A 57,671-nucleotide genomic window follows, 5' to 3' on the forward strand; every position below is an offset into this window, starting at 1 on the left:
CTGCCGCGCCGATGTTACTGGTACGCCTAGGCGTACGGGAGAGTAGAGCCTGTCCCGAGTATCGGGATCGCCGCCACTTTATAAGAACCCTAAGGAGAACTCTAGGGGGTTTTGTGTTTTTAGGGGGTATCGGGGGATGGACAGATATATGCCTCCGACGATATATTTTAGACCTGTTAATGGAAATTCAGTCCCTCCTCTTCCCATCCCGATCCGCATGGGCGGATAGGTTCAGCCATATTATTACAGGCCCCTAGGAGCAATCCATGGGTTTTTCGTTAGATGGAAATATGAGATTTTTAGATTGGAGATGTTTGATATGGCAAACTTGCGATTCTTTATCCTTACCAATACCAAGAACCCATAACGACCTTAACGCTTTAAATGTAACCCAATATTTCACCGAAGGCGTGTATCTATGAATATCGCGAAGCATATATCCTTTCAAAATCCCCATTTCCTTTTTCCTAGTAAAAACCGTCCAAGTTGGCTATCTTTCGTAGGTATATCATCCGTATAAGAGGCCAGACAATGGGAAAATCAGACAAATCATTCGAAGAAATAGAGAAAATTCTGCAAGATGTAGGAAAGAAGATCGAACACCTTATTGAAAAGGGAGCGGAAGCCTCAGCTGAGTTGCGGGACGAGATAGAGGAGAGGATTGAGGAGTTGAAGGGAAAGCGGGATACCTTGGAGAAGGAATTTGAGGAACGCAAAGCTTACTACAAAGAAAAATACCAAGATACGCGCGAAGAGATGGAGCCTAGGGTAAGTGAATCACTGAAATACCTTAAGGAAGCCTTTCAAGCCTTGGGCAATGCGATCAATGCATTGATGAAATAAGCTGAAAAGGTCATTTGCTGGCAAACTTTTGGTATTTTTGCCGCATGAATTACCTATCAGTAGAGGGACTGACGAAGTCCTACGGGGAGCGGGTGCTCTTCCAACAAATTTCTTTTGGAATAGATCAGGGGCAGAAAGTGGCTCTTGTGGGAATAAATGGCGCGGGTAAATCTACGCTCATGAAAATCATCATGGGGGTTGAGGTTCCAGATGCTGGTACCGTGGCTGTTAAGCAAGGTGTGAAAGTATCCTATGTCAACCAAAACCCCGTGTTTGGGGAAGGGCTGACAATATTGCAGGCGCTTTTTGAAGATACCACCAACGAAACCTTGCAGGTCATCAAGGCCTATCAGCAGGAAATGTTGGCATCTCAGCGCGGTGAAGATAATCAGGATAAACTTCAGTCGATTTTTGAAAGAATGGACGCTCTCCAAGCTTGGGACTATGAATTTCAAGTGAATGAAGTATTGGGTAAACTTGGGCTACATGATACCGGTATTTCAGTACAGGAGTTAAGTGGTGGGCAGCGAAAAAGGGTGGCCCTGGCCAAAGCGATCCTGGAACGGCCTGATCTGATGTTGCTAGATGAACCAACAAACCACTTGGATTTAGAAACGATCGAATGGCTGGAAGAATACCTCTCCAAAGCCAATCTTTCCCTCTTAATGGTAACTCACGACCGGTATTTTCTGGAGAAAGTCACCAATCAGATTTTGGAGCTCGACGACAGCCGTATTTTTCGGTATGCGGGCAGCTACAGCTATTTTTTGGAAAAGAAGGAGGAACGAAAGCAGGTAGCACTTTCAGAGCAGGAGAAAGCAAAGAGTCTATACAAAAAGGAACTGGATTGGATACGCAGACAACCCAAGGCCCGGGGCACGAAAGCCAAATACCGGGTGGATGCCTTCGAAGCTACCAAAGAGAAGGCCCTCCGCAAAAAGGACGAACGGGAAGTTACCTTAGAGGTAAAAACCAGCCGTCTCGGTAAGAAGATCATCGAAATCGAGGACCTGTCCAAGTCGTACGAAGACAAGCAGATACTGGATAAGTTTAGTTACACCTTCAAGCGAGGGGACCGTATCGGCATTGTGGGTCCAAACGGTGCCGGCAAAACGACGTTTTTGAAGCTCCTGACCGGAGAGGCAGCACCTGACAGCGGAAGTATCAGCATCGGTGAGACGACTGCATTTGGCTACTATCGACAGGAGGAAACTGCTTTTGATGACACCAAAAAGCTGATCGATATCGTGAAGGATGTCGCGGAAGTAGTGACCCTGGCGGGTGGAAGTACAATCACTGTTAGCCAGTTTTTGACCCAATTTGGGTTTCCGCCAAAACAACAGCATACGCCCGTGGGCAAACTAAGTGGCGGGGAAAAGCGGCGGCTTCAGTTGTTGATGGTACTGATCAAGAGTCCGAATTTCCTTATTTTGGATGAGCCCACCAACGATTTGGATATTGTTACGCTGAATACTTTGGAGGATTTTTTGGATCAATTTCCCGGTTGTTTGCTCATTGTGTCCCATGACCGATATTTCATGGACCGCTTGGTAGAGCACATCTTTGTGTTTGAGGGAGAGGGGGCTGTCAGCGACTTCCCCGGAAACTATACGGATCTCCGAGAGTACCAAAAGGAACAGCGTACCGAAGCCAAGGAAATGAAGCGTTCTCCAGAAACTGAAAAAGTCGTAGAGACCGTATCTGCCCCAGCTGGTACGACCCGAAAAGCTACCTACAAAGAGGTAAAGGAATTTGAAGGAATCACCCAGGCGCTGGAAGATCTGGCGGGTAAAAAAGAGGCATTGGTAGCAGCACTCAATTCACCGGGCGAAAACCATGAGCGTCTTATGGAGCTTTCTAAAGGGATTCAGGAAATCGAAGACGAAATTGGTGCATTGGAACTACGATGGCTGGAACTCAGCGAACTGGAAGGGATTGGGTGATAATCCCTTCCAGTTCGCAGACTTGTATGCCAAGACCTGCTAAAAATCCCCGTCGTCAAAGTCGTCATCTCTATCGCGACGTCCGTTGCTTTTTTCTTTAAATCCTCCAAACCGGTACGTAAAAGCGATAGTCCCTATGCGGGTTTCCCGGTTGAACACCCGCTCCTGTACGAACCGGTTGTCTTCGTTGGTGATTCGGAAAATTCGTGTGTTGAAAATATCACTTACATTTAGACTGATCGTGCCTTTGTCATTCATAACGTTTTTCCGGATACCGGCATTCAATCCCCAAAAAGGCTCAATTTGCCCCTGTGGCAGCACGATTGGACCCCGGTAGTTTCCTTGTACCTGAAAGGTGAAAAGATTGGGGATGGCCATATTTGAAAGCAAGCTAACCGTCCAACTGTAGTTGCTGTTGTTGAAGCCCTGCTCGATATTGTCGCCAATGATTTCTGAATAGAAGAAATTTCCCGATACGGTGGCATCCCACCAGTTCGCCAATTGCATTTGGTTGATGACCTCCAGGCCGGTTGCATTTCTACGCAGGGCATTTTCCCGGGTTTGGATAGCTACATTGTTGTCGGTAAGGCGTATGACCCGGGTATGTACATTGGTAGAAGCCCGGTGGTATACTGTTGCATTAAAAAGGAATTTCTCAAAACCCTTCATATAGCCAAACTCATAGCTGTCGGTAAATTCAGGCTGAAGAAATGGGTTGCCCACGCTCAGGTTCAACAGGTCACGCACTCGATACAGAGGTGATAGCGACCACATGTTGGGTCTGCTGATCCTTCGGCTGTAGTTGGCTGTGAATTCATGCTCTTGGCCCAATTCATAGGACAGGTAAAGGCTCGGAAACAGGTTGAAGTAGTTATTGACGAAAGGTTCGAGTCTACTTGCTTGCGTACCGGTTGTCTCGGTGTATTCCCCCCGAAGTCCCCCTTGGAAGCCTACTTTGCCGACTCGGTTGCGGTAGCTCATGTAGGCGGCGTATACATCCTCGTTAAAGACAAAGCCGTCGCTGATGGAATCAATCGGTGTGGGGATGAACGCGTTGTTTTGATCGCCTTGCATGAATTCCTGACTTCGATCCCAAAGGGAAAATGTACCTTTCAGGCCTGTTTCCAAGCTGCCCCCATCACGAAATGGCTTGATGTAATCCAACTGAAACACATACAAGTCACTGGTCTGAGGGACGGTGTTAATTTGCTGTAGGTTGTTGGCAGGTACTGCTTCGTTTGATTCGTTGAAAAAAAACTGCTCGTAATTCTCTACTTGGGTACGTTCGTCTCGAGAATATGACAGCGAAGTGAATAGACGTTGGCCCAGCGTATCGATCTCCCAGTTGTAATTCACGCCAGTTTCCGCATTGAAGCTTTCCCGGGTATCGTTTTGATTTCTCACAAAGAGGCTGTCCTGTCGGTTTAAGCTGTTGAGGCTGCGCTGATTGAGGTTGTTGAAACCAGTTCGGTCCCGAAAGTTACCTTGGGCATAAAAACCCAGGGTTTGGTTTTCATTGATGTTGTAGTCTATGCCCCCCCGCAGCAGGTGGTTGATGTCCACACTTTCGCCGTAGGAGTCCTGATCTAGGAATGGAGAAACGCCATTTATCCGGTTTTCGCGAAATGCGTCTGACTCTCTAAACATCCTTCTGTTTTGGTAATTGTAAGAGGCATAATAGTTGACTTTACCGGCACCGTAATTGAGGTTGACCCCAGCATTGTATTTATCTCTCGTACCCGCAGACACATTTACTTGACCATTGAGCCCCGTTTTTTCGTTTTTCTTCAGGATGATGTTGATGATTCCCCCCACACCGGCCGCATCGTAGCGAGAGGAAGGGTTGGTGATCAATTCCACGCTTTTGATACTGTTTGCCGGGAATTGGGCCAAGATAGATTCCGCATCGTCTCCAGATAGATTGGACGGTCGACCATTGATATAGATTAATATGTCTCCACTTCCTCGCATGCTAATACCTCCCTCGTCATCTACCTGTATGGAAGGGAGCGTTTCCAAAAGTTCAGAGGCGGTAGCACCTTCGGCTACTACGCTATTTTCTACGTCGTATCTTCGCTTGTCAATGTCAGATTCAAAAATGGAATTGACTCCTTCCACCACGACCTCCTGTAGATTTGCGGCATCGGATCTGAGCGAGATATTGCCCAAATTCACCGTTCTGCGCTCTCCCAGTGTGAGGTTTTGATAGTGACTGTCGTAGCCGATGAAGCCTATTCGAAGGATATATTGACCGGGTTTTGATACAAAATCAAAACTCCCATCCAAATCGGTCATTCCGCCAGCTACAACCGAGGAATCGGATTGCGATAGCAGGGCAACATTGGCAAATTCCAGCCCCTTTCCACTACTTTCTTCAAACACCTTTCCACGAAGGGAGATGTCCTGAGCTTGGGTTTGAAATAGAATAAAAAAAAGGGCGAAAATACACGTAATTTTAGTCATGGCATTAAAATTTCGGCTAAACAGGAGGCTCACCAACCAATCGGCTGGCTTCTAAAGAATGTTCATTTGGAGGGTCTATTGCGAATTTCCATCCGCAAAAGTTGCTAGACTAACCTCGCTATAAAATTAGAACACCTTATAAATCAAATTGTTCGATATATATATGTATATACAATTAATATGCCGCGTGGCCCCAGTTTATGGGCTTTTATGTGAAGAAAAAATGCAAGGGGATGAGCGGTGAATAATAAAAGGGAAAGGTAATATGTATTGTCAAAACAACGCTTAAAAATTCTCCAAGGTGTGTAATATTAGCCTGTCCACTACCTCATCCGCACGTTGGGAAAAAGTTTTCTCAACCCGGTTGGCTACAATGGCGTTTAGGCTGAGGACTTCGTGACCGAGTATGCGCCCCATGGCGTAATAGCCGGCTGTTTCCATTTCAAAGTTTGTTAATCGACTGTCTTTGAATGATAGTTTTGACAAGGTACTCATCATGTCTGGAAGGGCGGGTTTGATACGGACCTCCCGTCCCTGTGGTGCAAAAAAGCCGGGGCAGGTTACCGTCATGCCCCGGGGAAGGTCTTTGGCAAGGCGAGAGAGTAAGTATTCGGATCCTTTGACGCAATAGGGGAGGAAAGGTAATTGGAGACAGGCTTGTACCTGGGACGCAATGGATGATTCGAAAGAATCATATTGGATAGGATAGAAGGCCATAAGCGAATCCAACCCCACTCCAAAGGTGGACGCTAAGAGACTGTCAACGGGGGTGTCCGCTTGCAGACTTCCAGATGTTCCTACCCGCACAATTTTCAGTGTAGTATGTTGTTGCTTGGGAATGCGGGTTTCCAGGTCCACATTGACAAGGGCATCGAGTTCGGTCATGAGAATTTCAATGTTGTCGGTTCCCATGCCGGTGCTGATGACGGAAAATAGTTTTCCCTTGTAATAACCGGTATGGGTCACGAACTCACGCTTCCTGCCCGAGTAAATGATTTCGTCAAAATACTGCGACACCATAGGTACACGATCGGGATCGCCCACCGTGATGATCCGGTCGGAGAGGTGTTCCGGCTTTAGGTGCAGGTGGTAGATGCTGCCATCTCGATTTATGATCAGCTCGGATTCAGGAATTGGCATCGGACTGACAGGGAGTGGCTTGTTTATCAGACTTCCGGTAAAACCCTTTGTACGGATTGTAGCCCACCGTATTTTTTTGGTAATAGCCGGTGCCATCGTAGGGCCGCTTTTCCGGATGTTCGATGCATTCTGAAGAGCAGGCACCCTGGTACTCCCAACCACAGGACTCACAAATCGGCACGTGGATGTTACAAACCGGGTTGGCACAGTTTACCATGCGGTCCGATTTGGTGCCACAAATATAGCAGGTAGAGACCACCGTGGGATTCACCTGATTGACGTCCACCGCCACCCGATTATCAAAGACATAACACTTTCCTTCAAAGTCCTCGCCTCCGGCTTCCATGCCGTACTTTATGATACCTCCATGTAGTTGGTATACATCCTCGAAGCCTTGATCCAGTAGAAAGGCAGAGGCTTTCTCACACTTGATACCTCCTGTGCAATAGGTGAGGATTTTCTTGTCTTTGAGGTGGGCCAATTCTTTTACCTTTTCAGGGAAATCTCTGAAATTCTCTATATCGAGTCGCAGTGCATTCTTAAAATGTCCCAGCTTGTGTTCGTAGTCGGAACGGACATCCAGAATCACCACATCTTCCCGGTCTTTCATCGCCTTGAACTCCAAGGGTTTTAGGTGTTTGCCTGTTTTTTCCCTTGGATTGAGGTGTTTTAGGCCGGAATGTACGATTTCATCTTTGGCCCGTACGTGGATTTTAGCGAATGCATGCTGGTCATGCGTGTCGATTTTAAACTCTGTATCCGCAAAGCGAGGGTCGGACCTGACGTAGTCCATGTAACGTTGGCAATCTGCCTCCAGGCCCGATACGGTACCGTTTAGGCCTTCTGAGGATACGATGATCCTGCCGCGTATATTGTTTTCAATACAAAATAAATGATGCTCTTCCCGGTAAGCTTCGGGGTCTTCTATTTGCGCGTAGCAATAGTAAAGCAGAATGAGGTATTTCTCGTTTTCCATGACGTAAGCCCTGTTTCAAGCAGGGTGTTTAGGTGAATCGATTTGTATAAATTTAGTATACTTTATTCCAGTTTTTTAGCGGGATTTCCGAATACGGTAGCCTCGTCTTCCACGTCCGCAATGACCAAGGAACCTGCCCCAACCCGGGCATTTTTACCAATAGTGACGCCCGATACAATGATGGCACCAGAGCCAATAAATGCACCTTCTCCGATCTTCGCACCGGAATTGATGATGCTTCCAGCTCCCACTTGCACATAGTCACCTACCTCCACCAAGTGTTCTAGTAGGGCGCCTGAGTGGAAAATGCAGTGGTTACCAATCGAGGATCCAGCTCCCAAGGATACCTTGGCGTTGATAAAGTTGCCATGACCTATGGCAGCGTCCGTAGAAATATAGGCCGTCTTGTGTACGGCATTGATGGGCTGTATTTTTCGCCGTTCATTGAGCAACTTGACCAAATACTTACGGTAGCTAGGGTCATCAACGGCTACAAATGCTTCGCATTTTTTTCCAATAAGCTTCAGAAAGCCATCATCCTCTGTACTACCGAGTACAGCCACGTGATTGATTTCTTTTTGATGCATGGATTCATCTTCGTCTAAGAAGCCGTACACGATCACACTGTGGCTATTGAAGATCTCTAATGCGGGATGTGCGATACCTTTCGCTCCTAAGATGATGACAGGTTTTTCCATGCGTTTCTTTTAAGGTCGCAAAATTACGGCAAAAAGAGCTCGGAAGCAATATTCATTTCCCCGATGGACGGAGCAGGGCTTGGCCTATCTTGCAATCCAAGCACTTTTTTCCCTTGCAGTAGTGGTTATATAAACCGATCATCCCCTGCGAGTCAAACGCCTGCACGGGTTCCCAGCCTACTTTTTCGAATTTATCGATCACCGAGTTGGATTCGGCGGGAATTTCCTGCAACATGCCAAAGCATTTTTCCTGCCAGTCCAGATTATCCATGAATTTTCCATAGGCATACCATAGAGGGATCATGAAATTCATTCCTAACAGCGAAAGAGTTCCGGGACTAATCGTTCGTTTGGATTGTTTTTCCGAAAACTTCCCAAAATGATAGTGATTGTGCCAATAAGGAGAAACTGCTAGCTGGAATATTGCCGAAAAATCGTCCATTCCGCTCGTTTCGTGAATCACCTTAGAAAATATATGGGGGCTATTGGACAGTAGTGCGGCCAATTGAGCCAAGCGGATCGTTGGATAGTTGGCGGGTCGAACGCCCATGAACTTCCATTCGGAGGGATATAGCTGCGGGCTTAGTCCGTATTTCTGTCGGTAAAACTGGTATTCCCTTACCAAACTATCCACATACCCGTCGGCAGTTCCCGGAGGAAAAAGCCCTTCGCTATAGGCACTCAATAGGCCTGCCTGCCCAAACAGCAGCGCTTCCTGGGTCAACCGGTGGTTGCTATGTCGTTTGATCAGCTTGTAGGGGAGGCTTTTGGCCAGTTTGAGCATGGTTTGTTGGTTGGTTTTGAAACCAAAAGTCCAAAAAAGCCATTGGTAGGTGGTCTCTTCCCAATCTTGGGTATTTTCCGCGAGCAGTTCCAAGACTTTTGAGCTTTTCTCTTCCATGCGTTCGATCAAAGATTTTTCCAGCATGGAAAATTTCAGTATGTCGGGAACATTTTTCAATTGTCCGCTGCATAGGATGTGGCTGGATGAAGATAGGAGGCGCTCGTAATTACGGACCACGTCCAAATAGACCTTTCCGCTGAGGGCTAATGTGGGAATGGTGGTACCGTCATTCCGTTGGATTTCCATGTCGTGCTCCCATACCACATGAAGTATCACGCTATTATAGGCAGGGTCATGTTGGTGATCGTGTGCTTTCCAATCGGAAGACTTGAGATGGATCTCTACATGGCCAAAATAGTCCACGTTGCCGATCCGGATGTGTGCTTCTTTGAAATCAGGTCCCTCGTGATGGTTTTGGTATCCAATCTTGAGTATCTGAAGTTCTGCATGGTCTTCGGACAAACACTGCCTTTTGTCAAAGTACTGGTATTTCCAGACCAGATGGAGAAAGTCTTCCTGAAAATTTGCCATAAAAAATCGGTTAAAAGCGAACCTTTAAGTTATGAAAAAATCTTTTTATGCAAAAACAGCGCCGCGCAAAAAATATAGTGCGATCTTTTCCTTCGTCCTTGATGTAAAGGCTGTTACTTGAGTTTCTGCAAGGTCTCGGACATTTCATCCCGAAGCTTGATGGCTTCTTTTTTAGCCACCTGGGCAAAATCCCTATCCGATGAGGCGTAAATGATTCCCCTTGAGGAGTTGACCAAAATGCCCACGTCAGGGTTCATCCCGTGCAGTGCTACGTCTTGTAAGGATCCGCCCTGGGCACCTACTCCCGGAACCAATAGAAAATGTTCTGGGATAATTCTCCGTACTTCGGCAATCTTTTCCCCCCGGGTAGCCCCGACCACATACATCATATTCTCCGGCGTACCCCAATCTTTGCTTTTGAGTAAAACTTCTTCAAACAACTGTCTGCCGGTGCTGTCCTGGAAAAGCTGAAAATCCGCACTACCAATATTGGAGGTAAGTGCGAGCAAAATGACCCATTTATCTTCAAAACCCAAAAAAGGTGTAACGCTGTCTTTTCCCATGTAGGGAGCGACGGTGACGGCATCGGCATGCAGCGTGTCAAAAAAGGCCTTGGCATACAGGTTAGACGTATTGCCTATGTCTCCGCGTTTTGCATCCGCAATTTTCAAAACGGAAGAGGGTAGGTAGTCCAACGTTCTTTCCAGACTCTCCCAGCCCTTAGTGCCCAGAGCCTCGTAAAAAGCCGTGTTGGGCTTGTAAGCAACTGCGTAATCGATCGTTTCGTCGATGATAGCTTTGTTAAACGCAAAGAAGGGGTCTTTTTCCTTGTGTAAGTGGGCTGGGATTTTGTCCATACTCGGATCCAGTCCTACGCATAAATAGGACTGTTTTTCCCGAATCTGGGTCACTAATTGATGTTTGTTCATAGATTGAAAAGTTCGGAAGAATGGAATATGCAGATTTAGCGCAGGTCGATCACTTCGACTTTGCTGTTGGCTTTGAAATCGAATACAAAGTACTCATTAGGAAGGGGCTCATTTTTACGCACCTCTTTGAATTTGTACAGGAATATCCCGCCCACATCATCTTTAATCTCCCAGGCTAGGAGGTCTTTTTGGTTTTTCTCGATATACAGTTTTACTTCCTTAAATTGAGAGCCTTTTTTATCTGTAGTGAGTAGGATTTCGTACACGGGCTTCCGGTCCATCGTCTTTTCACCCAGCAACTTGGAGTTATAGCCTCGCTGGTAAATGGTGTATATATTGGAGGGAGTGAGTTCGTCGCTGTCTTTGTCCACGCTGTTGATGGTCACTTCTTCATACTTGCTGGATTTTATGTAGGTCCAAACAGTATTCCCGTCGTTGTAAATCTCCTGATCGTCCAACACCAAACGGTACTTATCTCCCTTAACGGAAACTTCTCCAGTATTGGTTTGGATCACGCCATCTGTATCTGTGGAGTAGGTGTATTCGAAGGTGGCCTTAAATCCGTTTAGCTCCTGATACCTCTCGCTAACTTCGGTTAAAATGGTCTGCGCGCGTTGGTCCGTTTGCCCCAGTGTGTCTAGAGATACCGCGGCAATCAGGAAGCTGACTAAAATGGCTGATTTCAACATGTGTATAGGTTACTTAATTGTTATAGGCTGTTCAATAATTGTTCCAAACTATTTTCGTCCTGAATGAGCACTTCTCGGGCCTTGCTACCTTCAAAGGGTCCAACAATTCCGGCGGCTTCCAGTTGATCCACAATCCTACCTGCGCGATTGTAGCCGAGTTTTAACTTGCGCTGTATCAGCGATGTACTGCCCTGCTGATGCCTGACGATCAGGCGCGCGGCATCGTCAAACAACGGATCCCGGTCGTCCAGATCGATATCACCGATGCCGCCGTCACCATCTTCTCCGACAAATTCCGGCAAGAGGTACGCATCGCTGTATCCCCGTTGCTCGCCAATCCAATCGCAAACACGATCCACCTCAGGGGTGTCCAAAAATGCGCATTGTAGGCGGATCACGTCCGAACCCATGGATAGCAACATGTCTCCCATGCCGATCAACTGCTCTGCGCCACCTGCGTCCAGAATGGTGCGGCTATCGATTTTCGAGGTTACCCGAAAAGAAAGCCTGGCCGGGAAATTTGCTTTGATAATACCGGTGATCACATTTACCGAGGGGCGCTGTGTAGCGACCACCAAATGGATGCCAATGGCTCGGGCTAGCTGGGCCAAGCGCGCTATTGGGCCTTCAATTTCCTTGCCCGCAGTCATCATCAGGTCAGCCAACTCATCTATTACCAAGACAATATAAGGCATAAACTGATGTCCCTTCTCAGGGTTTAGCTTTCGGGCAACAAACTTTTCGTTGTATTCTTTTAAATTTCTACAGCCGGCGTCTTTGAGTAGGTCGTACCGGTTATCCATCTCAATACACAGAGAATTGAGCGTGTAAATAACTTTCTTAGTGTCAGTGATTATGGCTTCCTCGGCATTGGGAAGTTTGGCCAAAAAGTGCCGTTCAATCTTGTTGAACAGTGTGAGCTCTACCTTTTTGGGGTCTACTAAAACCAGTTTGAGCTGAGAAGGGTGTTTCTTATAAATCAACGAAGCCAGGATCATGTTTAACCCGACGGACTTTCCCTGCCCCGTAGCACCCGCCATCAACAGGTGGGGCATTTTGGCCAGATCGACCACAAACACTTCGTTTGAGATGGTCTTACCAAGCGCTACCGGCAGGTCTTTGTCGCTGCGCATGAATTTTTCCGTGCCCAATACCGACCGAGCTGCCACAAGTTCCCGGTTTTTATTGGGTACTTCAATACCTATGGTACCCTTGCCGGGAATCGGTGCAATGATACGTATTCCCAGCGCTGCCAAACTCAGTGCAATGTCATCTTCCAAGTTTTTTATTTTGCTGATTTTTACGCCGGGATCCGGAATGATCTCATATAGGGTAACCGTCGGGCCGATCGTCGCCTTGATTTCCTGAATGCCAATTTTGAAGTTGACCAGGGTTTCCACGATCTTATTCTTATTCTCCTCTAGTTCCTGTCTGCTTACGGTTACCCGTTGCTGATCGTGTTCGTTCAGGAGGTCTAAGGTGGGATACTGGTAGCTAGGCAGATCCAATGTCGGATCGTAGGGAGAAAGATTCTCTACTTTGTCAGCAGTTTTCTCCGTTCCCTGCGGAACCTCCACGGAAAACCGGTCCGATGCCGTTTCACTCGTTTCCTCTACCTCCTGCTTTTTGGAGGGGGTCGGGTCTAAGCGAACAGATGTATCTGGACCTTTTTTTGGCGGAGCTACTTCATTGGTACTGACCTTCCAACTGGACTCGTCCGGTATTTCGTCCAGCTCCTCCTCATCCAACTCTTCTTCCTCTAGGTCCGACAATTCGTCCGTTGGATATTTTTCAGAAGATCTGTTCCTATTGGTAGGCAAAACCTCGTCCTCCCCGTTTTCCGAAGCACCTTCTTTTTGGGACTCAGTGAACCAACTGAGCCGGTCTATGTCGTAGAAGAAGATGACAAAAATAAGCAGGGAAGCAAAGATGACAATCAAAGTGCCCCAACCCAAAAATCCGTCTGCCAGTAACGCAAGTTCGTAGCCGAGACCGCCACTTAGAAATCCCAAGTAGCTGACACCGTCCATCAAATGGACCACATAGCCCAACAGAAGACCCAGCCAAATGACAAAAAATAGCGCAAATACACTAAATCTGGACAGCGATAGCAGATTCCTCTTAAAAGAAAGCCTAAAGCCAACTAAAAACAAAAACGGTGGGAGAAACAAGGCTCCCAATCCAAACCAGCGAAAAATAAACTGATGGGAAATCCAAGCCCCTGTAAATCCAAGCCAGTTTTCCACCTCACCTACCCGAGTCGACACGGGACCTCCGTCATTGTTGACCACGACGCTCTGATCTGCCTGCCCAGAAAATAGGTAACTTAAGAATGCCAACATAAAGAACACAGCCACAAAAATCAGTAACACCCCAGTGGCAACACCCCATCGTTTGTCCTTTAGAAAGGCAAAGCGGAGCTTACTGGGAGCCTTTTTCGGAGCTCCAGAGGCTTTTGGATTTTTGGTAAAAGTGTTCTTCTTATAGGTATTAGCAGCCATTTATTCCAAGTTTGTACACTTTCGGCATAAAGTAAGTAAAAATTTAAATTTTAATTGGATGAGCCCTGATAAAATCGGGCCAATCCCTGCTTTATTTTTTTCACCAAGCCTGGCCCCTCATAGATCATGCCCGTGTAGATTTGGATCAGCGAGGCCCCGGCCTCCAGTTTTTCTAAGGCATCTTCTGCGGAAAATATCCCTCCTACGCCGATAATCGGAAACCTTCCCCCGCTTTTTTCGGAAATGTAGCGAATGATTTCCGTGCTTCGCTCCCTTAGAGGGCGCCCACTGACTCCGCCGGCACCAATGGATTCCAATTGCTTGACATCGGTATGGAGGTTGCCACGGTTTAGCGTGGTGTTGGTAGCGATGAGTCCGTCTATGCCCGTTTCTAAAACGATTTCCACGATGTCATCGAGCTGACCGTTGGTGAGATCCGGCGCTATTTTCAGTAGGATAGGCTTGGGTTTTTCTTTTCGGTCATTCGCGTTTTTCACGGCAGTTAGCAGCTTCTTCAGGGGTTCTTTTTCCTGCAAGTCCCGGAGGTTGGGGGTATTTGGAGAACTCACATTTACCACGAAATAATCCACGTAGGCATGTAATGCTTCCAAGCAGTACAGGTAATCGCTTTCGGCATCCTCATTTAGGGTTAACTTGTTTTTGCCGATGTTGCCGCCTATCACGATGGTAGATTTTCGTTTTTTGAGCCGCTTTACTGCTTTTTCCACTCCTCCATTGTTGAATCCCATCCGATTGATTAGGCCAGCATCGGTGGGCAGTCGAAACAAACGGGGTTTTGGGTTACCTTCCTGGCCCTTTGGCGTTAGGGTTCCAATTTCAATAAACCCAAACCCGAGCTTTGCCATGTCGTCAATCACTTTGGCGTCTTTATCAAAACCAGCAGCAAGGCCCACCGGGTTTTTGAACTTGATACCAAAAACTTCCCGTTCCAATGTTGGGTCTTCAAACTTGTATACGCGTTCAATAATCGATCCAATGATCGGCAGTCCAAAGGTTTTTCTAATCCAAGAGAAGGTGATTTCGTGGATTTTTTCTGGAGACTGAAGAAATAATATCGGCTTAATGATCGATTTATACACGGGTGCTAAGGTTTTTTCAAGTTGCTAAATTATGGTTTTAAAGTGAAAAAGGGTTACTGGCTTGGCTAAATAATGTTGATTCTGAGATCAGAAGGTGGGTTAAAAGTACTCGTGGTCAGTTGCTTAGGATCAACTACTTCCGGGGATGAAATTCATTTAGCACCTGGCGAAGGTAATCGCGGTCTAGGTGGGTATAGATTTCAGTGGTCGTAATACTCTCATGCCCCAGCATGTCCTGCACGGCCCGTAGGTCAGCGCCTCCTTCTACCAGATGGGTAGCAAAGCTATGGCGGAAAGTGTGAGGGCTGATGCGCTTGTGGATACCCGCCTCCGCTGCGAGTTTTTTGATGATTAAAAAGACCATCACCCGTGTCAATTTCTTTCCTCTACGGTTGAGAAATACGAAGTCCTCGTGCCCTTTTGCAATTGACTGAAAATTCCTGACTTCTTTGAGGTACAAGTTTAGGTATTTTTTGGCATCGGACCCTACCGGGACCAGTCGCTCTTTGTTCCCTTTTCCTAAAATCCGTAAAAATCCGATTTCTTCATAAATCTGACTGATCTTCAAATCCACCAGTTCGGATACGCGGAGACCAGAACTGTAAAGTACCTCGAGCATGGCGCGGTTTCGATGTCCCTCCGGGCTTCCCAAAGGAATTGTTTCCAACAGATGTACGATTTCCTGGTAGCTAAGCGTCTCCGGCAGCTTGCGGGTAAGTTTGGGCGATTCCAGCAGTTGGGCTGGGTTTTCTGTGATCTTATCCTCGTATACCAAGTACTTGAAAAAGGCCTTGATTCCAGAGAGGATGCGGGCATGGGTAAACTCGGAGACCTGTAAGTCTGCCAGCATATGAACAAAGGGCCGAAGATGTTCGACACGGACATCCATCGGATTGATCTGGGGGTATTCGCTTTGGATGAAGCGGGAGAGTTTTTCGATGTCCTGTTGGTAGGCCAAAATGGAATTGGGGCTGAGGGACCGTTCTATCTTCAGGTAGTATTCAAATGCCCGGATCTCTTTCTCCCAATGATTCATTTTTCAAATGTATGAAAGAAAAAGGCCCGATACATTCACCGGGCCTCTTTTAATCGAACTTGTTACAGGGGTACCCTATTTCCGGTTTCAGCACTTTTTAGAATAGCTTCCACAATCCGGATGTCCCTCAATCCTTCTTCTCCGGGAACCAGAACTGGCTTGTTTTCGAGAATCGACTTGGCATCGTTGTCCATCTGCATGGCTTGCTGCATGGGGACTTCATACGGATGATTGATCTCACCCAAGGGGCTAGTGCCTTTCACGCCCGCATAGGCAGAGAAGGGCTCCATCGCTAGGATTCCCTGTTCGCATTCTACGGTCAGGAAATTTGTGTTTTCCGCAAAACTGGTTTTGATTTCCGCCATCACGCCTCCGGGAAACTCCAAAGTCGCCTCGACTACGTCCGCAAGACCATCCTGATAGATGTCAGGACGCGTAGAAATCGTTTTGGCCGAAACTACCGCGATAGGCTCCATCCCGGTGCCGCAACGGGCCCCCTGAATGGAGTACACTCCCATGTCGTAGATTACGCCGCCTCCCATTTCCTTTTTCTGTTTCCAGTGATCGGTGCGGTTTTCCCGATAACCGGCAGCACACTTCAGGCTCTTGACCTTGCCTAACTTGCCTTCGTTTATTATTCCACGGTATTCCTGTGTGTTGGGTTCATGATGAAGCCGGTAACCGATGGTGAGTTGAACGCCATTCTTTTTGCAAGCGTCGATCATGTTTTGACATTCTTGGGCAGTCACCGCCATGGGTTTTTCACACCATACATGTTTACCGGCATTTGCCGCCCGGATGACGTATTCTTCATGCATCGAAGGTGGTAACACGACGTATATGGCATCAATGTCCGGGTTTTCCTTGATACGATCGAAATTTTCGTAGTTGTAAATGTTCTTATCCGGAATGCCGTATTTTTCCTTCCAAGCCGAAGCCTTCGAGGGTGTGCCCGTTACAATACCTGCGAGGTAGCAGTTTTCCGTTAGCTGCAATGCGGGTGCCAGTAGGTCGGTACTGTAATAGCCCAGCCCGACGAGTGCTACACCGACCTTACTTTTTTTGATGGGAGGGGTATCTCCCTCAGATGCTGTTTTTTCAGACTTTTGTGAGCAGGAGACCAGGATGCCGGGAGTCAATAGGGCGAGGCTGCCGCCTACTGCCATGGTTTTGAGGGCATCTCTGCGTTTGGTTGATTTCATGGATAGTTTTGGTTATCGGTTAATACAGGTTTGATGGATTCTATCGGTACCATCGGTACCCGATAAAAATGTCAATATACACATTAATCTTCCTTCGTTCAACAGTTTGGGTTACTGGATACGGACAGGTTCGTTCATCTTGGATTTGCCTACCCCTTTAAAATAGCCTAATTTTACGGAAATTTATTTTTATGCCCACACCGGAGATTTCAGTCGTAGTAACCGTATTCAACGAGGAAAAGAATATTCAGCCTTTGCTGGAAGCAACCTACGCTGCGCTTCAGCACCTGGATTACGAGCTCATTTTGGTAGATGATGGCTCGACAGACGGTACCGTAAGCGAGGTGAAGCGGCTGGCAAACGACCGCACGTCACTGTTGATTTTTAACCGAAACTACGGGCAGACTACTGCTTTGGCGGCGGGTATAGACCAAGCCACAGGTCGGTATCTGGCTACGATGGACGGTGATCTACAAAATGACCCCAGTGATATTCCCATGATGTTGGAAAAAGCCAAATCGGAAAATTGGGATGTGGTGGCAGGTCGAAGAGCGAACCGCAAGGATGGTTTTGTGCTCCGGAAGGTACCCAGTAAAATAGCCAACTGGGTGATCAGGAACACCACCAAGGTATATTTGACCGATTATGGATGTACCCTGAGGGTATATAAAGCCCATATAGCCCAACATATGGGATTGTATGGAGAGCTGCATAGATTCATCCCCGTCCTGGCCAAGCAACAGGGGGCCAAGATGACGGAGGTAGATGTAAAACACCACCCCCGCATACACGGGCAGTCAAACTATGGAATAGGACGGACTTTCAAAGTCATGGCGGACTTGATCCTCATGCTATTCTTCCAAAAGTATTTCCAACGTCCCATCCATGTTTTTGGAACGGCGGGGTTATTGGCCTTTTTTCTCGGAGTGTTGGTCAATATATACCTGCTAATTCTGAAAATCATTGGGGAAGATATCTGGGGAAGGCCCATCTTGTTGGCGGGCTTCATTTTGCTGCTAGGGGGGATTCAGTTGATTACTACCGGCATCATCGCCGAGATCATCGTGCGAACCTATTTCGAATCTCAGGATAAGAAGACCTACCGGGTCAAAGAAATTTTCAAAGGTGAATAGCAAGCCCGTCAAATTGCTGGTTAAGCTGTTGTTGACGGCGGTAGCGGTCTACCTGGTAGTGTCCAAGATCGATACTCAGACTACTTGGAGCGTGATCAAAGAGGCGGATTTTGGCTGGCTGGGTTTAGCTTTACTGTTTTATGTGGCATCCAAGGTATTCTGCGCCTTCCGATTAAATGGCTATTTTAGGGATATGGGGGTATACCTGCCCGAATGGCAAAACCTCAAGCTGTACGCTATCGGGATGTTTTACAATCTCTTTCTACCCGGGGGTATCGGGGGCGACGGATACAAGGTTTACTTGCTCAAACGCCGTTTTCAGGCACCGGTGAAACAGCTCATTCAAGCCGTGGTGCTTGACCGTGGTAACGGGTTGGCCGTTTTGGTTTTTTTATTGTTTGCGCTGCTTGTCGTCGTGGAAGTTGATTGGGCTTTCCCGGTTTCTCAATGGATACTCGGCGCTTTAGGCATGTTTATGGTCACCGTTGGACTGTATCTAACCATGATCTTATTTTTTAAAGATTTTATGGGAAGTATCTTTAGTACCACCGCTTACTCTGCATTGAATCAAGTGTTGCAGTTGTTTAGTGCATTTTTTATTCTACGATCGCTGGGGATCCACGATCAGGAAGCGACCTACCTACTGGTTTTTTTGGTTTCCAGTATTATCTCGGTGCTCCCGCTGACAATAGGTGGCGTAGGGGCCCGCGAACTTGTGTTTGTGTATGCACACGGTTACGTGGGAATAGACAAGAATGCCGCAGTTGCCTTTAGTGTGGTCTTTTTTGTGATCGCGGCCTTCACTTCTCTTAGTGGTATTTTCTTTAAGTTTGACAGCGAGATGCCTGTTAATGAGCGTCTTCATTAGCGATTTTCTGATATTTTTGAGAGTAGGAGGTGCTTTTCTAGGGGAGTGATTTTTTCCTTTCGAGAAAAAATGTTCCATTTTTCTTCGTAGCCAAAATCCAATGGGCTGGTTCACTCCGTATGTCCTTTCAAAATCAGAAAATGACATGATGATAAAGCGGATTGTAATTGGAGCATTGGTTTTGGCGGGAGTTTTAGTAGTCGTATTGGCTATGCATATATATATGGTCACCGCCAGCGAAGGTCAGAAGGGGCCTGTTTTTGCGATGGGCAAATTTATTTTTGAGCAGGAGTTGGATGCGGAGGCGCAGGCAGCGTTTTCCAGTGTGTTCAAAAAGCAGGAGGGGATCAAAGATGTTCGGATCAACCGGGATGCCGGATTCTTTATTTGCCTGTATGATCAAAAAAAATGGTCGACCGAAGCCATCATTCAATCCGTACAGGAACATTTTCAGGTCTCCGCATACCGGTACCATCCCAGCACTGAGGAGTTGGCAAGCAGCTGCCCAGCTTTCAGCAAGGATTCCTTCATCTATCGGTTGGGAGGTTTTTTTGAAAATCTATTTGCTAAACGATAAATCAAATTAATCAAATTTAAACAAACAAGACGATGGGACAAATAGCGAAAATGTTTACGGCGGGGCTAGCCTTTTTATTGCTGGCAGCATGTAACGATGATCAGAAAATGGACATGACCCCGGAGACAGACGACAGCTTTTACGCAGAGCAGTTGGGAGGAGAAGCGAGAGTCAATGACCCGGATAATCCTGGACAGCAGGTGGAGCAGGGCTACTTGAATTTGAGGACGGTAGTAACCAATACGGTAATGGAAATTGCTACAAACGATGGGGGAGCCTATGACGATTTGCAGCCTTACTTTAGTGTACTATTGGCTGAAGTGGGAAGGGGAGAGACCTCCGGATTTACCACCTTGGTAAGCGATTTTACGGATTTGCTGGCGCAGGCTACCGGAGCGAAGAATTTCATGTACGGTGGACTAAGCATGGAGGATGCCCACGACCCCGCCAAAAACCCCCGTATGAATGGCTTAGTCAATGACAGCGACTACGATCTTTTTATTCAAGCAGTAGTAGCTGGGGCGGCCCAAGCTGGCATTACGTCCCCGGATGTATTAGGTCCCGTTGGGCAGCTATTGGAATCTCTGCGCGGGCCTATTGTGCAGCGCGGAGCCGGAGTGCAGCTCGATCTCTATACGCGCCTTGGGGGTTCTGGTTTGATAGAAGATCCGGATAGGGAAGGGGAACTTGTAGAAGCTGGGTATTTGGCGCTTCGGCAGGTGGTAACTAGTACGGTTTTGGTGATTGCTACGAATAATGGTGGAAAATACGATGACTTACAGCCCTATTTTTCGGTACTCCTTGCTGAGGTAGGAGGCGGTGATTTTTCCGGGTTTCAGCAGTTGGTCATGGACTTCAGCGATTTTCTCGCAGCAAATATCGGGTCTCAACACATTGATTACGTGGGGCTGAATATGGCTGATGCACATAATCCCGACGTAAATAGCCGAATGACGGGTAGGATCACGGCTGCCGATTACGATTTGTTCGTAGAGGCGGTCGTTGAGGGTGCACTTGAAAACGGTGTACCTATGGAAATCATCGAAGAGTTTGGGGCGATACTTACGAGTAGTGGGCTAAAAGGAGCGATCATTCAGGCCTAGCTTATTGCCACAAAATAGAACTTCAGGCCCTATCATTCAGCATAGGGCCTGATCAAGTTGGCTGATCCATTTTTACTATCTATTTCGATGTACCACTATCCCATAGACGAATGAATCAACTTATCGTATTTAGCTTAGCCTACCAGAACGCAGAGGTCTCTGTTCGAGAAAAGTTTTCCTTTGACAAAATGTCTATTCAAGCCTTTAATAAATTGGCCAGAAGCAGAGGCGTGATGCAGGAGTGGATGATTTTGTCCACCTGCAACCGAACCGAGATCATCGCATGGATGCAGCCGAAACAGGTAGCGGCTTGCTTGGAGGTCCTTGCTCAAGCCAAAGCTTCCTCTTTTGAGGAGGTGCATAGGGTATTTAAGGTGATCCGGGAGCAAGAAAATAGCTTGCAGTACCTTGGTGAGGTAGCGGTGGGGCTCCGTTCGCAGATTCTCGGAGATGCCCACCTGATCAATCAGTTAAAGAAAGCCTATGGTTTGGCCTGCGGGGAGGGAACTTTGGGGCCCTTTTTACACCGATTGATACAATTGTTGTTTTCGGCGAATAAGCGTATTACCAATGAAACGGGCTTCAAAAAGCACGTGAGTTCCGTACCCCAGGCTGCTGTCGAAATGGTGTCAGAATACTTATCTATTTTCTCTTCGCCGAGTGTGGCGGTGGTTGGGTTTGGTCAGATGGGTGAGCAGCTTGTCAGGTATTTGGTGTCTAGAGGTATTCGGAATCTAACGGTGTACAACCGTAGTTTGTCAAAGGCGGTCGATTTTTTTCAAAGCCGAGGCATACCAGGAAGCGTACGTAACTTGGCTGATTTGCCAGAGCAGTTAGTTGGCCACGATATCGTATTTTCTGCTATTTATTCCCCCCAGTACGTCATCACAAGTCAAATGCTGCAAAGTGGACCAAAAGCCGATTTCACGATGTTGGTAGATCTTTCTCTTCCCCGGACGATTGATCCGCTTGTCAACGAGCACGTGGAGGTGTTGTGTTTGAGCATGGACCATATCCGTGAAGTGGCCGAAGAGGCCAAGCAGCTTAAGGTTTCTAGCGTAGGGGATGTCAGGCGAATACTTGGGGAGTACATACGGGATTACAGTGAATGGAGAGAAGATTATCGGTACCTGCGGATTTTAAAGCAACTCAAGCGGTACCTGTTTTGGACGAAAGGGAACACCCATCTGGTTCGCCAAGAGGGTATCAGCGCGGAAGTTGAAAGAGAGGTGAATACCATACTCAAGCAGTTTGTGTTTTTGGTAAAGCAGGCGGCCGATTCCGAGGAAAAAGAATTTTATCTAAACAGCGTGTATGAGATAATGAGTGAGGGAAAGATTAAAAAGTGATTTCTCCAAAAATCCAATGTGGGGCTACTTTTCGTATATGCATTTACCATCAAGATAGACGATGATTGGCAATTATCTGAACAGCGCTTAGCAATAGGGTTTATTTTTTCGTGGATTGGTGAGGTGGATAGCCCCGGAGGTAGTTCTTCGGGGCTTTTTTAGCGTTGACTCAATACCCTAATCAAATTGGTTTTTGTAAGCAAACCACTTGAATTTGGATAGTTTCTCGCGGTTTTTCAGTATGGACGGTTTGATGGCTTCGGGGTTTCAAATGATGCGTGATCTTTACAACTAAAATCCAAGTAAATAATTGATAATTAGTTATTTGGATTGGTTTTCATTTAGGGAAAAAAAGTTTAAATACCCTATAGGATTTAAATTTTCGGCTTTCTAAATTTGAACAAAACACCAAACTTTATGAACTTGAGCATGACGCGCGGTAGACACAAGAGCACGTTTTTCCAGCGTGGGGGTCTTTTCCAGTTAGATGCGCCAAACCGCGATATAGACAGGGACGGAGCCGGCTAAATCGGGTGATTTTTTTCTTTTAAACACAAGCAAAAACCTTCGGATAAACGTATTTCGTTGAAGCCTTTCCTTGACGAAGTTTGCCCTTTTCTCATGGTATATGATACCAAGGGTTTCCTGTGGTGTTTCAAATGGTGATGTCTGCCTGTAAAACCGAAGGCTGAATGGTTCTTTCGTAGTATCTGCTTGCCTGACGCTTATTGCATACTTTTACCTATTTCATTCAAACTTTCCCTATACTTTAAAACCAAAAAAAGAAAAATGAAGACCATGATTTTGCTGGTGCTGCTGATCTCCAGCGCCTTTGTACACAGATTGTCCGCCCAAACTAGTAAGCCATTGAGGTTTTTGCTCGAGGGAGCATTGGAACTGGGAGGAGATGAGGTAGCCACCGTTCAATTTACCAATGGGCAATCTCAGCGAGTAAACGCGGGACAAGGAATATCCATCGGTGCGGGAGGGGAGTTTGCAGTGCCCGGTTTGGAGTCACTACGGTTGCGATCCAGTGTCGGAATAAAGTATGTGACTTCTGCCGCAGATAACGTACACATTCGGCTGACGAGGATTCCAATACGCGTGAGTGGAAATTATGTATTTAATGAAACCTGGCGTACGGGAGTTGGAATGGCATTTCACCAAAACATTCGATTCAATTCTGGGGGATTGGGAGGCAACTTTTCACTTGGAAATGCCTCGGGGCCGTTCTTTGAATTCGCGTATAAGTCGATAGGCCTTTCCTATACCATCATGAGTTATCAAGATGAAATGGCAAATGTATATGCAGCCAATGCCATTGGTTTGATCATCTCGGGATCATTTCCCCGAAGGAGGTAGTTATATTTCAAAAAATTGGGTTATAAGTAGATCATCCATTGCAGAATAACTTGCTGCAATGGATGATTACTTCGGTTTACGAGTAGATTTTTTTCGACTATCTTCGGGCACCTCCACCTGTAATGGCTCCCGATGGCTGGCCAGTATTTTTCTATTTGTATCGTCAAATAAGATGCTCGTGTAGTATAGCGGTAAGGAAAAATCGCCATTTTCACGCATGATACCATATTTTTCGTTTTGTCGGATTAAGATCCGGTCGAATTCTTCCCGTCGGAGCTCGTCAAATACCGGTGCAGTTATTTCTACACCCATGGGGTTTACCAGACCATATTTTCCATTCTTCTCTGTCAGGTAATAGTTGTCAGTCGTTAGGCTTATCCGGTCGTAGAATTGAGGTAGCAGTTCCTTCCCTTCCTTATCTATCAGGTTCGCTTTTCCGCCTTGGTAGACGATGGCCATCCCCCTGAAAAAATCCCCCGTTTTATCGTAGCGATGGGGAATGACAATGTCCCCGTTTAAGTTGACGAAGCCCCAGGAAAAGCCGCTCATGGTGGCTGCCAACCCCTCGGAAAACTGTTTTACATCATCGAATTGAGCTGGAATAACTACTTGGCCGGTTGAATTCACGTATCCATATTTACCACCTATCCATGCGCCATACAGTCCTTGGTTTCCCGGAAGGAGGCGGCTGATATTTGCGGCGGGCTGCACTTCCCATTTGCCGGCAGGACTCAGCAGTCCAATCTTCTGGTCCCTAAAGTATACGTTGTAATAGCCTCGCTCTGTAATTTTTACCTCTGTCATGCCCACGATATCCAATAGGATGCCGTCCTTCCTCATGATCCGCCTCAATTTCCCGTGGATATATTCCAACAGGGCACCATCTTCCATGGTGATGCGATGGTAGCTGGTATATTTGATGTCTGCGGTGTTTGTTTGTGCTTTAATAAGCATGTATTGATTGCCATCGTGGGCAAAAAAATGATTGTCGCCCAAGAAAGCTAATGTATCAATGATGGGGTCGAGTATGTACTCTCCATCCCGGTTGATGAGCCCATAGCCTGTGGGTTCTTTCGAAATGATCACATCTCCAGAAACATCCGTTAGCTCCAAAAACATCCGGTCAGGTTCAGGAGAAAATGGCAATAGATAACCCTGTGGTGTTTTGGCGATCAACTGTCCATTGCGCGCTAATCGGGCAGATTCATAGGGGCCGAAAGTTTGGGTTTGCTTGGTGCCTCGGTCATATACGTAAAACATTGGACCTTTTTTGCCAAGTAGTAGATTGAAGTAGGACTCAATATGGTCAAACTCAGGCTGGAATACCATATCGCCGTATTCGTGAAGCGCCCCGAGCTTTTCTCCTTTCGAAACGATCACCCATGGCTCGAGAAATTGGTGCAGTTTGGTATCCTTTATCGTAAAGAATGTTTCATACTCCTGACTTAGTAAGCTTACGTTGTTGTTTAGTGTGTTAATTCGTAAGGAATTGCCCAAATAGCTCAGGTTTCCGTTCTCAATTTTTCGCAGTAAATTGTAATCGTTGTCATAGACTTCCCAGGTCTGGCCTTGGGCAGCAAATTCAACAATCAGGCTTAGAATGCAGGAAAGAAACAAGGGAAGCACTAACTGGATCTTCATAGGATACGCACACGTTATCGAGGTGGGTAAAAATAGAGAATTCGTCCGTCTTTACAAGCTTTGCGTAGCCCGTATCCGGAAAAAATACAAATATGGTCCATAAAGGAAATGAAAGGAGGGATGGCCTACCGGTTTTCGGGTTCACTACGTTTTTCCAAGTCGAACAGGTCGGTGATTAGGTCTATCATCCCCTCTGCTTGGTCACGTTGACAGGCTGCTCGTAGTTGAACCACCGGAATTTTGATGATCTTTTGCATCATGCTTTTGGTGATTTTGTCAATAGTAGCATACTCTTTTGGATTAGCATTTTTCAAATGCCGCTCCAGTTCTTCCTGCCTGATTTGCTCCAAGGCGTTTTTAAGCTTATTGATGGTTGGAGATACCATCATCTCCTTTTTCCAGTTATAAAACTCGGCGATGCTCTCGGAGATAATTGTTTCCACGGTCGGGATTGAAGCGATTCTTTTCTCTAAGGTTTCGCTAGCTTTACTCTTGATATTGTCTACGTTGTAAAGCAAGGCCCCAGGCACATCCTCTATGGAGGTATCAATACTTCTAGGCACAGAAAGGTCAACAAACAGCTTGTAGCTCTTAATGTCCAATCCCTTTACGAATCCTTTTGTAATAAAGGGTTCCGACTTCATGATGGAGGAAACCACCACGTCTGCCTCTTCCATCGCCTTGTAGACATCTTCAAAGGGAATCACATGAAATCCGTAGGATTCTCCCAATTCCTTGGCTTTGTCGTAGGTTCGGTTGGCAACCGTTACAACCGCCGTGGGGATGTGCACCATATTTTTAGCCACATCTTCTCCGATCTCACCTAGCCCGATAAGCAAAATGCGCGGATTCAGGGTATTCGAGGTAAGTTCCTCGATTAATTCAACCGCAGCATAAGAAACCGAAGCGGCCCCGTCTCGGAAAGCAGTCTCCTGCACTACCCGTTTGTTGGTGAAAAAGATGGTGTGCATCAACCGGTGTAAAAATGGGCCCGCCATCTCCAAGTCTGCAGAGGTTTGATACGCCCGCTTTACTTGGTTAGCAATTTGCATGTCGCCAATTACCTGCGCTTCCAAGCCCATCGCCACCCGAAACAGGTGATTGATAGCGTCTCTGTCGTCGTTGAAAATTTCGAAATATTGTAAATAGGAAACAGGATTGGCCAATCCTCGTTCTACTCCCATCAACTTGATGATCTCAATGGAAAGGTCTAGTTCATGAGAATAGTAAATTTCCGTGCGATTACACGTAGAAAGGATCAGCGTATCCGTCACACTAAAGAATTCCTTCAGTTTGACCAGCAATTCTCTTGAGGAACCGTCATCTAAAGATAAAAGCTCCCTAGTTTCCACAGGTGCACTTTTATAGGATAAACTTAACGCTCGAAACTTATTTTGCATGCTTGCTACCGATCTTATCGGCAAATTTATCACAGAATTAGGACGAAATAAACTAATAGCGTGTTTGGTGATTAATTTAGAAAATGTCTAAATAACTCACGCGGGTTCGACTTTCAGATTAGACTATGGGAAATATAAGCCTAAATGTTGTAAAAAAATTCCCTATTATGTAAATTTACCCATACTGTCGATCATGTATAATGAAACGAATCGTTTTTCGCTTTTTTAAATTGTATTTCGGCTTTTCAAGAAGGGAATCTAGGGGGTTTTTGATGGTGTTTCCCGTTCTTGTTTTTTTATATTTTATGCCTAATCTGTTGGGGAGGTTTGTTCAAGGCGCGGAAAAAGCACGATACAATCGCATTATTTTAGAGGCCGAAGATATAGCAGATAAACTTCAAGCAGAGCAAGGCGAGTCAATTGCTGTCGGAGGGGTCGCTTCCGTTGCCGTGAAGAGCACCATCCTGACGCAAGATACCTCTCGGGAAAATAGTAGACAACTCACTAGGCGGCGTGTTCCGGAACTCAATAGGGTGGCATTTCACGATGCCGATTCGGTCCTTTTGCAGGCAGTGGCCGGGGTGGGGCCTGTAATTTCTTCCCGTATCGTAAAATACAGAGATCGCTTGGGTGGGTTTTACGAGGCAGGGCAATTACTCGAGGTATATGGCATGACGGAGGACTTGGCCGGAAAAGTATACGACATGTTTCCTTTTACTCCTTCAGTTCGGAAGAAACTGGCTATCAATCAAATGACCGCCAAGGAGCTAGGACAACACCCTTATATAGGGGCGAGTGAAGCAAAAGTAATATATGCCTATCGAAATCAGCATGGTCGTTTTGCCAAGCCGGAAGACTTGCTCAACATCAAGATTTTTACCGAGGAATGGCTGAACAGACTAGCGCCCTATCTTGAGTTTTAGTTTTTTTTGTGGGTTTACGGTCGGATATTTGTTGCATGGATGGATTAACAGGAGCCGCTTTTCCCGTATTGAACCTCCCTGCTGCCGAGCTATCAATTGTTGAGTCAGAGGGGAAGAGGTATGTGTTCGACCCCATCCGTAAAAAAGAACTGGTATTGACTCCTGAGGAATGGGTACGGCAACACTTGATTTATTTTCTGATAGAGGTTATGCGCTATCCCAAAAGCCTGTTTGTGTTAGAGCGGGGCCTTATGTACAATCAACTTGCAAAACGATTGGATATTCTCGTGGTAGATCGTGCAGGAAAGCCCTTTTTGATCATCGAATGCAAAGCACCGGAGGTCACTTTGTCTCAAAGGACGTTGGAGCAGGTTTGTACATATAATCAACGTATACAAGCTAAATATATCGCTGTGTCAAACGGGTTAAAGCATGTGGTGCTTGGCTTTTCCAGTCAATCACAGACCTACATCCCGATGAAAACATTCCCTGAATTTGGCGCTTAACCTTGAAAATCGGTTAAAATAGCGTGCTTAAAGGATGATATTGATCATAGATTTTGGTATATTTAGCCATTCTAAAAACAGAATAGCCAGTAATGACAGTAAAAACCAAAAACGTTCCGTGTGAACTTTGCTTGAGTAGGAAATTTTCCATGTTTGCTGGATTGTCAGACGAGCATTTGTGCAGCCTTTCCGATGCAAAGAACTTTATCTCTCACAAAAAGGGGCAAATATTATACTACGAAGGCACCAAACCACTTGGAGTCTTCTGTGTGAATAGCGGTGTGGTGAAGATATTCAAGACAGCATCTAACGGCAAGGAACAGATTATCCGACTTGCTCAAAAAGGTGATTTTGTTGGATATACCTCACTGATTGGGGAGGATGTGTATTCCACTACGGCGACCATCGTAGAAGATGCCCAAATATGTTTTGTGCCGAAGGAAACCTTTTTAAAGGTGATGTCTGAGGACGTGGAGTTTCACAGACGAATTACCCAAGCGCTTTGTAAGGATCTCGGTGTGATGGAGGTCAAATTGACCGATGCGACTCAAAAAACCATCCGTGAGCGATTGGCAATGACTCTGCTGAAACTGGGGGATTCCTACGGAGTGGACGGGGCAGAGAGTCAGCGTATTAATATAGTGCTGACCAGAGAAGAAATCGCCGGCATCGTCGGAACGGCCACTGAAACGGTAATCCGGCTCCTATCGGAATTCAAGAAAGACGAGCTTATTGAGTTTCAAGGAAAAAAAATAGTCATTTTGGACAAAAAAGGACTCGCAAGGCTATCTGATTTTTACGGCTAAGGAGGAGAGCATTTATGGCTTCTCACTTAGCTGAGTGATGGGGGTCAGGGTAAGTTTTTTAAACTCCACTTCCGCACCTTCCGCCTGTACGGCAATTTGGCCTTGGGTTGCGGTTGCATTGAAACCGTGGTTTACCAGGTCGCCGTTCAGCCAGACCTTTACTTCATCTTCGAGACACTCGATAATCATCTTGTTCCATTTTCCAAGGGGTTTTTCCGATCCGTCGGTTAGATTCAAGATGCGTCTGTTCTGACCCTCAATGACGCCCCACTTTTCTTTCGGGCCTCTCCTTGCCTCCATATCAGGCACTTCGATGTTTTCCACTATACACCAAAAATCCCCCGCATTTTCATGCATCATTTGAACTTCAATGGATTTAGGAAACATTTTGTAGAGGGATCTGGGAGTAGAGGCATGAACCAATATACCGCAATTTCCCGGCTCCCCAGGGAAGCGGTAGGTTGCTTCAATTCGGTAGTTCTTATAAGACTCGTCCGTTATTAGGTGTCCTTGTGGGGTTCCCAGCGAAACCAACTTTTTGCCTCGAACGATAAAAGGAATGACACCTTCCGGGTTGTCATCAAGATCGGGTACATCGATGTGCCAACCTTCCAGATTTTTTCCATTGAAAAGGGAAATTGTTTGAGAAGTGACTGCATGAGACACAAAAGCGAAAAACAGAAATAGAGCGGTGCTATAAGTTCGTACCATAGGTATTGGGACTATTTTCTTGACAAATTAACTAAAAAAGGCTAAAATTTTCGCATAGTTGGGTCAATTGCGCTGGATTTTGAAAAATCACCTTTTATCTACAGGGTTTAATGGATGACAAAAGTCATGTTTTGATCCGTCGAATGTCACAAGGCAAATGAGATTCCCACTTTAGCTTTGTAGAAAAACAATCAGGATATGCAAGCCAAAGCTATACTCGCAGACAACTTTGCCGTACCGGAGGAAATTCTTCAGACATTTTATGGGAAGAAGGTTCCTGAGGGCTTTGAGAAATGGCTGGAGCTTGGCTTTGGGAAAGTGGAAATGAGTGACAAGACCGAACCTACGCTTTTCCTGGCCCATTTGCCCGCGGTATTAGACTGGCTGCATGGATTGGATTTGCCGCGGGCGATTGAAAATGAACCCTGTAACATTCCCGTGTTGCTGTACGACAAAGAGCTAGTTTTTGACAGGCTTTTATTCCATTACGACGGAACGCCCGCCTCAGCCCGCCTCATAAAAAATTTCCTGAACTTTTTTTCAAACACCATCAAACATAGCAAGGCAACCATCATTTCGCCCAGTTTTATTCCAAAGTCAAAAATGAAGGAAGAGCAAGAAATCATTCAGCACGTGGTCCAAAACACCGCCGAGGCATCTTTCATTAAATTTAATTTTTGTCGGATAGGTGATTTTTGGTCCTATGCGGTCAAGCACGAATGTACGCTGCTGGTAACCACCAAGAGTTACCAAAGTGATCTGGCAAAGGTGCTCTTCCACTTTTACCGAGGGGGCATGTGGTATGACCGGCTTTCTTTTTATTTAGCACCTTAAATAGTTGATTACATGATTTTTGTCATGTTTTTCCTAACCCAGCTTGGTTAAATTGCTGCTATATGTCCCGAAAGTCTAAAATAGATACCACAGATTCCATTAAAACCTGCTACCACTGCGGCGATACCTGCAAGGAGGAGCTTGTCCAGTACCATGACAAGGACTTTTGTTGTACCGGTTGTCGCCTAGTGTATGAAGTGCTCAATGAAAACGATTTGTGCAACTATTACGATCTAGAGGCAGCACCCGGAGGTTCACAGCGCAACGTGCAGCGGCGGGACGATCGATTCGACTATCTGACTGACGTAGATGTAAACCGAAAATTGCTGGACTTTCTAAATGCAGAGGAAAGTCACGTTACCTTTTTCGTGCCATTGATCCATTGCGCGTCGTGTATTTGGTTGCTGGAGAATCTACACAAGCTGCATGATGGCGTGGTTTCTGGGAGGGTGGATTTTCTGCGAAAGAAGGTTCAGGTCAAGTTTCGCCACGATAAGCTTAGTCTCAGAGATTTGGTGTTGTTGCTTTCCCGAATTGGGTACGAACCTAGTATCAATCTTTCCGATATCGATAAGAAGGAAGTACGGACGACTGACCGAAGGCTGGTTTATAAGCTGGCAGTAGCCGGTTTCTGTTTCGGAAACATGATGTTTTTCAGTTTGCCGGAGTATTTTTCCGAAGCGGAGCTTCTCGGAGACGGCTTTAAAGGCCTTTTTAGCTACCTTAATGTATTGTTGGCGCTTCCTGTATTCTTCTATTCGGCCTCAGACTACTACCGGTCCGCTTGGTATGCCCTCAAAAATCGTGTGGTAAATATGGACGTCCCCATCGTATTGGGGATCATTGCGCTCTTTTTCTTTAGCCTTTACGAAATTTTTGTATCGGGAAATGAAGGATACCTGGATACCTTAGGTGGGTTGTTGTTTTTTCTTCTTCTTGGAAAGCTTTACCAGCAAAAGACCTATGATACGTTGTCCTTTGACCGGGATTACAAATCCTACTTTCCAATCGCAGTCACCAGATTGAAGCAAGATAGAGAAGAAGTGATTCCGTTAACTAAGTTGGAAGTAGGTGATCGTATCCGGGTGCGGCACGAAGAACTTATCCCGGCCGACAGCATCTTGATAGAAGGACAGGCCCACATAGACTATAGCTTTGTGACGGGGGAGGAAGTGCCTGTTGTGAAACGTCCCGGGGAGTTGGTTTATGCCGGAGGTAGGCAAAAAGGTTCTTCCGTCACGTTGACCGTTCAAAAATCGCCGTCCCAGGGATACCTTACGGACCTTTGGAACAACAAAGCCTTTGACAAAAAAAAGACAGACTCCTTAGAGACACTTGCCAATCGAATCAGTGGGAAATTTACTTTCACCATTTTGGCGATTGCCTTTGCGGGATTGGCCTATTGGGGTGTAAGCGATTTGGCATTCGGCGTGAAGGTCTTCACCTCGGTGTTGATCATTGCTTGCCCTTGTGCCTTGGCCATGTCCACACCCTTTACCCTGGGCAACACGCTTCGGATTTTTGGGGCTGGCAAGCTCTACCTTAAAAATGCCCATGTCATCGAACGCATGGCAGAAGTAGATACCGTCGTTTTTGACAAAACAGGCACACTCACAGATCCGGCGCGGGCAAGCATTCGCTACGAGGGTGAGCCCCTCAGCGCAGATACCAAGGCCATCGTGAAATCATTGGTGGCTAGATCCATTCACCCCCTCAGCAATCGCATCAATGCTTGGCTGGAGGGCGTAGAGGAAGCTAGCGTTGCCGATGTGGAAGAACTAAAAGGCAAAGGGCTTCGGGGTGTTTATTCTGGTCAAGAGGTTCGGTTGGGATCTGCTGAGTTTTGTGGGGTAGAATCCTTCCCTGCAGAGGAGGGAAACCAGGTTTTTTTGTCCGTAGAAGGACTACAGTTGGGCGTATTTCTGATCAAGAGTGGACTCCGAGAGGGAATCGATAAAACGATTCGCGCTCTAGGGGAGGATAAAGTGATTCATATTCTCTCCGGGGATCAAGGTCATGAGCGTGGTAACCTACAGCGGGTTTTTGGCGACCGGGTCATAATGAACTTTGATCAAAGTCCGGCGCAGAAGCTGGCATATATCCGGTCACTGAGTGTGAAGGGGCGGAAGACACTGATGGTGGGCGACGGTCTCAACGATGCCGGAGCACTGAAGGAGGCCCATGTGGGTGTGGCACTTACGGCCAAAGCGACTGGATTCACGCCTGCGAGCGACGGTATCATGGATGCAGATACGATTACTAGGTTGCCTGACTACTTAGGTTTTGCAGGGGTCAGTCGACGCATTGTGAAGGCTAGTTTTGGGCTTTCTTTTGCGTACAATGTGGTAGGGGTTTCTTTTGCTGTGCAGGGATTGGTAAGTCCGGTTTTTTGTGCAGTATTGATGCCACTAAGTAGCATTTCCGTGGTGGTATTTACCACATTGGCGACCAATTACATGGCACATAGAAAAGGTATTAAAAATAAGTTCGGTTGATTATGGAAGTAATATTTGTATTGATTGGCATTAGTTTGATCATGGCGTCGGGGTTTCTGTTTTTGTTTATCCGTGCAATGAGAAGTGGACAGTATGACGACAATTACACCCCGTCTATCCGGATGCTGTTTGATCAAAAAGTAAAAAAAGAAGAGGAAAAAAAAGTACCATCAACTAAATCAAAGTAAAAAATGTCAGGAACTACACTGGAACGGTTTAATTACGACAACAAGATCGTAAAATATTTCGGCGCCGCGACCATTATTTGGGGGCTAGCCGGGATGCTGATCGGGGTGCTTGCAGCTACTCAGCTGTTTCTACCCGAAGCGAATTTGGGCAATCCCTACACCACCTTTGGTAGGATTCGGCCCCTGCACACCAATGCGGTGATCTTTGCATTCGTCGGGAATGCGATTTTTGCCGGCATTTATTATTCCATGCCCCGCCTTCTCAAGGCGCCTATGTGGAATAAAACCCTTAGCTGGATCCACTTCTGGGGATGGCAGGCGATCATTCTATCTGCGGTGATTACACTTCCCTTGGGGCTTACCAGTTCGAAGGAATATGCGGAACTAGAGTGGCCTATCGATATTGCCATCGCTGTGATATGGGTGGCATTCGGTGCCAACATGATCGGGACGTTGATCAAGCGGCGTGAAAAACACATGTATGTGGCTATCTGGTTTTATCTGGCCTCCTTTGTGACGGTAGCGGTACTGCATATTTTTAATTCTCTGGCTTTACCAGTGTCCTTTTTCAAGAGTTATTCCGCCTATGCGGGTGTACAGGATGCGTTGGTACAGTGGTGGTATGGACACAATGCGGTGGCATTTTTCCTTACCACTCCCTTTCTTGGTTTGATGTATTATTACCTTCCAAAGGCAGCCAATCGTCCGGTGTTTTCTTACAAGCTGTCGATTGTTCACTTTTGGTCCCTGATATTCATTTATATCTGGGCCGGACCCCACCACCTGCTATATACAGCGCTTCCTGAGTGGGCGCAGGTTTTGGGTGTTGCTTTTTCGATTATGCTGATAGCGCCCTCTTGGGGTGGTATGGTGAATGGTCTGCTTACCCTCCGTGGTGCCTGGGATAAGGTGCGGGTAGACCCAGTGCTGAAGTTTATGGTGGTAGCAGTCACTGCGTATGGTATGGCGACCTTCGAAGGACCTATGCTGTCGCTGAAAAACGTGAACGCCATTGCCCACTATACTGACTGGATCGTTGCCCACGTGCATATCGGTGGCTTGGGCTGGAATGGATTTCTGACCTTTTCCATGCTGTATTGGTTGTGGCCTAGGATGTGGAAAACGAACCTTTACTCCACTAAACTGGCAAACACTCACTTTTGGATTGGAACCTTGGGAATTTTGTTTTACGCACTACCCATGTATGTGGCGGCACTAACCCAAAGCTTGATGTGGAAAGAATTCAGTGAAGCCGGCAGATTGGCCTACCCCAACTTTTTGGAGACGGTCATTCAGATTGTTCCCATGTATATATTACGAGCTTTTGGCGGGTTATTATACCTCTCCGGGGCGATCTTGATGGTTTACAATTTGGTAAAGACCGCCAAGCAAGGATCCTTTCAGGAGGAAGAAGCAGACGAAGCTCCTGCACTTGAAAAGCACGTCAGTCAGGGAGGTGAGTTTTGGCACCGGGCATGGGAAAGAAAGCCCGTATTCTTTACCGTCTTAGCTACCGTAGCCATTCTCATCGGTGGAGTAGTTGAGATTGTTCCGACCATACTTGTGAAGTCCAATATACCTACCATCAGCAGCGTGCAGCCGTATTCTCCACTGGAATTGCAGGGCAGAGATTTGTACATCTCTCATGGATGTGTGGGCTGTCACTCGCAGATGATTCGTCCTTTTAGGTCTGAAACAGAGCGGTATGGGGAATATTCCAAAGCTGGTGAGTTCGTTTACGACCGACCATTCTTGTGGGGTTCCAAACGAACCGGTCCAGATCTTCACCGTGTAGGAGGCAAGTATCCGGATAGCTGGCATTACCACCACATGGTAGATCCGAGAAGCATGTCTCCGGGGTCCCTGATGCCACCTTACCCTTGGTTGGCTTCAAACACCATGTCTCACAACGACCTTCCGGCAAAGATCCGTACCATGCAAAAGCTAGGTGTGCCTTATCCGGAAGGATATGACCAAACGGCAATTGAAGACTTAAAGACCCAAGCGGATCAGATTGTGGCCAACCTCAAGGAATCTGGTGTTGAAGTGTCTCCTGACTCGGAAATGGTGGCGTTGATTGCTTACCTACAGCGATTGGGGACCGACATCAAAAAATCCACCGCTTCGAACCCTTAACCATCCAAAACCATGCATAAAGAGATATTAAGATCCATAGAAGATATAGAGATCTACCCCATTATTTCCCTGCTCATTTTCGTCCTTTTCTTCGTAGGCATGTTTATTTGGGTGATCAGGGTAGACAAGACGTATGTGAACGAAATGAAAAGCATGCCATTTAACGACGAACCAAAAAATGAATCCAGCCATGAAAATGTTTAGGTCTTTAATGCTGTTAGTAGCCGGGTTGTTCACAGGCATACCGGCATTTGCTCAGGAGTCGGAGATTTCCTTTGTGAAGGAGTTTGCATCCATGAGTAGTAGCGAAACAACGCTGTTAATCGTCATGGGGGTAATATTATTGGTAATTGTGATTCTAATGATTCTCCTAATTTACCTCGTTACCTTTTTGAAGCAGGTCCTACAGCTAGACAATCCCGCATTAGCGGCGGAGCCAAGCTGGTGGGAGCAGTTTAACGAGCGGTATGTAACCGGAAAAGTAAAACCTATCGAGGAGGAGAAAAATCTGATGTTGGACCACAGTTACGATGGGATCGTGGAGCTTGATAATTTTATGCCGCCGTGGTTGAAATACCTCTTTTACGTTACCATTGTGTTTGGGGTTGTTTACGTGCTTAACTATTCGGTGTTTGGAATTGGAAAAACCCAAATAGAAGAGTACGAACAGGAACTCTATGTGGCCCAGTTGGAGGCAGAAGCCCGGCAAGCGTTAGCGGTTTCGGTCATTGACGAGACCAACGTGCAATTCGATGCAACAGGCCCTTCGTTAAAGGCTGGTCAAACGATCTACGAAAACAACTGCGTGGCCTGCCATGCAATTGACGGAGGAGGTGGTGTAGGCCCTAACTTGACCGATGAATACTGGATTCATGGCGGAAGTATAGAAGATGTCTTTAAGGTGGTCAAATATGGTGTGATTGAAAAGGGAATGATTCCGTGGCAGGATCAGTTGAGCCCCGAGGAGATGCAGCAGGTTTCCAGCTATATCCTAACCTTGGTAGGGACTACGCCGGCTAACCCTAAAGCGCCACAGGGAGATAAATACGAACAAAAGATTGAAGAACCCATAGATGCCTTGACAGAAGATGAACTGGGCGTTGAGGAGGTTTAACGTTAACCGACGTTACCGGGAATTTACACCCGGTAACGTCCTTTGCCTGAGGGCAGCAAGAGATGAGCAAAAACAATCCGCATATTCAGCCAGATAAATTCAGGGATGCACTGGCCACAGTTCAGGAAGACGGGAAGCGAAATTGGATTTACCCTAAGAAAGTTACGGGTAAATACTACCGCTGGCGAACCTATCTTTCGTGGGTGCTGCTGGGCATTTTATTTGCCGGGCCTTTCATTCATGTGAACGGTAGACCTTGGTTGTTGTTTAATATCTTTGAGCGGAAATTCATTATTTTCGGCGCTGTCTTTTGGCCGCAGGACACGTATTTGCTTATTTTCCTGTTGCTGATTTTTGTGTTGTTTATCATCTTGTTTACCGTAGTGTACGGACGGGTGTTTTGCGGCTGGGCATGTCCTCAGACGCTCTTTATGGAAATGGTTTTTCGAAAAATCGAATATTGGATCGAAGGAGACGCCAATCAACAACGAAAGCTGAATGCGATGCCCTGGAACGGGGAAAAGATTCGGAAGAAAGGCGTGAAGATGGCGATTTTTGTTCTAATATCCTTGGTGATTTCCCACACGGTGATGGCTTACCTGATCGGAATAGACCGCGTAAAGGAGATCGTCAGTCAATCTCCTACCGAAAACATGGCGGGCTTTATCGGGCTGATGGCGTTTACCGGAATATTCCTGTTCGTGTTTTCCTGGTTTAGAGAGCAGGCCTGTTTGGTCGTTTGTCCTTATGGACGTTTACAGGGAGTTTTGTTGGATAACAACTCCATCAATGTGGCGTATGACTACGTGAGGGGAGAGCCGAGGGGTATGATTCGGAAGAATGTGAGTTCCGAGGCCCCACCGCTAGGAGATTGCATTGACTGTACCCTCTGTGTGCAGGTATGCCCCACGGGCATCGATATTCGAAACGGTGTGCAGATGGAGTGTGTGAATTGCACGGCCTGCATAGATGTGTGCGATGAGGTGATGGAAAAAGTGGATCGCCCCAAGGGCTTGATCCGGTATGCTTCTGAGACGAGCATCAAGGAAGGATTTCAAAAGTTGATAACTTCCAGGGTGAAGGGTTACACGGTGATACTTGTTTTATTGGTAGCTGCGTTCATTGGATTGTTGACCACCCGTACAGATTTGGAGGCAACGGTGACGCGTTTCAGAGGGATGACCTATCAGGAAAGAGAAGGTGGGGTGGTTAGCAATCTGTACGAAGTGACTTTTATCAATAAGACATTTGATAGACAGCAGGTCGCATTGGTGCCCGCGGATGAAGCATTTCAGGTAGAGGTAGTCGGTGATACGAATTGGAATCTTGAGGGGCAAACCAAGTTTGAGGGAAGGTTTTTTGTAACCAAAACCCAGGAAGACCTCAAGGTTAATCAGGAAAACATAACCTTGTTATTATTGCAAAATGGTGAGGTGATCGATAAAATTAAGACAAGTTTTGTCGGTCCTGTAAAATAATCAGATCCGGTATCCTGCAAAGGGTTACTAGGAGCAAAAACATAAAACATACTAAATAAATGGATTGGGGAAAAGGAATCGTATTGACGTTCGTAGTATTTGCGGGGATTATTATCAGCATGGTAACCATCTGCATGAAGCAAGATGACTTGCATTTGGTAACCCAAAACTATTACGAGGAGGAAATTAGGTACCAAGAGCATATCGATAAGATGGACAATGCTACAGCACTTGGGTTAGATGCTTTTACCTTCGATGGGAAAACCAAAGCAGTAGATCTACACTTGCCGGTAGGTTCCAAAGGCGAGCTTCACCTTTTCAGGCCTTCTGATGCACGCTTGGATCAGAAATTAGCACTGGATATTGTAGATGAGCAATCGCTTTTCGTTGATTTAAAGGACCTGAAACCGGGCTATTGGCGGATAAAGCTAACCTGGTCAGCGGATGGCAAGTCGTATTTTCAGGAGGAAAAAGTAACCCTGTAGGATGATTTGGACCGCATTTCTTCTTGGTTTTCTGGGGTCTTTCCACTGCGTGGGTATGTGCGGGCCGATAGCATTGGCCGTTTCGGCCAATGACCGGAGTCGATACCTGCTAAATAAGCTTGCTTACAATGTGGGGAGAACTACAACCTATGCGGTGCTGGGTGGAGTTGTCGGATTAGTGGGTTTTTCGCTGAGTATGGCCGGATTTCAACAGTGGTTGTCGGTTTTATTGGGTGGGTTGATCATCCTGATGGCCTTTTTTTATCAGAAGTCCGAAAGATGGTTGGGTAGCGTAGGCATGTTTGGAGGTATCAATAAGCTCAAGAGTTCCTTGGCTGCCTATCTACGAAAGCGGGGTCTTTCAGCCTTTTTTGTCACCGGTCTTCTGAATGGTTTATTGCCATGTGGGATGGTATATGTCGCCTTAGCGGCTTCTTTGGCACTTCAGAGTCCCTTGCAGGGGGCAGTGTATATGATGGTATTTGGTATAGGTACCGTTCCCATACTTTTAGCCTTGATGATGTCCCAGCGAGTACTTTCAGTAAATATTCGAAAGAAGATGTATGGCTTGCTGCCGTATTTTGCTATGTTCGTAGGGATACTTTTTATCGTCAGAGGGCTGGGCTTGGGGATTCACTACATCAGTCCAAAGTTGGCCATGGGTACAGGTTCACAGGGTCAGACAGAGATGACACTGTGTGAATAAGCAGTGGTTTTTATCGTGTTCAGCGGTCAAATGGCTTTGCTAAAACCCGTGTTTTTCGTTAGCTGCATGTAAGGATCAAAGGCCATGCAGATGTTTCGGATAAAAGTGATACCCTTCTCTCTAATTTGGATTCCTTCCGCATCAAAATCCACAAGTCCTTCAGCCTGGAAATTGGTCATCGGTACCAACCAATCTTCTCGATCGAAGGGCGAATAACCTGTGGGCCAAGCAGCCTCGTGGTTACAGATTAGGGATAAGATCAACTGTTTAAGCTGTATGTCTTCCTCGGTAAGGATATGGCCTTTCACGATAGGGGACTGACCGTCGAGGACATGTTTTTTGTAGGTTTCTATATTCTTTTCATTCTGTGCATAGGCAAAAAACACATCGCTGATAGCGCTATTTCCTAGTCCGATCAGGATTTTGGACGGTTGGGTAGTATATCCCATGAAATTTCGGTGCAAAGTCTTGTTTTCTTTCGCCAGATTCAAGGGGTCGTTTGGCAGGGCAAAATGGTCCATACCGACTTCGAGGTATCCCATGTTCGAAAGAAATGCTCTTCCTGTTTCGTAGAGTGCCCGCTTCTCATTTTCCTGGGGTAGGAATCTTTCGAAGCTCCGTTGGGCGGGAAATGCCTCCGGCACATGGGCGTAGCTATAGAAAGCTATTCGGTCCGGTCTGAGTTGTTTCACTCGCTCAAAAGTTTTCTGAATGGTGTCCTGCGTTTGATGGGGGAGCCCGTAGATTAAGTCAAAATTGATGGAGTCGTAGCCGATTTCTCTCGCGGTTTGGGTTACTTCATTCACTTTTTCAAAAGGCTGAATACGATGGATGGCTTTTTGAACCTCCAGGTCAAAATCCTGGATTCCAAAACTAACCCGCGTAAACCCGACTTCGAAGAGCGCTTCCAAATGATCCCTTGTGGTGTTATTGGGGTGTCCTTCAAAGCTAAATTCGGCATGGGGCAGCACCTCTACTTGGCGGGTGATGTGCCGTATGAGAATTTTTAAGGACTCAGGAGAAAAGAACGTCGGCGTGCCACCGCCAAGGTGAATGCTCGCTAGTTTGGGTTTTGTAGGCAAAAGGGCCGTGTAGCTGTCCCATTCTTTCATCACAGAAGAGATGTAGGGGATCTCCACCGCATGATTGGCGGTAATGCGTTTGTTGCAGCCACAGTAGGTACAGAGGCTTTCACAGTAGGGCAAGTGGATGTATAGGCTGATACCCTCCTCCTCTCCAAAACGGCTGTAAGCTTCCTTAACTGCCTGACTCCAGGTGGCTTCATTGATGTCGTTTTTCCAAAATGGTACCGGAGGATAGCTCGTGTATCTGGGGGCTGGTACGTTATATTTCTTTATTAGATCGGGAGAAACGTAGGTTTGCATGGTATCTATTCCTTTGTCGACAAATTTCGGCCAAGAAACCCGATCAATTTATGACCATAGCAGCGCCTTAAGCTGATAAATATCATAAAAAGCCCGGGTTGTCCGGGCTTTCTCTGATTTACTGTAGAAACGTTTCCACCGGTGTGTGTGGCAATCCAAAGGTATCTGCTACCGCCTTGTACACCACTTCACCTTGTACAATGTTCAACCCAAAAGATAGATCTTGATGTGTACGGCAGGCTTCCTTCCATCCTCTGTCAGCCAGTTCCAATGCGTAGGGAAGGGTAGCATTTGTCAAGGCAAGCGTGGAGGTGTATGGAACCGCTCCAGGCATATTGGCCACGCAGTAGTGAAGCACGTCGTCAATCACGTAGGTGGGGTCTTCATGGGTGGTAGGTTTGCAGGTTTCGATGCATCCGCCCTGATCCACCGCTACGTCCACCAGTACCGTGCCTGGGTTCATCAAGGATAGCATATCTCTGGTAATCAGGTGGGGTGCCTTTGCCCCTGGAATCAGTACCGCGCCAATGACCAAATCCGCTGTGGGCAAAAGTCTACGGATGTTGAATTCATTCGACATCATCGTATTCACATTGGCGGGCATGATATCTGCCAGATGCCGCATTCTGGGCAGGGAGACGTCCAGTATCGTCACATCCGCCCCGAGGCCCGCCGCCATCCAGGCGGCATGGGTTCCTACGATACCTCCTCCTAAGATGAGCACTTTCGCGGGTAAGGTACCCGGGACGCCTCCCAATAAGATTCCTCGTCCACCCAATGGTTTTTCCAAATAATTAGCCCCTTTTTGAATAGCCATCCGCCCCGCGACCTCCGACATTGGTATCAGGAGGGGCAGGCTTCTGTCTGTTTTTTCCACCGTCTCATAGGCCAGGCATACGGCCTTGCTGTCAATCATCGCCCTGGTCAGGGGTTCATAGGAAGCAAAGTGAAAATAGGTGAAGAGAAGCTGTCCCGGTCGGATGAGACCATATTCCGGTTCGATCGGTTCCTTGACTTTTAAAATCATCTCTGCGACACCATACACATCTTGGATGGAGGGCATCAGGGTAGCCCCTGCCTGAACATACTGTTGATCCGAGAATCCGCTGCCCATACCAGCGGATTGCTGCACAAAAACCTCATGGCCGCGTTTGGTGAGCTCTTTGGCTCCGGCAGGTGTCAAAGCGACCCTGTTTTCGTTGTTTTTGATTTCCTGAGGAACTCCTACTTTCATTGATTCATTGATTTACGGGATGTTAGGGTTTTTTATGTAAACGTTACACAATCAAGTGAATACTCGTATATTCCACGTGAATATTTTTTCAATGTGGGATCGTGTGATTGCTACCCAAATAGAACGTTTAAATCGCATACAAGTTGTTTGACAGTTTTCACAAATCCAAATAAAATATTGTTTTTAAATATCTAATGCTGGTCAAACAGAATTTTCACACATGCTGCGTCGAAAATATTCTAATCATTAATTGGGAATAGTCGCAAATTTCAGTATTTTTGAACCAATTGGGGATTTTGTTTTCAGACGCTAACTAGTTATAAGTAGAATTTGAGATGGAAGAAACAACCACGTCATATCGGAGCGGGAAGGTGGAAATCGATCGCGGCAGAATCCTTGAGGATTACCGCTTGGCTATGCTCAGCAGGCATGCTTCCTTGATGGGAAGAAAGGAAGTATTCATGGGCAAGGCGAAATTTGGCATATTTGGGGATGGCAAAGAGTTGGCCCAAATAGCGATGGCTCGATTTTTTGAATATGGTGACTTTAGGTCTGGCTACTACCGGGACCAAACGTTCATGATGGCGATTGGAGAGTTAACCGTGGAACAGTATTTTGCGCAGATGTATGCCCACACGAGTGTAGAAAACGATCCTTCATCGGCAGGAAGACTCATGAACAGTCATTTTGCTACCAGATCACTCAATCCAGACGGCAGTTGGAAAAACTTAATGGAAATCAAAAATTCCACAGGCGATATCTCTCCTACAGCGGCACAAATGCCCCGATTGGTTGGGTTGGCCTACGCCTCTAAGCTGTATAAGGAAAATCCGGAACTTCGCCATCTTACCCAATTTTCGAAAGGTGGTAGGGAAGTGGCTTGGGGAACTATCGGCAATGCGTCTACAGCCGAGGGAATGTTTTTGGAAACGGTGAATGCCGGAGGGGTGCTGCAGGTTCCCATGATCATATCGGTTTGGGATGATGACTATGGTATTTCGGTAACCAATGAATACCAGGTGACCAAGGCAAGTATATCCGAGGCACTGGAAGGATTCAGAAGGACTTCCGACAAAGCCGGATATGAAATATTTGTAGTTCGGGGCTGGGATTACGAAGAGTTGCTCAGAACCTATGAGAAGGCTGCTGCGATTGCCAGGGAAGAGCATGTTCCCGTGTTGGTACACGTGGTCGAAATGACACAACCGCAGGGACATTCCACTTCCGGTTCCCACGAGCGGTACAAGTCTAAGGAGCGTTTGGCCTGGGAAGCGGAGTATGACTGTATGCCTCAGTTTAGGATGTATATCCTACGTAATGGCTATGCAACCGAAGAAGAACTTAACGAGATAGATCAGGAGACAAAGCGACAGGTACGCCTCAGTAAGGAAAGTGCGTGGAAGGCGTTTACCGAATCTATCGCGAAGGACCTAAATCAGGCATTGAGCTTGTTGCGCCGGGCAGCGATGCAAAGTAGTCAGCGCGATCAAGTACTTCAATTGGCCAAGGAACTTTCCAAAACCCTCAATCCGATTCGTATGGATGTAGTCAGCACGGTGAGGAGGGCATTGTGGATAATGCGAGTGGATCCCATGGAGGTTAAAGCGGAGCTTTTGGCTTGGTATAAAGAAGAGTCAACAAGAAACCAAGACAGGTACAGCAGTCACTTATACAGCGAATCATCCGAGCGAACAGAGCTTGTGGAGGTGATTGAACCTGTATACGAAGACGGTGCACCGATGGTGGATGGAAGAGAGATCTTGCAGGCCTGCTTTGACCATATGCTCACACACAATCCGCTTGTTTTTGCCATTGGAGAAGATGTAGGTAAAATCGGTGATGTGAACCAGGCATTTGCTGGTTTACAAGCCAAACATGGAGAACTAAAGGTAACAGATACCGGTATCCGGGAAATGACCATTATTGGGCAAGGCATAGGTACCGCATTGCGTGGACTGAGGCCGATCACGGAGATTCAGTACCTAGATTACTTGGTATATGCGCTCAATACCCTCACTGACGACTTAGCCAGCCTACATTACCGTACGAAAGGGGGGCAAAAGGCACCTTTGATTATTCGTACCCGCGGACATAGGCTGGAGGGTGTCTGGCATTCGGGTTCGCCCATTAGCATGATTTTAGGTTCCTTGAGAGGTATTTTACTCTGTGTACCCCGCAATATGACCCAGGCGGCGGGCATGTACAATACCCTGTTGAAAGGCGATGAACCGGCTATCATGATTGAAGTACTGAATGGTTACCGGATGAAGGAGAAGATGCCGGTGAACGTGGGAGAGTTTACGGTTCCTATTGGACAGGCTGAAATTTTGAGGGAAGGGAGGGACATCACGCTCGTTACCTACGGTGCCATGTGCCGAATCGTCTTGGATGCTGCGGATTTATTGGAGGGCATGGGTATTTCCTTGGAGGTGGTAGATGTGCAGACACTTCTTCCCTTTGACAGAGGACAAGTAATCGGAAAATCCATTGCGAAAACCAATAGGGTGATCTTTGCAGACGAGGACGTTCCGGGAGGTGCCTCTGCGTATATGATGCAGCAGGTATTTGAGGAGCAGCAGGCGTATTTTTCATTGGATTCCCAACCGGTTACCATTGCGGCCAAGGATCATCGACCCGCGTATTCCTCCGACGGGGATTACTTTTCGAAGCCCAGTGTGGACGATGTGGTGGAGGCAGCCTACGCGATGATGCACGAAGCTGACCCACAGAAGTATCCGAGAATTTATTAGTGGTTTTGGCGCTAGGTAATGGTTCGTCTTATCTAGCCCTTTGGATCTGTGCCAAAGTAAAGTCCGGAGTGGTTACCGGTTCGCTACGTTGTAGCTGTCGATCCTGCACTTGGATTTCAAGGCGAATGGTGTCGTTACGGAATATGCTGTTCCATCCTAAAGACAACATGGCATAGCGTATCTGACCCTCTATCGCTCTGTCGCGGTCATCTGTCAATATTCTGGGAAAACGTCCGTTAAAGGTGGTGAAATACGGAGGTGCAGACCAGTCAAATTCGGTATATTGACCACTTCGCTTGATAAAAAATCGAATAAAAATATTGTAATAGTCAGGGTTTTCCTGCACCCATATGGTGTCATTTACCCGCACATTGTTAATGAGCGGCGAGATGATCCAATCCCGATTATTAAAGGATGGCGCACCCGGAGGTCTGTTTCGGTAGGTTATTAGCTGACCATTTTGATCCCTCGGGTATATTAATTCATTGAATGGAGGATCTATGTCTCTGGGATTGAGTCCCAAATCCCCCTCTTGGTCTTTAAAGTTTATGGTGACGATGAGAGAATCCGCTTCATTGGTCTCTACATATTCCAGGTTGTTGAAGCTGATTTCCGGTATACTGGGGAACCCTTCGGGAGGTGTGATGCAGGCATAGGCACCAACTAGTAGTAGTAGGATACAGGAAACTTTTATTACCTTCATTTGCTTTTTCATTTAGCAACGGTGCTGTACTTCCGTAAAGTTGTTTAAAAATAGTTTTTAACCAGTAAAATAACGATGAAATATTTCAAAAGTTTTTCAGAATCGCTAGAAAGGATCGGAGAGGGCGATTTTGAAGAAATGGCGATTCAGCTTTTTCGGCTTCAGGCGGCAGCAAATCCCGTGTATCGGGCATATGTTGAGGCACGGAGGTTGTCTATACATAAAGTAAGTAAGTTGGAGGAAATTCCTTTTCTGCCTTTGTCGTTTTTTAAAAGTAAACAGGTGTATTGCGGGGAGATAGCCGATCCCAATCAGTTTTATTCCAGTAGTGGGACTACGGATCAAATAAACAGTAAACATTACTTTTGGTCAGAGGAATATTATCTATCCCATGCCAAGCGCATTTTCGAGCAGTTTTATGGGTCATTGACAGATTACCATTTGATCGCCTTACTCCCTTCCTACTTGGAGCGGCAGGGCAGTTCCCTTGTCCGGATGGCAGATTTTTTTATCCAGGAAACCAAATCGAATTATTCTGGTTTCTATTTATATAACCATCAGGAGTTGGTCGATAAACTAGGTATCTTGAGTCAACTTGCAGATAGAAAGGTGCTGTTGTTAGGTGTGACCTTTGCGTTGTTGGATTTGGCGGATTCGGGGTTGGATTTCCCGCGTATCCCTGGGCTGACAGTCATGGAAACCGGTGGAATGAAGGGAAGAAGGCGTGAAATGATCCGTGATGAAGTACATGATCGGTTGAAAGTTGCGTTTGGGGTTGGGTCGATCCATTCGGAATATGGAATGACCGAAATGATGTCTCAATTGTATTCTAAGGGGGGTGGGAAATACGAGTTGCCCCCTTCGGTACGGGTGTTGATCCGAGATCCACACGATCCTTTTGCCTATGGGCACAATAAAACGGGAGGGATCAACGTGATAGATTTAGCCAATTTTCATTCCTGTGCGTTTTTAGAAACGCAGGATTTGGGACGCTGGGACGAGGAAGGTAGGTTAGAAATACTGGGGAGGTTTGATCATTCAGATCTTCGAGGTTGCAATTTAATGGTTAATTAATTTTGCGAAGCCTTTAGAATTAATCATATTTGGTCACATAAACATTTAATTGATATGCGGAAATTAACCTTCATTGCGTTGCTAATCGGCCTACTGGCCATGGGGGCTTGCGCTTCCAGTAAACCCTGTCCGGCGTATGCCAAAATGGACCTGAACAAAGAAATAAAGGGGTAAAAAATATGCTGACTTTAGTAGTCAGCATATTTTTTCACATCCTCTTCGTTGATTTCGTGGCTGCCAAGTATCACCAGACGCTCCACCACATTTCGGAGCTCACGGATATTTCCTGTCCAAGGGTTCTGTTTTAGCTTGTCCAATGCTGCCTCATGGATATGTTTCTTGGAGGTTCCATACTCGGCAGCAATGTCTTCGAGAAATTTTTCCACCAACAAGGGAATATCTTCGATCCGGTCTTTGAGCGGGGGGACTTGAATCAATATCACACTTAACCGGTGGTACAGGTCTTCGCGAAAATTCCCTTCTTTGATTTCTTTTTTCAAGTCTTTATTGGTCGCAGCCAATACGCGTACGTCCACGCGAATGTCTTTGTCGCCACCTACTCGGGTGATTTTGTGTTCCTGCAACGCCCTGAGGACCTTAGCCTGAGCAGATAAGCTCATGTCCCCAACTTCGTCTAGAAACAGGGTGCCTCCAGAGGCCTGCTCGAATTTCCCCTGTCGCTGCTTTAAAGCAGAGGTGAAAGAGCCCTTTTCATGTCCAAATAGCTCACTTTCTATGAGTTCTGAAGGAATAGCAGCACAATTTACTGCAATGAATGGGCCGGAGGAACGATTGCTTTTCGCATGTATCCAATGGGCTACCAGTTCCTTTCCCGTGCCATTAGGTCCGGTGATCAGCACGCGGGCATCTGTTGGAGCCACTTTTTCGATGGTTTCTTTGACCTGTTGCAACGCTTCGGAACTGCCTACCATGTCCAGCTTCTTGGACAGCTTTTTCTTTAGTACCGTTGTTTCCTGTACCAGATTTTTCTTGTCCAGTGCGTTTCGGACCGTAAGTAAAAGTCTGTTTAGGTCGGGGGGTTTAGGGACAAAGTCAAAGGCTCCCTTTTTAGTAGCTTCAACGGCGGTCTCGATGCTCCCATGCGCGGAAATCATGATAAACTGCGGCGGACGATCCAAGGTGCCTACTTTGGTGAGAACCTCAATGCCATCCATTTTGGGCATTTTTACATCACAAAGGACTAGGTCTACCTCGTGTTTTTGGATCATTTCCAAGCCTTCTTCTCCGTCCTGGGCTTCCAAAACCTCGTACTTTTCGTATTCGAGGATTTCTTTCAGTGTAGACCGAATGGCTTTTTCATCGTCGATGATCAAAATTTTAGGCATATGTATGTGTTTTGAAGGTCGAAAAAAACGTGCAAGCCTATAAGCCGGGTTCTGTCACCTTGTGAGCCTTACGGTAGACACCTGCTGCCAAGGGAACTTGCCATTTATCTAGTCCCGGCTTCGCAACCGGGATCAATCGATCTACCCGTTCCGTATGAGAGCGAGCAACTCCCTGTGAAAGGTGATTTCACGACGGAACCTATTTGATCTTTCAACCCATAAGGTTTGCCCTGCCCCTGCTGTCGCCAACAGGGCGGTGGGCTCTTACCCCACCATTTCACCCTTACCCTGCGACAGGCGCACGGCGGTATAATTTCTGTGGCACTTTCTGTAGCCATGCCGTCGCCAGCATGACCCCTTCCCGTTAGGAAGTATGGCGCTCTACGTTGCCCGGACTTTCCTCCCCGTACCGATCGAAATCGGGACAGAGCGACAAGTCAGCTTGCACGGTACAAAAGTACAGTTTTTTAGCGGTTTCGCAGCTTGCAAAAAATGTATTCCTTAAAAGCCTTTCCGACACTCGAAGAGTGAGGAGGGTAAGGGCAATGGAATCGCTCAAATGATAGAAAAATACTATCGCATAACCACTGCTCTTATTTGGATTAAGTTTAAATAGCTATTAATTTTGCCTTATCAAAACTTAATCTAAATAAGAATTGACCTTCCATTTACGCCTTATGTTACTGCAAAGTTATTTTCGGGTGGTCCGCTGCCAAGTAGTTTTTCTAGTGGTTGCCACGTTATCATTGTTTACATCGGTGGAAGTTGTAGTCGGCTCCACGGATCCAACAAACCCCAACAACCGAGACCTCGCCATAAGGGGAACCATCACCACGATGGAGGGAGAGCCTATCCCCTATGCCAATGTGCTGATTTTGGGTACCGTGAAAGGTGCCCATACGGATCTGAACGGAGATTTTCATATCTATGACTTGAAGGATGGTAACTACACGCTCAAAGTGTCAGCGGTAGGGTTCAAGTCATTTTTGAGGGAGGTAGAAGTGATCAACGGCCGTGTACAAGAACTGGAGTTGGCATTTTTGGAATCTGGAGTGGAGATGCCACAGGTTACGGTGGTATCTGACAAAGATCGGATTTTCAGCAAAGTACCCGGTGCCGTTACCTATATAGACAAAAAAGAAATTGCCTCCATTACACCTTTGAGTGGGAACGAGGTGTTGCGCAGGTCACCCGGTGTCCACGTAGTGGACGAAGAAGGTGTGGGTATGCGGGTTAATATAGGTATTCGCGGTTTGGATCCTGACAGAAGTAGATCGGTGTTGATGTTGGAGGACGGGGTACCAATAGCGCTGGCCCCGTATGGTGAGCCGGAGATGTATTTCACACCTGCCATAGACCGCATGGCTGGCATAGAAATTCTGAAGGGTTCCGGCCAAATCCTGTATGGGCCGCAGACCATCGGAGGAGTGGTGAACTACCTGACACCAAATCCGCCCCAAGAGCAGGAGGGTAGTGTTCGTATACAGGGCGGACAAGGCGGCTTTTTCAGTGGTATGGTAAATTATGGGAACACCTTTGGAAACACGGGACTTCAGGTAAACCTGTTGAAGAAACGTGCGGATAATATCGGTTCTACAGATTTTGATATCCTCGATTTTAATACCAAGCTTCTTTTTAGCTTAAGTGATAAGTCGGAGCTGGGTGTGAAGCTCGGTGTGTACGATGAAGTTTCAAACGCTACCTATATTGGCATTAATCAGGTGATGTACGATCGGGGCGGACAGGATTTTACTCGGTTGGCTCCCGATGATCAATTGGACGTTCGAAGGTACTCGATGAGCTTTAGTCACAAATATCGGTTCAGCGAAAATGTGAAGCTTAGAACAATCGCCTATGGGTATACCACAACGCGAAACTGGAGCCGTCAGGATTTTGCCATCAACAATAGCAATACACCTCCACCAAATTGGACCGGAGTGGTTTGGGGTGATACCGATATTCCAGGCGGGGCCATTTTTATGCGGAACGGAACGGGTAATCGCGACAGGCAATTTGAAGTGGCTGGTGTGGAACCACGCCTGGAAGCCAAACACAGTTTGTTTGACAAAAGGAATGATTTGGTAATTGGTACGCGGCTCCTGTATGAGAGGGCATTTGAGCAACGGGTAAATGGAACCAAAGCCGGTGTGAAAAGTGGAAACCTGGTGGAAGACGAGGTTCGTACCGGTCAGGCATGGAGTGCTTATGCAGAAAACAAGCTGCATTTGACAGACAAATTTATGGTAAGTGCCGGCTTACGAATGGAGCGGTTTCATTACGAGCGTGACATCAATCGACGCGAATTTGCCGGAGTGGGCATTAGAGATACTGTTTTGGTGGCGGCAAACACCATTCAGGAATTTATTCCAGGAGCTGGGTTTAATTACCGACCTAACACACAGGTGAGCGTATTTGGAGGTGTTCATAAAGGGTATGCGCCACCGCGGACCAAAGACGCCATCACTTCCACGGGAGATGCGCTGGATTTGGATGCGGAGGAAAGCTGGAATTTTGAATTGGGCTTCCGGTCGGAAATTAGTCGATGGCTATTTATGGAACTGACAGGCTTCCGCATGGATTTTAGCAATCAGATCATACCTGTCGCAGAGTCGGCCGGGGGGATCGGGTTTGGAGTAGTTAATGCCGGTGCCACCTTGCATCAGGGGATAGAGTCTGCGGTAATTTTTGACCTCGGGCAGTTGCTGGGATTTTCATCCATTGGACTTACTTACGACGTGAATGCTACCTATGTGCGTTCTACCTACTCGGATGATCGGTTTATCAGAGATGTAAATATAAACGGAAACCGTACTCCATATGCACCGGAATGGTTTATAAATTCAGCGTTGACCTTCGAAACGAACATGGGCTTAGGGGCAAGGATTTCGGCTAACTATGTGGGCAATCAGTTTACCGATGAGCTAAATACCGTGGCGCCATCCGCAGATGGAAGAATAGGTCAGTTGCCGGCATATTTTTTGATGGATACGAATCTGTTTTACGAGGTAGGTAAGTGGAATTCCAGATTTAATTTTACGGTTAAGAATCTGTTCAATGAGCGGTATATAGCAACGCGCAGACCGCAGGGCATTCGTGTAGGGTTGCCCAGATTTGTTACTTTGGGATATGAATTCAGATTTTAGTGTAAAATTTATTAAACCTTTTTGGTCTCCGCTAGTTCTAGATATATAAGGCTTAGACAAGCTTTTCTTCATAGTGCTGGGTTAAGCCGCCTCATTTCGATGAGGCGGCTTTTTTTGTAGAGATTGCAGAAACCCCTCCGCTCGCGTAACAAGGATTTGTTTGTTGGCTGTGGTCTGTCAATAATTAATTTTTACCTTTGTAGCCAAACTTCCTTCACATGATCATCATAGAAAACGCGGTATTGAGTGACGATATCAAAGAAAATTTTTTTGTTTGTGACCTGTCCAAATGCAAGGGTGCCTGCTGTGTGGAGGGAGATGCAGGAGCTCCTCTGGAAGAGGAAGAGATTCGTTTGCTGGAGCAGGAGTATGAAAGAATCAAGCCATTTTTATCTCAGGAAGGTGTGGCTTCTATCGAAAAAAAGGGAGTATGGGAACTGGATCAAGAGAATGAGAAGGGAACGGCTACCATCGGAAAAAACGGTGCCTGTGCGTTTTCCCTTACAGACGCACAAGGGGTGTTAAAGTGTGGAATAGAGGAGGCTTATCTAGCTGGGGAAACCACCTTTCGTAAGCCGATAAGCTGCCATCTTTACCCCATTCGTGTGACCAAATACGATCAATATGATGCACTGAACTACGACCGTTGGGACATCTGTGATGCTGCGTGCGTGCTCGGCAGGCAATTAGGCGTGCCCCTGTACCGATTTCTGAAAGACGCACTTATCCGCAAATACGGAGAGGATTGGTACGCCCAACTTGTGGAGGAGATTGAAGGGGCCTAGCTTTTTTTTGGAATTGAGGTCAACTCCGGTTTTCAAAATTGCGTCAGGTGATAGTGAAATAGGCTTTGTCGGCAAAGTGCCCTTGTGGCCTTTTCGTAGAATTGATTGGTTTTTATTATTTTTATAACTCATTCAAGTATGTTGTACGTCCTATGAAAACGCAACCGGAAAAAAACACAGTCAACGAACCCGACTTTGCTTACGGTTCCTATACCTATGCGGATTACCTTACCTGGGAGATAGATGAAATGGTGGAACTGATCCGTGGAAAGGTGTTTCGGCAGGCAGCCGCGCCAAGAGTGATTCATCAACGGATATCCGGAAAAATTTTCTACTCGCTGTACGATTTGCTAAAGGGTAAGCCTTGCGAAGTGTTTTCGGCTCCTTTTGATGTGCGGCTTCCGGTGGCTTCCAAAAAGAATGAAGATATCGATACCGTTGTCCAACCGGACTTGTGTGTCATATGTGATGCGGAGAAGATAGACGAACGTGGCTGTCTAGGGGCGCCGGACTTGATCATAGAGATACTTTCTCCCGGCAATAATAGAAAAGACCTGAAGTTAAAATACGACGTGTATGAGGCTTCTGGAGTGAAGGAGTACTGGGTCATCCATCCGGATGAGCGAACGCTTCTAATTTATACCCTAGATGAGCAGCGATACCGCGCCTCCCGTTTATTCACCCCGGGTGATAAGGTTAGTTCTCAAGCTGTTCCCGGATTTGAGCTGGAGTTGGATGATGTGTTTGGAGGATTATAGTAAGTTCTTTTGGCTACGGATCTTCAACCTACGATTTCCAAAAATAACATGAGGTATACCAAATTTACTTTATTCCTTTTTCCAGTTTTCCTGTTGCAAAATTGTGGAGATAAAGGTGATGAGGATACCCTAGTATCTATCAAAACGATAGAGATCCAGAAGGATTTTTTGTTTGGCGATTCACCGGAATGGGGAAGAGGAAAGAAATCCAATGATTCTGTTTTACCGGATACTATCCCAGAAATAGTGGGCGTTCTATTATTGATTGGCAGTGGAACGGATCAATATCTACTTAAGGCAATGGAGTACCCATCTAGGTGTTTTTCCAGAACCGAAATGCTAGGTTTAGATTTTCGGTAATACCTATGACCTTCCATTGAGTAATATATTGAGTAATTTTACTCAATATATTGAGTAAATTTTTTATAAGCGCATTAAATAAATGATATTCAGGTAAATATAGGTTATTTTTTATCCCTGACAAACCAATAAATGAAAGCCGCAAGGTCTGTCATTCAAAATAAATCCAGCACATTTAATTGCAAAAATTCCTGCCATTGAATCCCTGCCTCCCCGATCAGGAGGGATTTTGCGGGTTTGAATTTCTCATTAAAAGCGCCCAAGCCGGATAGCTTTCCTGTTTTTCCGGATTTCACTTCAAGGGCAATCACTTGGTTTTTGTAGGCCACTATAAAATCCACCTCGTCATTGCCTTCCCGCCAATAGTGGACAGTTAGCTTTTTGTTTTTAAATGCCTGATTGATGAGGTGAGCACCTACGGCAGATTCCACCCACCTTCCCCAGGCTTCTTGGTTTTTAAGGATGGTGTAAAGACTTTCGCTTGAAATCGCTGACATGATTGCTGTATTGTGAACCTGAAATTTGGGACTGGAAGCGCGTTTCCGGATCATATTGGGGCTATACTTTTCAACGCCACCCAGCAGGCCGGCATCATGGAGTAATTCCAGGTAATTGGCCAAAGTGGTGGTGTTGCCTGCCTCGGTTAGTTGTCCCATGATTTTGGTATAGCTCAGGATCTGTCCGGAATAGGCTGAGCCCAATTCAAACAAACGCTTCATCAAGGCAGGCTTATCCACCCGGGTTAGCATAAGGATGTCTTTGGAGATACTCGTTTCCAAAAGTGCGTCACGGACATAGCTTTTCCATCGGTCTTCATCTTCTTTTAGCGTTATTGCACCCGGATATCCCCCAAACCACACAAACTCCTCAGCTGTGAGACCAAATGCATCCTTCATTTCCTTGTAGGTCCAATGCCCCAAGTAAGTGGATTCGAACCTACCTGCCAAAGACTCGGTGAGCCCCTGCTGTAGCATCAACCTGGATGCACCCAACAGAACAACCCTGATATCCCTGCCATCTGCGGTGTCTTTGTCCCATTCGGCTTTGATCTGCTCGGACCAATTGATGATTTTCTGAACCTCATCGATTACCAAAAGAAAAGGTTTGTCAGCTTGCTGTTGCTGTCGGATCCGGACGGTTTCCCAATGCATTGCTATCCACCTACCATCTCCGGCAGGAACTGCATCGGCGGCCACCGACAAGTGAGGGAAATCAAGATCTTCCATCACCTGCCTTACTAAGGTAGTCTTGCCTACCTGTCGAGGTCCGTAGATGACCTGTATAAATCTCCTGGGTTCGTCTTTCAGCCGTTTCAACAAACCTGATTTTTCTGTTCTTTGGTAGGCCATATTATTTTACTCATTATATTGAGTAAAAATACTCAAGATAATGAGTAAATTCAAAATATTAGCTTTTAGATTTTTAACGGATGTATTGAATCTTTTTGTGTTGGCAGCGGCAATGGTTGAAGTTGCAACTGATGCTGGGTTTAATTTGATTGCTGAGTGTAATTTTGATTGGATACCCGGCCAGTTATTGAAGCGAGAACATTAGCTTACACTAGGAGAAAACCCTTAAAATGTCTTCTCGAACTGACAAACTGTAATTACTTTTGTAAAGCATAAATGACAATTCAATGGAAGTTTTGTATAGTTTTTACGACAACTTGATCAGGCAGGTTAGAAATGATTTTTATAGATTTCTCATGCGGACCATCAAATGGGAGCAGCGCATGCTTGCCATAAAGGGACCCCGAGGCTCCGGAAAAACCACCTTGATGTTGCAATATATCCGCTTTTACCTCAAACAACCAAGGGACTGCGTTTAAGGTTAAAAAGCTCCTTGGTGTGCTGGCGGAGTCGGTACCTTTCAAGCCAAATATATCTGCTTTGGCCAGGAAGTTGGACGTCAGTAGGGAAACTATCTACGCTTGGTTTGTCCATTTGGAGAAAGCCAGCATGCTGAATTTTCTTTTGGTGCGGGGAAAAGGCGTATCCATTTTGCAAAAGCCGGAAAAGGTCTATTTGGAAAACACCAATTTGGCTTTTGCCATGAAAGCCCATCCAGACCTTGGTTCCATCAGAGAAACTTTTTTGCTTAACCAGTTAATCAATGCAAAACTTTCCGTCACCTTGCCCAACTCGGGTGATTTTTATGTCTCCGGGGTACATATTGAAGTAGGGGGAAAAAGTAAAAATGCCGCTCAGGTAAAAGGAGAATCCTCCTATTTGATTGCAGCAGATGATATTGAAATTGGTTTTGGTACGAAAATACCTTTGTGGCTTTTTGGGTTTTTGTATTGAATATTTTTCTTATGGATCACTCAAAGCCAGGTGGGAAAATCAAATCGACAGGCATCTACACGTATCAGCAAAAAGAATTTTTCGGATGAGCTTGGGTTTTTGGTGGTTGGTTTTTGATCTCCAGATTGAATGTTTTTTGTTTATTACAGATTTACCCAAATTACCACAGATGTCCCAGATAAACCCATCCGCTTAACGAAAGGCGCAGTACCCGAGGGATGGAAGACCATCCGGTTGAAAATTTTCAAGTGACGCATTACCTAGACGCCAAGCATACATGCGCCAACGGTCTTAAGGGCCGTTACAACAATAACCGTGGATGGCAACCCACGGCATTGACAGATACCGAGCCCCCATCCCGGTGCGGGGTTGAACGTTTGTGCGGGGCAGCGTGCTTGGTGCCACGATCGGCAGTCGGGAGTGAGAATATCTTCATAGGAAGCATCCGCCTCATCGGCTATCGTTCATGCAATCTACTTCGGGGCCGGGAGGGAGGAGATGATTTTCCCGGGGGTGGCAGCCCTTCGGGCATGGGATTGCCGACGTAGAATACTGACGATTAAAACAGTGTTGTACCTATCCTCATTATCTGAGACTTAGTCGTATTTGCTCTTTCATTCAAAAGGTAAAGCTGCCCGTTCACGGGATAAATGGGTCAGTTCACGGGAAAACGTGTTTTTGGGTTTGATTTTAACTACTAAAAAGCTAGATTGATAGAGAAATAGGTAAATATTCTAATTCGGTTACAAAAATATTTTAGAAAATCTTGCTTTAGCTATGTTTCTGATTCCCGTTCCGTATGAGTTACTGTTTCCTTAGGGCATAGGATAAGACCGAACTGCTCTTTATCCACTATGCTGAGGTTATTCCGATAGAAACAAGTGAAAGCGAATGCTTATCTCATAGACACATTGCATAACCCTCACCCTGGTTTAAGTTTTTCAGAGTGTCATGCAGTGGTGCGGCGATATGTCTATAATACGGGTTTTGGTACTTATGCCTGTTCTTGAGTCAATAGCTATAATACGGTTTCCAAAGACATCCCAGATACTTCGGGATGCGGTTTCCCGGAAAATTTACCGGATGTGCTTTCAAAAAAGAAATGAAGTATACCACGCTCACTTTACTTGTTTTTCCGGTTTTCCTATTACAAAATTGTGGAGGTAAAGACATCTCAGATGCGCTTGTGCCTACTACTTCCATACAAATCCAAAAAGAGTTTTTGCTTGGTGGATTGCCGGAATTACAGTTTGAAATGCTGGATACCATAAATCTCGAGGCCAAGGGAATCCCTCCTATTTCATCAGTTCAGGATATAGCCTTCTCACAAAACTTTTTTTTCCTTTTAGACAGAAAACAGGGGCTTTTAAAATTTGACTACAGCGGTAGTTTTCTCCGGGCAATCGGGGAGATTGGAGAAGGCCCTATGGAATATATTTTGCCCTATGCGATTTATCTGGAAGAGAATGAAAACAAAGTCCTTGTGACAGATTGGGTTAAAATGGTATTAATTTCTTATGACCTTGACGGAAAGTTCATTAGCTCAAGCCGATTGCCTGGTCGTCCAATTTCCCTGTACAATGAAAATGATACGTTATTGGTGATTCAAGAGAGTATTTTTGGTTCGAACGAAAAAGCCCGTAACGTACTATTAAGCTCATACGAACCAAAAACGCTTGAAGTCATCAAACACCAGAAAAACCCGCTGTACAGTTATATTTCAAAATTCACGTTAATCCATATGTTACCAAGAGTTCTGGGCGGGCGAAATGAATCAAGCCTATTTTACCTACCTCAAACTCGACAAGAGGGATTATTTGAGCATAAAGATACGATCTACAGAAAAGTGGAAGATCATCTGGTTCCGGAATACCTGCTCCACTTTACGGGATTCGAAAATGAAGAACAAATTTGGATATCCTATGTAGAAATGTTCGAAGGATATGCTTGCTTGGTTTTTTTATTTGAAAAGCAGTATTATCTGGTATTATTGGATTTAGTTAACTGTATACCATTGTCAATTCTAAAAAATACTATTGATACTCACGTAACGGCGATGAAGATTCAAAGCTTACCAAGACATCTAAAAGGGAATATGTTTTACTCCATCCTAGGGACCGAGGACGGAATGGAGGAAAAAAATCCATTAATTGTGTTTTATCGTCTAGTATCTCCGAGTATAAAGGGTGATAGAAATAGTGGAAAATAACGGATTTAGCTTTGAATATGGCAATAATTAGGAGTGTTAAAGGTATGCATTAGAGAACGACACAAAAAATCACTAAATTTTTCAGGTCATTGACAACCATACAGTTACCTAATTACCTTTATCCAAATACCAGTTCACATGAAAAAGGTGACCATTCACGGGATAATACCTACCATTCACGGGAAATAGCCTTTAACCTATTTTATTTTACATATTTTTTTTGAAACTTTCAGATATGTAAAACTAAAATCATTTATATCATGAAAAAGAAAATGACATTAAAAAAAGTAACCTTAGCCGCAGGTGTAGTGGCTATGAGTGTGGGGTTGTTTAATACTTTCACCTCAGAGGCAAATAGCGGATCAGATGTTTCTTGTTACAATGAATACAATGAAGGTACAACCCATATAACCTTTTGCAATGGTTGTGTAGAGCGAACCGCAAGCACCTATAGAAATCAAGGAAATTGCACACCTTGATAGTCAATCAAGGAGGTTGTATCACTAGTTAAAACTGTATTTAAGTCAATATATTGTGGTGTTTTAACCATTATACATATTACTGGATAGCCCAACTTCAAAACAATACAGAAAACCAATGTTTTAAAGATTTAAAATTATATATCTAGATATTCAATTATTTGATCATAAATTTTAACTATTGATACAACCTCTTTCATTAATTTAAAATCACGGAGTAATGAATTTTCACATATTAATTTATATAATGTGCATTTGTTTGATGAATTTTAATATCAATAAATGTACTCAATTAGATCATAAAGAATACATAAATGTAAATAAAGATATCATTGGTTATCAAGTCAAATTTAACAATCTACAGCAAAATGATTCTTTATGTTTTATTTTTAAAAACATTAGTAGTGGTAAAAAAATAATTATATCAATAGT

The 57,671-nt window shown here is 45.9% G+C and carries 52 protein-coding genes and 1 other RNA gene (1 of these 53 running past the window's edge); 33 read left to right on the forward strand and 20 right to left on the reverse strand.

Translation table 11 applies throughout. The features are described from left to right. The 3 genes from JJU34_RS18925 to JJU34_RS18935 form a co-directional block, all read left to right on the forward strand. A partial coding sequence (locus JJU34_RS18925; RefSeq protein WP_228693990.1) for a hypothetical protein occupies positions 1 to 257 on the forward strand: 257 nt, incomplete at its 5' end. A gap of 274 nt (positions 258 to 531) precedes the next feature. Then, a complete protein-coding gene (locus tag JJU34_RS18930; protein ID WP_228693991.1) occupies positions 532 to 843 on the forward strand; it encodes a hypothetical protein in 312 nt (103 codons plus the stop codon). A 44-nt stretch (positions 844 to 887) separates the two neighbouring features. After that, on the forward strand, positions 888 to 2,786 hold the full coding sequence (locus tag JJU34_RS18935; RefSeq protein WP_228693992.1) for an ABC-F family ATP-binding cassette domain-containing protein: 1,899 nt from the start codon (positions 888 to 890) through the stop codon (positions 2,784 to 2,786). Positions 2,787 to 2,825: 39 nt separating this feature from the next. On the opposite strand, the gene JJU34_RS18940 is transcribed toward JJU34_RS18935, so the two are convergent. The 11 genes from JJU34_RS18940 to JJU34_RS18990 form a co-directional block, all read right to left on the reverse strand. Then, positions 2,826 to 5,249, reverse strand: a complete 2,424-nt coding sequence (locus JJU34_RS18940; protein ID WP_228693993.1) for a TonB-dependent receptor — start codon at positions 5,247 to 5,249, stop codon at positions 2,826 to 2,828. 285 nt (positions 5,250 to 5,534) lie between these two features. After that, positions 5,535 to 6,389, reverse strand: a complete 855-nt coding sequence (locus tag JJU34_RS18945; protein WP_228693994.1) for a nucleoside phosphorylase — start codon at positions 6,387 to 6,389, stop codon at positions 5,535 to 5,537. After that, entirely contained in the window at positions 6,376 to 7,365 is a 990-nt protein-coding gene (locus JJU34_RS18950) for a rhodanese-related sulfurtransferase (protein ID WP_228693995.1), read from the reverse strand. Before JJU34_RS18950 ends, JJU34_RS18945 begins: the two co-directional genes overlap by 14 nt. 62 nt (positions 7,366 to 7,427) lie before the next feature. Further along, positions 7,428 to 8,063 (reverse strand): acetyltransferase, encoded by a 636-nt coding sequence (locus JJU34_RS18955; protein ID WP_228693996.1) that lies wholly within the window; start codon positions 8,061 to 8,063, stop codon positions 7,428 to 7,430. A gap of 52 nt (positions 8,064 to 8,115) precedes the next feature. Then, positions 8,116 to 9,438, reverse strand: coding sequence for a DUF2851 family protein (locus JJU34_RS18960; protein ID WP_228693997.1), 1,323 nt, complete (start codon positions 9,436 to 9,438; stop codon positions 8,116 to 8,118). 113 nt (positions 9,439 to 9,551) lie between these two features. Then, positions 9,552 to 10,367, reverse strand: a complete 816-nt coding sequence (pyrF, locus tag JJU34_RS18965) for an orotidine-5'-phosphate decarboxylase (protein WP_228693998.1) — start codon at positions 10,365 to 10,367, stop codon at positions 9,552 to 9,554. A gap of 35 nt (positions 10,368 to 10,402) precedes the next feature. Continuing rightward, entirely contained in the window at positions 10,403 to 11,056 is a 654-nt protein-coding gene (locus tag JJU34_RS18970) for an outer membrane lipoprotein carrier protein LolA (RefSeq protein ID WP_228693999.1), read from the reverse strand. A 20-nt stretch (positions 11,057 to 11,076) separates the two neighbouring features. After that, positions 11,077 to 13,557 (reverse strand): DNA translocase FtsK, encoded by a 2,481-nt coding sequence (locus tag JJU34_RS18975; RefSeq protein WP_228694000.1) that lies wholly within the window; start codon positions 13,555 to 13,557, stop codon positions 11,077 to 11,079. A 50-nt stretch (positions 13,558 to 13,607) separates the two neighbouring features. After that, a complete protein-coding gene (locus JJU34_RS18980; RefSeq protein ID WP_228694001.1) occupies positions 13,608 to 14,657 on the reverse strand; it encodes a quinone-dependent dihydroorotate dehydrogenase in 1,050 nt (349 codons plus the stop codon). A 133-nt stretch (positions 14,658 to 14,790) separates the two neighbouring features. After that, complete coding sequence (gene xerD / locus JJU34_RS18985) at positions 14,791 to 15,693, reverse strand: site-specific tyrosine recombinase XerD (protein ID WP_228694002.1); 903 nt, start codon at positions 15,691 to 15,693, stop codon at positions 14,791 to 14,793. Between the two features lie 62 nt (positions 15,694 to 15,755). After that, on the reverse strand, positions 15,756 to 16,895 hold the full coding sequence (locus JJU34_RS18990; protein WP_228694003.1) for a Gfo/Idh/MocA family oxidoreductase: 1,140 nt from the start codon (positions 16,893 to 16,895) through the stop codon (positions 15,756 to 15,758). 191 nt (positions 16,896 to 17,086) lie between these two features. Between JJU34_RS18990 and JJU34_RS18995 the strand changes: the two genes are divergently transcribed. The 6 genes from JJU34_RS18995 (at position 17,087) to JJU34_RS19020 (ending at position 23,287) form a co-directional block, all read left to right on the forward strand. Beyond that, positions 17,087 to 18,028, forward strand: coding sequence for a glycosyltransferase family 2 protein (locus tag JJU34_RS18995; protein WP_228694004.1), 942 nt, complete (start codon positions 17,087 to 17,089; stop codon positions 18,026 to 18,028). Beyond that, entirely contained in the window at positions 18,021 to 18,896 is an 876-nt protein-coding gene (locus JJU34_RS19000; RefSeq protein ID WP_228694005.1) for a flippase-like domain-containing protein, read from the forward strand. Before JJU34_RS18995 ends, JJU34_RS19000 begins: the two co-directional genes overlap by 8 nt. A gap of 145 nt (positions 18,897 to 19,041) precedes the next feature. Beyond that, positions 19,042 to 19,473, forward strand: coding sequence for a heavy-metal-associated domain-containing protein (locus JJU34_RS19005; protein ID WP_228694006.1), 432 nt, complete (start codon positions 19,042 to 19,044; stop codon positions 19,471 to 19,473). 32 nt (positions 19,474 to 19,505) lie between these two features. Next, entirely contained in the window at positions 19,506 to 20,576 is a 1,071-nt protein-coding gene (locus JJU34_RS19010; protein ID WP_228694007.1) for a hypothetical protein, read from the forward strand. Positions 20,577 to 20,686: 110 nt separating this feature from the next. Next, the gene (hemA, locus tag JJU34_RS19015; RefSeq protein ID WP_228694008.1) at positions 20,687 to 21,925 is read left to right on the forward strand and encodes a glutamyl-tRNA reductase; all 1,239 of its coding nucleotides are present in this window, start codon (positions 20,687 to 20,689) and stop codon (positions 21,923 to 21,925) included. Between the two features lie 789 nt (positions 21,926 to 22,714). Next, a complete protein-coding gene (locus JJU34_RS19020; protein ID WP_228694009.1) occupies positions 22,715 to 23,287 on the forward strand; it encodes a hypothetical protein in 573 nt (190 codons plus the stop codon). A gap of 66 nt (positions 23,288 to 23,353) precedes the next feature. On the opposite strand, the gene JJU34_RS19025 is transcribed toward JJU34_RS19020, so the two are convergent. Both JJU34_RS19025 and hemA (JJU34_RS19030) read right to left on the reverse strand, forming a co-directional pair. After that, positions 23,354 to 24,928, reverse strand: a complete 1,575-nt coding sequence (locus JJU34_RS19025; RefSeq protein WP_228694010.1) for a WG repeat-containing protein — start codon at positions 24,926 to 24,928, stop codon at positions 23,354 to 23,356. Between the two features lie 125 nt (positions 24,929 to 25,053). Next, the gene (gene hemA / locus JJU34_RS19030) at positions 25,054 to 26,328 is read right to left on the reverse strand and encodes a glutamyl-tRNA reductase (RefSeq protein WP_228694011.1); all 1,275 of its coding nucleotides are present in this window, start codon (positions 26,326 to 26,328) and stop codon (positions 25,054 to 25,056) included. Between the two features lie 305 nt (positions 26,329 to 26,633). Between hemA (JJU34_RS19030) and JJU34_RS19035 the strand changes: the two genes are divergently transcribed. The 3 genes from JJU34_RS19035 to JJU34_RS19045 all read left to right on the forward strand — a co-directional run bounded on the left by JJU34_RS19035 (position 26,634) and on the right by JJU34_RS19045 (position 28,563). Further along, positions 26,634 to 27,251 (forward strand): helix-hairpin-helix domain-containing protein, encoded by a 618-nt coding sequence (locus JJU34_RS19035; RefSeq protein ID WP_228694012.1) that lies wholly within the window; start codon positions 26,634 to 26,636, stop codon positions 27,249 to 27,251. Positions 27,252 to 27,286: 35 nt separating this feature from the next. Then, entirely contained in the window at positions 27,287 to 27,757 is a 471-nt protein-coding gene (locus tag JJU34_RS19040) for a type I restriction enzyme HsdR N-terminal domain-containing protein (protein ID WP_228694013.1), read from the forward strand. A 92-nt stretch (positions 27,758 to 27,849) separates the two neighbouring features. Continuing rightward, positions 27,850 to 28,563 (forward strand): Crp/Fnr family transcriptional regulator, encoded by a 714-nt coding sequence (locus JJU34_RS19045; protein WP_228694014.1) that lies wholly within the window; start codon positions 27,850 to 27,852, stop codon positions 28,561 to 28,563. A gap of 12 nt (positions 28,564 to 28,575) precedes the next feature. On the opposite strand, the gene JJU34_RS19050 is transcribed toward JJU34_RS19045, so the two are convergent. After that, entirely contained in the window at positions 28,576 to 29,274 is a 699-nt protein-coding gene (locus JJU34_RS19050; RefSeq protein ID WP_228694015.1) for a DUF1080 domain-containing protein, read from the reverse strand. A 198-nt stretch (positions 29,275 to 29,472) separates the two neighbouring features. On the opposite strand from JJU34_RS19050, the gene JJU34_RS19055 reads away from it, so the two are divergent. The 9 genes from JJU34_RS19055 to JJU34_RS19095 all read left to right on the forward strand — a co-directional run bounded on the left by JJU34_RS19055 (position 29,473) and on the right by JJU34_RS19095 (position 38,710). Beyond that, positions 29,473 to 30,108: a hypothetical protein gene (locus JJU34_RS19055; protein ID WP_228694016.1), complete on the forward strand. Its 636-nt coding sequence runs from the start codon at positions 29,473 to 29,475 to the stop codon at positions 30,106 to 30,108. Between the two features lie 62 nt (positions 30,109 to 30,170). Continuing rightward, complete coding sequence (locus JJU34_RS19060) at positions 30,171 to 32,603, forward strand: heavy metal translocating P-type ATPase metal-binding domain-containing protein (protein ID WP_228694017.1); 2,433 nt, start codon at positions 30,171 to 30,173, stop codon at positions 32,601 to 32,603. Positions 32,604 to 32,605: 2 nt separating this feature from the next. Next, positions 32,606 to 32,791, forward strand: coding sequence for a cbb3-type cytochrome oxidase assembly protein CcoS (ccoS, locus tag JJU34_RS19065; RefSeq protein ID WP_228694018.1), 186 nt, complete (start codon positions 32,606 to 32,608; stop codon positions 32,789 to 32,791). A gap of 3 nt (positions 32,792 to 32,794) precedes the next feature. Next, on the forward strand, positions 32,795 to 34,927 hold the full coding sequence (gene ccoN / locus JJU34_RS19070; RefSeq protein WP_228694019.1) for a cytochrome-c oxidase, cbb3-type subunit I: 2,133 nt from the start codon (positions 32,795 to 32,797) through the stop codon (positions 34,925 to 34,927). 12 nt (positions 34,928 to 34,939) lie between these two features. Next, complete coding sequence (locus JJU34_RS19075) at positions 34,940 to 35,131, forward strand: cbb3-type cytochrome c oxidase subunit 3 (protein WP_228694020.1); 192 nt, start codon at positions 34,940 to 34,942, stop codon at positions 35,129 to 35,131. After that, positions 35,118 to 36,041 carry a cbb3-type cytochrome c oxidase N-terminal domain-containing protein gene (locus tag JJU34_RS19080; RefSeq protein WP_228694021.1) on the forward strand — a complete coding sequence of 308 codons (924 nt, stop codon included), beginning with the start codon at positions 35,118 to 35,120 and terminating at the stop codon, positions 36,039 to 36,041. Before JJU34_RS19075 ends, JJU34_RS19080 begins: the two co-directional genes overlap by 14 nt. 62 nt (positions 36,042 to 36,103) lie before the next feature. Then, on the forward strand, positions 36,104 to 37,519 hold the full coding sequence (gene ccoG, locus JJU34_RS19085) for a cytochrome c oxidase accessory protein CcoG (RefSeq protein ID WP_228694022.1): 1,416 nt from the start codon (positions 36,104 to 36,106) through the stop codon (positions 37,517 to 37,519). Between the two features lie 59 nt (positions 37,520 to 37,578). Then, positions 37,579 to 38,004 carry a FixH family protein gene (locus tag JJU34_RS19090; protein WP_228694023.1) on the forward strand — a complete coding sequence of 142 codons (426 nt, stop codon included), beginning with the start codon at positions 37,579 to 37,581 and terminating at the stop codon, positions 38,002 to 38,004. A 1-nt stretch (position 38,005) separates the two neighbouring features. Then, positions 38,006 to 38,710: a sulfite exporter TauE/SafE family protein gene (locus tag JJU34_RS19095; RefSeq protein WP_228694024.1), complete on the forward strand. Its 705-nt coding sequence runs from the start codon at positions 38,006 to 38,008 to the stop codon at positions 38,708 to 38,710. A gap of 26 nt (positions 38,711 to 38,736) precedes the next feature. On the opposite strand, the gene hemN is transcribed toward JJU34_RS19095, so the two are convergent. Together hemN and ald are read right to left on the reverse strand one after the other, a co-directional pair. Further along, the gene (gene hemN / locus JJU34_RS19100) at positions 38,737 to 40,095 is read right to left on the reverse strand and encodes an oxygen-independent coproporphyrinogen III oxidase (protein ID WP_228694025.1); all 1,359 of its coding nucleotides are present in this window, start codon (positions 40,093 to 40,095) and stop codon (positions 38,737 to 38,739) included. A 118-nt stretch (positions 40,096 to 40,213) separates the two neighbouring features. Continuing rightward, on the reverse strand, positions 40,214 to 41,329 hold the full coding sequence (gene ald, locus JJU34_RS19105; protein ID WP_228694026.1) for an alanine dehydrogenase: 1,116 nt from the start codon (positions 41,327 to 41,329) through the stop codon (positions 40,214 to 40,216). Positions 41,330 to 41,664: 335 nt separating this feature from the next. Between ald and JJU34_RS19110 the strand changes: the two genes are divergently transcribed. Further along, positions 41,665 to 44,079 (forward strand): alpha-ketoacid dehydrogenase subunit alpha/beta, encoded by a 2,415-nt coding sequence (locus JJU34_RS19110; RefSeq protein ID WP_228694027.1) that lies wholly within the window; start codon positions 41,665 to 41,667, stop codon positions 44,077 to 44,079. A 28-nt stretch (positions 44,080 to 44,107) separates the two neighbouring features. Here the strand turns inward: JJU34_RS19110 and JJU34_RS19115 are convergent, their stop codons facing one another. After that, the gene (locus tag JJU34_RS19115) at positions 44,108 to 44,782 is read right to left on the reverse strand and encodes a hypothetical protein (RefSeq protein ID WP_228694028.1); all 675 of its coding nucleotides are present in this window, start codon (positions 44,780 to 44,782) and stop codon (positions 44,108 to 44,110) included. 75 nt (positions 44,783 to 44,857) lie between these two features. On the opposite strand from JJU34_RS19115, the gene JJU34_RS19120 reads away from it, so the two are divergent. Next, the gene (locus JJU34_RS19120) at positions 44,858 to 45,856 is read left to right on the forward strand and encodes an acyl transferase (RefSeq protein ID WP_228694029.1); all 999 of its coding nucleotides are present in this window, start codon (positions 44,858 to 44,860) and stop codon (positions 45,854 to 45,856) included. Between the two features lie 188 nt (positions 45,857 to 46,044). Here JJU34_RS19120 and JJU34_RS19125 read toward each other — a convergent pair whose 3' ends face one another. After that, positions 46,045 to 47,202: a sigma-54 dependent transcriptional regulator gene (locus JJU34_RS19125; protein WP_228694030.1), complete on the reverse strand. Its 1,158-nt coding sequence runs from the start codon at positions 47,200 to 47,202 to the stop codon at positions 46,045 to 46,047. Between the two features lie 24 nt (positions 47,203 to 47,226). Then, positions 47,227 to 47,651, reverse strand: an RNA gene (rnpB, locus tag JJU34_RS19130) — RNase P RNA component class A. A 228-nt stretch (positions 47,652 to 47,879) separates the two neighbouring features. Between rnpB and JJU34_RS19135 the strand changes: the two genes are divergently transcribed. The 3 genes from JJU34_RS19135 to JJU34_RS19145 all read left to right on the forward strand — a co-directional run bounded on the left by JJU34_RS19135 (position 47,880) and on the right by JJU34_RS19145 (position 51,888). Continuing rightward, entirely contained in the window at positions 47,880 to 50,345 is a 2,466-nt protein-coding gene (locus JJU34_RS19135) for a TonB-dependent receptor (RefSeq protein WP_228694031.1), read from the forward strand. Between the two features lie 218 nt (positions 50,346 to 50,563). Then, a complete protein-coding gene (locus JJU34_RS19140; protein ID WP_228694032.1) occupies positions 50,564 to 51,130 on the forward strand; it encodes a DUF3109 family protein in 567 nt (188 codons plus the stop codon). 152 nt (positions 51,131 to 51,282) lie between these two features. Further along, positions 51,283 to 51,888 (forward strand): Uma2 family endonuclease, encoded by a 606-nt coding sequence (locus JJU34_RS19145; RefSeq protein ID WP_228694033.1) that lies wholly within the window; start codon positions 51,283 to 51,285, stop codon positions 51,886 to 51,888. A 515-nt stretch (positions 51,889 to 52,403) separates the two neighbouring features. On the opposite strand, the gene JJU34_RS19150 is transcribed toward JJU34_RS19145, so the two are convergent. After that, positions 52,404 to 53,597 (reverse strand): ATP-binding protein, encoded by a 1,194-nt coding sequence (locus JJU34_RS19150; protein ID WP_228694034.1) that lies wholly within the window; start codon positions 53,595 to 53,597, stop codon positions 52,404 to 52,406. A 40-nt stretch (positions 53,598 to 53,637) separates the two neighbouring features. On the opposite strand from JJU34_RS19150, the gene JJU34_RS19155 reads away from it, so the two are divergent. The 7 genes from JJU34_RS19155 to JJU34_RS19185 form a co-directional block, all read left to right on the forward strand. Further along, positions 53,638 to 53,802 carry a hypothetical protein gene (locus tag JJU34_RS19155; RefSeq protein ID WP_228694035.1) on the forward strand — a complete coding sequence of 55 codons (165 nt, stop codon included), beginning with the start codon at positions 53,638 to 53,640 and terminating at the stop codon, positions 53,800 to 53,802. A gap of 82 nt (positions 53,803 to 53,884) precedes the next feature. Beyond that, the gene (locus JJU34_RS19160; protein ID WP_228694036.1) at positions 53,885 to 54,076 is read left to right on the forward strand and encodes a hypothetical protein; all 192 of its coding nucleotides are present in this window, start codon (positions 53,885 to 53,887) and stop codon (positions 54,074 to 54,076) included. Positions 54,077 to 54,137: 61 nt separating this feature from the next. Further along, complete coding sequence (locus JJU34_RS19165) at positions 54,138 to 54,551, forward strand: hypothetical protein (RefSeq protein WP_228694037.1); 414 nt, start codon at positions 54,138 to 54,140, stop codon at positions 54,549 to 54,551. Positions 54,552 to 54,769: 218 nt separating this feature from the next. After that, positions 54,770 to 55,099 carry a hypothetical protein gene (locus JJU34_RS19170; RefSeq protein WP_228694038.1) on the forward strand — a complete coding sequence of 110 codons (330 nt, stop codon included), beginning with the start codon at positions 54,770 to 54,772 and terminating at the stop codon, positions 55,097 to 55,099. Between the two features lie 554 nt (positions 55,100 to 55,653). Next, positions 55,654 to 56,760, forward strand: a complete 1,107-nt coding sequence (locus tag JJU34_RS19175) for a 6-bladed beta-propeller (protein WP_228694039.1) — start codon at positions 55,654 to 55,656, stop codon at positions 56,758 to 56,760. A gap of 260 nt (positions 56,761 to 57,020) precedes the next feature. After that, positions 57,021 to 57,239, forward strand: a complete 219-nt coding sequence (locus tag JJU34_RS19180) for a hypothetical protein (RefSeq protein WP_228694040.1) — start codon at positions 57,021 to 57,023, stop codon at positions 57,237 to 57,239. 262 nt (positions 57,240 to 57,501) lie between these two features. After that, positions 57,502 to 57,671 carry the 5' end (the start) of a hypothetical protein gene (locus JJU34_RS19185; protein ID WP_228694041.1) on the forward strand. It continues 322 nt past the right edge of the window, so 170 of the gene's 492 nt are visible here — the first part of the coding sequence; the start codon lies at positions 57,502 to 57,504; its stop codon lies beyond the right edge, outside the window.

It is taken from the genome of Lunatimonas sp., from assembly GCF_020832325.1.
In the GTDB taxonomy this organism is placed as follows: domain Bacteria; phylum Bacteroidota; class Bacteroidia; order Cytophagales; family Cyclobacteriaceae; genus Lunatimonas.

Bases quoted from the DNA above. Each gene is read 5' to 3' on its own strand.
- JJU34_RS18930 (WP_228693991.1), top strand. From the start codon at position 532: ATGGGAAAATCAGACAAATCATTCGAAGAAATAGAGAAAATTCTGCAA.
- JJU34_RS18935 (WP_228693992.1), top strand. From the start codon at position 888: ATGAATTACCTATCAGTAGAGGGACTGACGAAGTCCTACGGGGAGCGG.
- JJU34_RS18940 (WP_228693993.1), bottom strand. From the start codon at position 5,249: ATGACTAAAATTACGTGTATTTTCGCCCTTTTTTTTATTCTATTTCAA.
- JJU34_RS18945 (WP_228693994.1), bottom strand. From the start codon at position 6,389: ATGCCAATTCCTGAATCCGAGCTGATCATAAATCGAGATGGCAGCATC.
- JJU34_RS18950 (WP_228693995.1), bottom strand. From the start codon at position 7,365: ATGGAAAACGAGAAATACCTCATTCTGCTTTACTATTGCTACGCGCAA.
- JJU34_RS18955 (WP_228693996.1), bottom strand. From the start codon at position 8,063: ATGGAAAAACCTGTCATCATCTTAGGAGCGAAAGGTATCGCACATCCC.
- JJU34_RS18960 (WP_228693997.1), bottom strand. From the start codon at position 9,438: ATGGCAAATTTTCAGGAAGACTTTCTCCATCTGGTCTGGAAATACCAG.
- pyrF (WP_228693998.1), bottom strand. From the start codon at position 10,367: ATGAACAAACATCAATTAGTGACCCAGATTCGGGAAAAACAGTCCTAT.
- JJU34_RS18970 (WP_228693999.1), bottom strand. From the start codon at position 11,056: ATGTTGAAATCAGCCATTTTAGTCAGCTTCCTGATTGCCGCGGTATCT.
- JJU34_RS18975 (WP_228694000.1), bottom strand. From the start codon at position 13,557: ATGGCTGCTAATACCTATAAGAAGAACACTTTTACCAAAAATCCAAAA.
- xerD (WP_228694002.1), bottom strand. From the start codon at position 15,693: ATGAATCATTGGGAGAAAGAGATCCGGGCATTTGAATACTACCTGAAG.
- JJU34_RS18990 (WP_228694003.1), bottom strand. From the start codon at position 16,895: ATGAAATCAACCAAACGCAGAGATGCCCTCAAAACCATGGCAGTAGGC.
- JJU34_RS18995 (WP_228694004.1), top strand. From the start codon at position 17,087: ATGCCCACACCGGAGATTTCAGTCGTAGTAACCGTATTCAACGAGGAA.
- JJU34_RS19005 (WP_228694006.1), top strand. From the start codon at position 19,042: ATGATGATAAAGCGGATTGTAATTGGAGCATTGGTTTTGGCGGGAGTT.
- JJU34_RS19010 (WP_228694007.1), top strand. From the start codon at position 19,506: ATGGGACAAATAGCGAAAATGTTTACGGCGGGGCTAGCCTTTTTATTG.
- hemA (WP_228694008.1), top strand. From the start codon at position 20,687: ATGAATCAACTTATCGTATTTAGCTTAGCCTACCAGAACGCAGAGGTC.
- JJU34_RS19020 (WP_228694009.1), top strand. From the start codon at position 22,715: ATGAAGACCATGATTTTGCTGGTGCTGCTGATCTCCAGCGCCTTTGTA.
- JJU34_RS19025 (WP_228694010.1), bottom strand. From the start codon at position 24,928: ATGAAGATCCAGTTAGTGCTTCCCTTGTTTCTTTCCTGCATTCTAAGC.
- hemA (WP_228694011.1), bottom strand. From the start codon at position 26,328: ATGCAAAATAAGTTTCGAGCGTTAAGTTTATCCTATAAAAGTGCACCT.
- JJU34_RS19035 (WP_228694012.1), top strand. From the start codon at position 26,634: ATGCCTAATCTGTTGGGGAGGTTTGTTCAAGGCGCGGAAAAAGCACGA.
- JJU34_RS19040 (WP_228694013.1), top strand. From the start codon at position 27,287: ATGGATGGATTAACAGGAGCCGCTTTTCCCGTATTGAACCTCCCTGCT.
- JJU34_RS19045 (WP_228694014.1), top strand. From the start codon at position 27,850: ATGACAGTAAAAACCAAAAACGTTCCGTGTGAACTTTGCTTGAGTAGG.
- JJU34_RS19050 (WP_228694015.1), bottom strand. From the start codon at position 29,274: ATGGTACGAACTTATAGCACCGCTCTATTTCTGTTTTTCGCTTTTGTG.
- JJU34_RS19055 (WP_228694016.1), top strand. From the start codon at position 29,473: ATGCAAGCCAAAGCTATACTCGCAGACAACTTTGCCGTACCGGAGGAA.
- JJU34_RS19060 (WP_228694017.1), top strand. From the start codon at position 30,171: ATGTCCCGAAAGTCTAAAATAGATACCACAGATTCCATTAAAACCTGC.
- ccoS (WP_228694018.1), top strand. From the start codon at position 32,606: ATGGAAGTAATATTTGTATTGATTGGCATTAGTTTGATCATGGCGTCG.
- ccoN (WP_228694019.1), top strand. From the start codon at position 32,795: ATGTCAGGAACTACACTGGAACGGTTTAATTACGACAACAAGATCGTA.
- JJU34_RS19075 (WP_228694020.1), top strand. From the start codon at position 34,940: ATGCATAAAGAGATATTAAGATCCATAGAAGATATAGAGATCTACCCC.
- JJU34_RS19080 (WP_228694021.1), top strand. From the start codon at position 35,118: ATGAAAATGTTTAGGTCTTTAATGCTGTTAGTAGCCGGGTTGTTCACA.
- ccoG (WP_228694022.1), top strand. From the start codon at position 36,104: ATGAGCAAAAACAATCCGCATATTCAGCCAGATAAATTCAGGGATGCA.
- JJU34_RS19090 (WP_228694023.1), top strand. From the start codon at position 37,579: ATGGATTGGGGAAAAGGAATCGTATTGACGTTCGTAGTATTTGCGGGG.
- JJU34_RS19095 (WP_228694024.1), top strand. From the start codon at position 38,006: ATGATTTGGACCGCATTTCTTCTTGGTTTTCTGGGGTCTTTCCACTGC.
- hemN (WP_228694025.1), bottom strand. From the start codon at position 40,095: ATGCAAACCTACGTTTCTCCCGATCTAATAAAGAAATATAACGTACCA.
- ald (WP_228694026.1), bottom strand. From the start codon at position 41,329: ATGAAAGTAGGAGTTCCTCAGGAAATCAAAAACAACGAAAACAGGGTC.
- JJU34_RS19110 (WP_228694027.1), top strand. From the start codon at position 41,665: ATGGAAGAAACAACCACGTCATATCGGAGCGGGAAGGTGGAAATCGAT.
- JJU34_RS19115 (WP_228694028.1), bottom strand. From the start codon at position 44,782: ATGAAGGTAATAAAAGTTTCCTGTATCCTACTACTACTAGTTGGTGCC.
- JJU34_RS19120 (WP_228694029.1), top strand. From the start codon at position 44,858: ATGAAATATTTCAAAAGTTTTTCAGAATCGCTAGAAAGGATCGGAGAG.
- JJU34_RS19125 (WP_228694030.1), bottom strand. From the start codon at position 47,202: ATGCCTAAAATTTTGATCATCGACGATGAAAAAGCCATTCGGTCTACA.
- JJU34_RS19135 (WP_228694031.1), top strand. From the start codon at position 47,880: ATGTTACTGCAAAGTTATTTTCGGGTGGTCCGCTGCCAAGTAGTTTTT.
- JJU34_RS19140 (WP_228694032.1), top strand. From the start codon at position 50,564: ATGATCATCATAGAAAACGCGGTATTGAGTGACGATATCAAAGAAAAT.
- JJU34_RS19145 (WP_228694033.1), top strand. From the start codon at position 51,283: ATGAAAACGCAACCGGAAAAAAACACAGTCAACGAACCCGACTTTGCT.
- JJU34_RS19150 (WP_228694034.1), bottom strand. From the start codon at position 53,597: ATGGCCTACCAAAGAACAGAAAAATCAGGTTTGTTGAAACGGCTGAAA.
- JJU34_RS19155 (WP_228694035.1), top strand. From the start codon at position 53,638: ATGAGTAAATTCAAAATATTAGCTTTTAGATTTTTAACGGATGTATTG.
- JJU34_RS19160 (WP_228694036.1), top strand. From the start codon at position 53,885: ATGGAAGTTTTGTATAGTTTTTACGACAACTTGATCAGGCAGGTTAGA.
- JJU34_RS19170 (WP_228694038.1), top strand. From the start codon at position 54,770: ATGGAAGACCATCCGGTTGAAAATTTTCAAGTGACGCATTACCTAGAC.
- JJU34_RS19175 (WP_228694039.1), top strand. From the start codon at position 55,654: ATGAAGTATACCACGCTCACTTTACTTGTTTTTCCGGTTTTCCTATTA.
- JJU34_RS19180 (WP_228694040.1), top strand. From the start codon at position 57,021: ATGAAAAAGAAAATGACATTAAAAAAAGTAACCTTAGCCGCAGGTGTA.